Here is a 43,061-nt window from a genome sequence, read left to right as displayed (position 1 = left end):
CCCCACCCGACCTGCTCAGCTACGCTGACCCCAGCACGCTCGGACATGGGGAATTACCTGACGGAAACCCCTGAGGAATTACGTGACCGTCGACATTTTGGGTTGCTCCGACCGACTCCCGAACGGCCGACCCCTTGCCGCGGATAGCTGGATAACGCAGTTGACGCGCTGCATCTGCCCGGCCGTGCGGGGCGCCGCCACCCGTCGTCGAGAGTTTTCAGTGAACGGCGCCCCCGGTTCATCAGTGACATTGACCCATCAAGGCCGGAGCCTTTAGCCGACGTAAGGTATCTTCGCGCCACATTTAGATTGTGGCGAAATGTGTTTCGTCATCAGTGACGAAATCGAGCTTGAGCCAAGCAAGCAGAGGACGAACACTGCCTGTTGCTCGACAGTTTCTGCGGTTCACCCTTGGCCGGGATGCGCTAGGTTGCCCGCGCCGCATGGATCCAGAGAACCTCCCCGGGAAGAACAGCTAGTTCGCGGTGTTACCGCGACAGACTGGGGCACCGGGCTTCGCGGGCCTGCACCACTGGTACAGGAACGTTGTGTTTGCACCCACATCTAGACGGGTATTCCGTCGGATATGTCGGAGGGATCATCAACGCTATTACTCACAGGATATATCTCGGGCCCAGGCCCCGTGAATCGCTTCGATCCTGGACTTATCGCCAAGACGTCTCACGGGTGAAGAACGGGCTATTCGCTAGTAGCGTCCCCTAGCGGTGGGTATGCATCCGCCAGAATGCGCACCTCGTCTTGGTCGCAGTTGGACTCCGAGATTATCTGCCACAATCGTTCGACGAATCGGCGCCGAGTCATACCAAACAGCCCAAAAATCTCAGCTTCGGTCGCTCCTCCGTACGGCGCCCAGATGCGTGCGAAGCCGATGAGGTGATCCGCGTCGATGTCGCGATGATGGCGCTTGCTGCTGCCTTCGTTCCAGCGAGCGCACCGGCGATAGTAGTCACTCGAACTCACCAGGCTTAGACCTCGAATCATGACCACGGAGGTCCGCGATCGCGCGCCTCCTCGACCTGCGAAATGCGACTGAGAACGAGGCTCTCCTCGCACCTGGCCGGGGACGCTAGCAGCTGAGCGTCCCCGGCCGGGTTACTTACGGGAAATGCGTGACGGTCATGCCTCTTCGTACCGGGCCTTGAGTTCGTTCAGTACCGGAACGATGGCGGCCTTGAACGCCGACGGATGTTCCGAGGGCGGGAAGTGTCCGACGTGAGGAATCCGCACTTCCTGGTTCTTCAAGCCAACAACGGCATCCCGTAGCTCCGCCGTATGTTCGGGGTAGCAGCTCCAGTCATGGTCGCCACCAACGACATACAGGCCCTGTTTCTCTGCGTCGATCTCACCGAGGAAGGGTCTCGCGTCATGGTCGGTCGACGCATAATAGAAGTCACCACCGAGGACTCCGGGAGCACACTTCGAGTAGATCCACTCGACTTCTCGCCGGCACTCTTCCGGCGCTTCGGACGAGGAGAGACTCCGGATAAGCGGCCGCACAGCGTTGTTCGTGTTGACTTCGGGGTGCACCAACCAGTCTGACATCGTCGCCCAGTTGGGCTCATATGCGCGAGGCTGCAGGGCAATCAGACCGCTGAACTTATTGGGGTGCACGTGCGCGATGTCGAGCATCACATATCCACCCATCGAACAACCCATGAGGATCGGCTTGTCGAGGTCGAGCGCTTGGCTGAACGCGATGATGAAGTCCATGTAGAACTTCTGCGTCAAACGGTACTCCTGTTCCCACCATCCTTCCGGAGGTAGCGAGCGACCGTGGTACGGCATATCGAAGGCAATGACCCGGAAGTCACGAGTAATGTCTTCATCATTGAGCAGATGGCGGTACTCGATGGAGTCGGCGCCTGCAGTGTGAAGACAGACCAGTGGGATACCGGTTCCGTTGGACTCGAAATAGGTTCGGTAGATTGTTCCGTCTACTTCGACATGGACATATTGCCCCGTCAGGGGTTCGATGTGGGCCATCATTTCTCCTAAACCGTTTGAAGCTTCGACAGGTACACGTACAGAGGCTGAAGATTGGCGAACAGTTTGCGGTAGTCGCCTTCCAGGACGATCCGCGACTTGATGTCACCGGTGACACTCATTGGCCCCTGCAACCACATTCCGAACACATCGCGGTATTCCGCATCTGGATCTGACTTGTCGAGGTAACGGTTCCAAGAGTCAGCGGTGCCGCGCACAGCGAAATCCCACGCGTCCGCCGCGGTGGGGTTCGGACGGACAGCGATCTGCCCCCTGTCGAAGGAGACAACATAGCGATGATCCCCAGACTCGAGGAGAAAGTTGAACACCGCCTGCCGAGCTTCGAGCGAGAATTCTGGATCTGTCTGAATTGTCCGGGAGGTCTTTTCAACCCACCCCGGGTCTGAGAGCGACATACGTCGTTGCCCTTTCTTTTTGATAGACCGAGGGACTTCCACGGCCAGATCGCGACCACCACGAAACACCGGCTTTGATATACGAATCAGAACGATTCTTCGAGGGCCGCCAATCACGCCTTGGCGATGAGATGCGTTGTGAGGCAACCTGTCACCGCTGTGAGGCGTGCCACTTCAGCATACAACTCTTGTAACGACTAGTACAAGACATTTGACAGCTTATTTGGCGTTTGTTTGTACAAACCGGTACACATATCACACCACCACCACGCGGGCCAAACTTACAGTCCAGCCGGGCGCATGTTTGGTAGACCTTAAGTTCCAGCATGGGTGGACCACCGTTGGATGTCGGGTCTGTAAGCATCTGCGGGAGTGTGCGTTGCGCCGCAGATGGATGGGTTGCCCGCGTAGGCGCGCACCAGCGATCGATGTTCGCCGACCTTGCAAGTCCGCCCTAGTTGATTGGGCGCCAACGCAAATTGGCGTCAGGCAGTGTCAGGCAACGCAATTCAACAGAAGCAGCTGTCCGAGGCAGAATACGACATCATCATTCGCGGAGACGCATTCCGATGATGATCGAGTCCAAGAAGTCGTCTGCGATCTCTTCGGGGCTCTCGGCGCCGTCGAGGGTGATCCAGAGGTAGCTGTAGTTGAACATGCCGAGTACGCCCTTGACCATCAGCCGTGGCAGCGATCGGAACTGGCCGTCGCGGACCCCCTGGTCGAGGGCATTACGCCAGTGCGACTCGTAGCGTTCGCGTCCGGCGATGATCCGGTCACGGCGCTCGTCGGTGAGGGCGTGGTACTCGCGGAAGAACACAGTCCACTCCGCTCGATGAGTGGCGATGTTTCGCATGAGCGCACGGGCTAATCCACGTAAACGTTTTTCGGCATCGGCTTCAGTCAAAGCGAGTTCATCCGCGACAGTGTTCATTTGTGCAAGTTGTCGACTACTGATCTCGTAGAGGATCGTCTCCTTGCTACCTATGTAGTGGTACAACGCTCCGCGGCCCAGTCCGACAGCCGTGCCCAAGTCGGTTATGCCGGTACCGTGGTATCCCGACTTCGCGAATAGCTCCGCGGCCACTCGCAGGACGCGGTCCCGGTTGGCGTCGTACTTGTCGCTCATCGAATGCCTCTATCTCCCGCTGTCAGTGTTGCTGAGTTTAGTCGGGCCAGGCGAGTTGATTCGCGGCCCACGTTGCGGCAACAGCCCTTCGCCGCGGTGCCCTTGTGTCGATGCAGGCGTCGGCAACCACGGAGAGCCGAGATCAAGTTCCTGCGCGGATGATCAGGGCCTGCCCTTGGCCTCCGGCCCCGCACAACGCTGCAGCTCCGACTCCACCCCCCCGGCGTTGAAGCTCCAGGGCGAGATGTAGAACTATGCGGGCACCCGAGGCGCCAACGGGATGACCCAGGGCAATAGCGCCGCCGTTGACGTTTACGCGGTCCGCGCTGATACCAAGGCGCTCGGTCGAGACAAGAGCCACCGCTGCGAACGCTTCGTTGATCTCGACCAAATCGAGGTCGCGGGGATCGATGCCCTCGCGTTGGCAGACCACCAGGATCGCATTCGCCGGCTGCTCGTGCAGGCCCGAGTCGGGCCCCGCGACTACCGCCCGCGATCCGATCTCCGCCAGCCAGGGCACACCGAGGCCGACCGCGGTCGATTTGCGCGTGACGACAACGGCGCAGGCGCCGTCTGAGATCGGCGAGGAGTTGCCCGCTGTCAACGAGCCAGCGGGGTCGAATGCCGGCGCCAGGAGGGCCAGATCAGCCACCGAGGTGCCAGCTCGAATCCCCTCGTCGCGATGTATGGCGGTCACTCCGCCCCGAATATCCGTCAACGGGACGGGGATGACTTCGCGCTCGAAGAGCCCGTCCTTCCATGCGCGGGCCGCTTCACGATGTGAGCGGCTTGCCCACTCGTCCTGGCTGTCGCGGGTGATCCCGTAGTCGGGATTTCTCGACTCGGTCAGCTCCCCCATCGAAAGTCCAGAGAAGGTGTCCTGCAATCCGTCAAACGCGAGGTGATCGATCAAGGGTGCGTCACCGTACTTGTGTCCCCGACGGTTGTTCAGCAGATGCGGCGTATTGCTCATGGACTCCTGTCCACCCGCTACCACGATGTCTGCGTCGCCGGCTGCGATCATTTGGTGCGCCAGCGTGATTGCATCGACGCCAGACAAACACATGCGGTTGATGTTCAGCGCAGGAGTCGTCATCGGTATCCCGACTGCGGCGGCAGCACTGCGCGCTGGTAACTGGCCGCAGCCGGCAGCGAGGACTTGCCCCATCACGACGTGGTCGACGCGGGTTGGATGTATCCCGGCGGCCATTAAGGCGCCCCGGATCGCATGGCTACCCAGTTCTTGGGCGACGACGCTTGACAGGCTTCCCATGAAGCGGCCGAACGGGGTTCGTGCCCCCGCCACCAGAACAGTGGGGTCGTTCGTCATTGTTTCGTCCTTCTCGGAAACGGCTACCGAGCCCTACCGACGTTCGAAACAGCCATGTCGGCAGAGCTCGGTAAGTGTGTCTAGTTTCGACTCGCCGTTCCAAATGCGTCGGCGAAGGCGTAATCGTTGAGCAGCTGGCCTGCTGTGACGTGGTACTGGATGGTCGGAGTGCCCTCCTCGAGCCAGTTAAGCCGGGCGTCGCGGTATAGGCGTTCGATCGGATGGGTCCGGGTGTAACCGATACCGCCGTGAATGAGCAGCGCCCGGTCGGTGACCCTTCCGACGGCCTCCAGACCGAACAACTTGCACATGCTGGCCTCGGCGGGGATTCGTTGGCCTGCGTCCCACTTCTGTGCCGCGTCGGCGAGAATCCCACGCAGGGCATAGATGTCGGTGGCCATCTCTGCGAGGTACCGCTGGATGCCCTGACGAGCTCCGATTGGCTTACCGAACGTCACCCGATCCTTGGCGTGGGCGATCGATAGTTCGAGCGCGCGCTCGGAAGTGCCCAGTGAACTCGCCGCGATGAAGACACGGCTGATCTCGAGGGCGCGCTCGAGATGCTCGTTACCTTGCCCTTCCGCGCCGACAAGGGCCTCGGCAGGTACCCGCACGGAGTCAAAGGTCAGGCGACCATGTTCGGTTCCCTTGCATCCCATGGTTTCCGGCAGCGGCGCGATGGACAGGCCCGCAGCATCACGGGGTACTATAAAGGCAGAAACCTCGGTCTCGGTTGTCTTTGCGAAGACGATGAAATGAGAAGCAATGTCCGAGTTGGTGATCAGCCATTTCTCTCCGCTTAGGACGTAACCGCCCCCGTCTCTCACAGCCATGGAACCAAGATCTGAACCGGTCCCGTGCCCCGGCTCGGTGAGCGCGAATGCAAGCGAGTTCTTGCCGGTGGCTGCCCCGGGCAAGATGTCCATGCGTTGCTGGTCGTTGCCGATCTCGAAGAGGGCGTGGGCAAAAGAGTTGTGGACGTGCACGATTGTGCGTAATCCACCCTGCACCTTTGCGAACTCAGCGATGATCGGCAGATATTGAGTGATGGACAGTCCGCTGCCGCCGTACTCGCGAGGCACAAGCAGTCCGAACGCGCCGATTCGCTCGAGAACAGGCAGAACAATGTCGTAGGGAACCCGCTCCTCGTCTTCAATCCGCGTCTCGAGCGGATCCAGTTCGGACCAAATCGCGTCAAAGATACTGTCGCGCAGCGCCTGGTACTCCGACTCCGGTAGGCCGGTCGCGAGGGTTGCAGTCATGGTGTTCACTCCCTTTGTCGTTTGGGTTGTCAAAGCGCCCAGCCGCCGTCGGCGGTGAGGACTGAGCCAGTGCAGAAGGTGGCCTCTTCACTGAGAAAGATTGCAGCTCTGGCGATTTCGTCGACGGTGCCGAACCTTCCTAGGATCGTCGCGTCTTCGATGCGCTTTCGCGAGGACAGCGGCACCGCGTCGGTCATGTCGGTAGCGACGAAGCCCGGAGCAAGAATGTTGACCCGGATGCCGTCGCGTGCGACCTCTTTGGCCAGGGATCGCCCGAACCCCACCATCGCCGACTTCGCTGCCGCGTAGGCGGTGTCGCCGGCGTGACCGATCAGGCCAACAACCGACGAAACCAAGACGATGCTCGGCGACGGACTCGTTGCAAGGTAGGGCAGGGCCGCCCGGGTGAGATCGACAGTGCCGCGCAAATTGCTGTCGATTACCCTCCACCAGCTGTCAGCTGCCGTCTCGGCCAGGCGCCCTCCAGCCCACTGACCCGCGTTCAAAATCAGCGAGTCCATGCGGCCCCAGTGGTCAACAACACGATTCACAGCTGCTGTCGCGGTTGCTGGGTCACTCAAGTCGAATTGCACCGGGAGTACCTGCCCGGGGTGCCCGGCGGCCAGTTTCTCAGCTTCCTCGAGGCCGGTGCGGTAAGTGCATCCCACCCGGCATCCACGCTCTGCGAGAGCTGAGGTAACCGCAGCGCCGATTCCGCGGGACCCTCCGGAGACCAAAGCAACCCGGTCGTAGTTGTTCCCATCCATGACTCGCACTGTACCAATCAGTCCAAGAAGAGTCCATACGACGTCTTTAGCTCCTTAGGTAATGGTCTGTATCTGGCCTTATGTGCTTAACCGGATTGTTGTAATGGGCAGTCCAATATTATTTGCGCCGCGCTGCCCGGCGTGCTACTCCTGTGATAGGCAGCACATCAGAACTGCCGGTACTCGCATGAGGGACGCGGCAATGGGCTGCCTGCGCAACTCGCGTGCACCTGCTGTGAACGGCCTCGTACCGACTCGACGAAACTGCAAAGGTGGCTACTATGTCCCTGAACGACGTTCCTGCGTCCTCGCTGGTCAGTGCATGGAAAGACATCGAATCCATGCTCGATCACGACCCATTCGGTGACGACTTCAACACCGCTCATGAGATCTGCAGCCGGTACGCATCGGAGCCAGAACGGATCGCACTGACCGTCCGGCACGAGGACGGAACCGCCGATCGCTGGACCTACCACGAACTCGACCGCCTGGCTTCCAAAGCAGCCCGAGTGTTCGCAAATGCCGGACTAACACGCGGCGACCGAGTGGGCGGCTTACTCTCTCGCCAGGTCGAGAGCTGGATCACTGCCCTCGCGGCGTGGCGTTCCGGGATCGTCTACGTGCCGCTGTTCGGTGGATTTGCCGCGGACGCAATCGGTATGCGGCTGAGCGCCGCCAGGGTCCGAGCCGTGGTCGTCGACCATGGTTACCGTGCTGCTCTTGCAGAGGCACAATCCACATATGGACTCGATCCCGCCGTCTTCGTCGTCGGCCCTGACATCGTGGAGTCCGGGGACAAGTCCTTCTGGGCAGAGATAACGACCGCCGACTCCGACGGCCCACTCGCGGCTACCACTCGAGACGATATCGCGACCCTGATGTTTACCAGCGGGACCTCTGGGACCCCGAAAGCGTGCAAGATCACGCACGCCGCATTCGTTTCCGTCATGCCATACGCGAAGAGCGTGCTCGGAGCCACGAGGGAAAGCGTGCTGTTCTCTACATCAGACCCGGCATGGGCATTTGGGCTCTACACCACGGGTGCGGCTGTGATGGCCCTCGGCGTGCAGCGGGTGATGTACTCCGGAAAGTTCGCGCCTGGGGCGTGGCATCGCGTCATCGAGGAAGAAAAGGCCACCATCCTCACCACCGCACCCGCGGCCTTGCGGAGGTTGACGACAACCTTCGCAGACTTCGGAGTTCCACCGTCGCTGCGCACCGTCGCCGCCGCCGGGGAACCCTTAACCGCGTCAGTCGCGGCCGACTGGTCGCAGGTAGGTGCACCCAACGTCCGCAACGGGTACGGATTGACCGAAATCGGCATGCTCCTGGGTGACACTCACGGCACTGAGTCACGTGCCGAACCTGGATGCCTGTCGTCGACCATCCCTGGCTTCGATACATTTCTCGCCGACAGGAACGGAACACCGGTCGAGGCCGGCGAGCCCGGATTAGTCGCAGTGCGACGACCACGGCACCAGATGTGCAGCGGGTACGAGAACACCCCAAGTCTGTGGGCCGAAAGATGGCGCGGCGACGTATTCCTTACCGAAGACCGGGCCGTCATCGACGCCGACGGACGGTGGCAGATCCTCGGACGGGACGACGACATGATCATCGCGTCCGGACACAACATCAGCCCGGTAGAGGTCGAAAACGCACTTCTGCAGCACTCCGCCGTGGCCGAGGCTGCGGCCGTCGCTTACAACGACCCGGCGCGGGGAGGCGTGGTGCGGGCCGTTGTCGTCCGCAACGAGAACACCTACTCCGATCGCGAACTCGCCGCGGATCTGAAGCATCTCGTCGCCCGACGCGTCGGACCCTACGCAGCTCCACGTGTGATCGACTTCCGCACCGAGCTCCCCCGGACCGAGGTCGGCAAGCTACGCCGCGCCGCCGTGCGAGAGCTTCCGACTGACTGAGAGAGCCTGACCGTCAGCGGAGCGACACGGCGTCACGCCACTTCCGGTAGGGCAATCCATCGCCAAAGTCGTCGCAAACACAGCATCCCCCGTCAACATGACCAAGAAGCACTTCCGGGACAGCAGCAGATAAAGGCCTGCCCCACATAGCTTGCGGCTCCCCGCCGCACCTTCGGTACCTATCTCGTAGCTGTGCACTCCGAGTCTCGACTTGTCCGAGCCAGAGCACGCAGAACCCCCGCCCGCCGCTGCATCACCACCGACAGCACATATCCCCTGATCTGATCGGTGCCGATCGTGCGGCAACCCACGCCCAGGGCCGCAGCAATACCCGCCGGCGACATCCCATCAGTCCCCACATGGAACCAGCTGCGCAGGACCTTAGACCACCGCTGTCCCCAGCCGGCGTTTCGCCACAGGCTTGCGCCCGGTGGGTCGCTCTCCCCAGCGGCGGACAGCGACCACGCTACGCGTGAACTTGCTAATCCCGCGCTCACCGCCAAAACCCCCGCTGTAGCGTTTTGTGCCACAAAGCGTTTCGTCACCGGTGGCTATACGCACTGCGGATCACCGCCGGTACTTCCGATGGGAGGGGTCCGACTACAAGCTTTGGACCGGGTTACTACGGCCCTGACCATCCTCGGGGTGGTATGTCCGTCTGGTAAGGGTGCGCCGATCACGATCAATGAGGCCGGGATGGAACCGATACCCATCTTTCGACTTGGCCATCTCCGAGTGATCGATGCCGTCGACTCGCCATACATCGACAGGGCCGCCGGTGTTGTCATGCCGGACAAACCAGCGCAACTCGTGGCCTGCAAACGCGAGGAAGCAGCCGGGCGCCTCGGGCGGTTGCGACTAGACGATCCTGGCGTGCGATCACCGTCACCGGTGGGCGATACGTGTGTGGGGCCTGGCGGCAGCCGTAAACCCCGCACGGGCACGGAGTGACATAAGCGCTCCTGCGTACAAGCCGTCGCCAGCCAACACTGAGGCGTAGAGAGTGTGGACGACACCGAGAAGACGGTGCCGTCCACACTGCGAGTCGAAGCCAATCCTGCGCAATTATTGAGTGATGCGCTCGCTATTCAAATCATCGAGACTCGTTAAACAGGGCACGTAAACTGCGGCACATGGTCTCCATTTTTAGATGGTTAACAACTACTTGAACTCAACGAGTATCTCGCGGTAAGGCGAAGCCCCGACATTTTTTGCCTTATGGGTTACAGGAACCCTGGCACCCTTACTCACTTCGGACACCACTTCAAGAAATCCGTCTTCAATTTTCAAAACATAAACACAATTGGTCGGAACCTCCAGAGTCCCCACATCATTGTTCTCACTATCAAACACCTGTAACGATGACCCCTGAACCGCATACCACACATAGTTACGATCATGAGTGTGGATAGCCGTTTCTTCGCCGACCTCGAGCACGAAATTCCAAATGGCCACCGTGTCGTTCTCGTAAATCAGCTCTGACCCTACATTTGCCGCGTTTGTCATGGCTACTCCTTAAGCGTGGAATGTACCGCGTTGCACATGATGAACCTCACTTTTGATGGTTAAAAGTGACCGCCATCTCCTACATCACAATCTTAATCAATCGGTCGCCGCCGCAGTCAATAGTTAAAGTGTCTAGTACACTCAAGTCTCGGTGGGAGGAACGTACACCGAACCCAACATGGTGCCGGAAACGCGCAGTGCGTGGCGTGATGAATGTTCAGATCGACGAGCCAATGCCTTATCCTACTTACCGGTGACCCCCCTGAACTAGTTACCATCCAACGTCCGGCCCATTCAGACAAGGCGAGCCTGGTCCAAAGCGCACGTGCCACGCAAGTAACCGCCCTGACAGGCACAAAACGAAACCCCTTCCTGAATCTCCCCGGGTTTGATGCACTCCTTCATGTGAGGGAAGGTTGGCATCATGCCGAAGAAGTACGACGAGGCGACCCGGGCGAAGGCTGTGCGGTTGGTGGTCGAGCATCGTGATGAGTATCCGAGCGAGTACGCGGCGATCACCGCGACGGCCAAGCGGTTGAAACTGACGCCGGAAACGCTGCGCAAGTGGGTTCGCCAGCAGGAGGTCGATCAGGGCGGCAAGCCTGGGGTCACGCGGGAGGAAGCGGCTGAGGTCCGCGTCCTCAAACGTAAAGTCCTGGAGTTGGAGGAGACAGTCGAAATCCTCAAGGCGGCAACGACTTTCTTCGCGCGGGAGAGCGACCCGCGACAGCAATAGTGTGCGCGTTCATTGCCGAGCATCGTGCTCGGTTCGGGGTCGCTCAGATCTGCCGCGTGCTGACTGCACACGGCGCGAAGATCTCCCCGAGAACGTTCTACGCCTGGGCGGCGCGACCGCTGTCCACACGGGCCCTATGGGACACCACGATCACCGAAATCATGGTCGGCTACTACGAAGCCGACGCCGAGGGCAGACGGCCACCAGAATCGCTGTACGGGGCCGTGAAGATGTGGGCCTACCTGCAGCGACAAGGCATACCGGTGGCCAGGTGCACGGTGGAACGGCTGATGCGCAGCGGCTGGCAGGGAGTCACTCGCCGCAAACGGGTACGGACAACCATCGCCAACCCCTCCGATGAGCGGGCACCGGACCTCGTTGATCGGCAGTTCAAGGTCCCAGCACCGAACCAGTTGATCGTCGCGGACTTCACGTACGTGCCGATGGCCGGTGGGTCGCACATGTACACCGCGTTCGCTATCGATGCCTACGCTGGCCGAATCGTGGGCTGGGAATGCTCATCTACCAAGACCGACAAGTTCGTTCGCACCGCGGTTCGCCACGCTGCAGAGCTCCGCAGATTTGAAGGCAAACCGTTCTTGGGCAACACTATTCATCACTCCGATGCCGGTTCGCAGACCGGGTTCAACCGGTGGACGCAACACCTCGACGAGAGAGGTGTGGAATGGGACGACCACCGGGATGGGCAGCGGCATTGACGGGGCGGGCGGTGATGCGGTCTCCGGGTCGGCCGCCGGTTCGACGAGATCTTGAGCGTGCGTTCTGGGGAAAGATCGCCGAGGGCCTTACGAGCGAGGATGCAGCGGTATCGTGCGGCGTGTCGGGGCCGGTGGGCTCGCGCTGGTTCCGTCACGCTGGCGGTATGCCACCAATCGATCTGGCCCCGACTTCGGGGCGTTATCTGTCCTTCGCCGAGCGGGAAGACATCGCGGTGATGCGCGCGGAGGGGTTGAGTATTCGCACGATGGCCGGCCGGATTGGGCGATCACCGTCAACGATCTCGAGGGAGTTGAGGCGAAACGCCGCCACCCGAAACGGGAAGCTGGAGTATCGGGCATCGACCGCGCAGTGGAAAGCCGATCTTGCTGCTCGGCGACCGAAGCCGGCGAAGCTCGCTGAGCATCCAAAGCTTCAAGAGTTTGTGCAGGACAGACTTTCCGGGGTGATACGCGATGGTGACGGGAATGTTGTGGGACCGTCCGCGTCGTGGAAAGGGCGGAACAAACCACGGCGAGCGGACCGCCGGTGGGCGACCGCGTGGAGCCCAGAACAGATCGCGCACCGGTTGCCCTTGGAGTTCCCCGATGACCCGTCGATGCGGATCTCGCACGAGGCGATTTATCAATCGCTCTACGTTGAAGGCCGCGGCGGGTTAACGCGGGAATTGGTGGCGTGCCTGCGAACCGGACGCGCGTTACGTAAGCCCCGTGCTCGGGCCAAGAAGTTGAGCACCGGGTTCATCACCGACGACGTGACCATCGGCGCCCGCCCTGCAGAAGTCGACAAACGGAAAGATCCAGGCCACTGGGAAGGCGACCTCATCATCGGGCTTGGTCGGTCCGCCATCGGCACACTGGTTGAGCGCACGAGTCGCTTCACCACCTTGCTGCATCTGCCACGCAAGGACGGATACGGGGCGGCGCCACCGGTGAAGAACGGGCCAGCATTATCTGGGTACGGGTTAGAGTCGGTGCGCGATGCCCTTGCTGCAGCGCTGACGCCGTTTCCTGAGCATCTGCGCAGGTCAGTGACCTGGGACAGAGGGAAGGAACTGGCGCGGCACGCCGAGCTGACTGCCGCGACCGGCATCAGCGTCTACTTCTGCGATCCGTACAGCCCGTGGCAACGCGGCACAAACGAGAACACCAATGGTCTACTGCGCCAATACTTTCCGAATGGAACAGACCTCGCGCGATATGACCGACGAGAACTAGAAGCGGTGGCAGATGCGCTCAACAACCGACCGCGAAAGGCATTGAAGTGGAGAACGCCAGCGGAAGTGTTTGCCGATCAACTACACTCGCAATCACAGCATGGTGTTGCGAAGACAGATTGAATCCGCCCTGTACACGTCGGTGCGATGTGGGGAGACGTTGGGGCTTTCGGGCCTGACGTCCTCGATCGGCACAGTGGGCGATGCATATGACAATGCTCTTGCCGAAACGACCATCGGGCTCTACAAAACCGAAGCGGTTCGGGAGGATTCGCCATTTCGTATCGGCCCGCTGACCCGGCTCGGTGATGTGGAATACCTGACATCGAGATGGGTCCACTGGTACAACACCAGCAGGCTCATGCACCGCCTGGGCCGGATCCCACCGGTCGAGGCCGAACAGAACTACTACACTCAACACGTCCCCACGCTCGTGGAGGCGCACCAGTAACCAGGTGTGCATCAAACCGGCTCATCCCAATCGGGGGTGTAGGAGTTGGGGTCTGAAGCCGCCGGTCTCGAGCAGGCTTTGGGCGATGTAGTTGGTCAGGTTGCGGAACCCGAGTGCGGAGCCGCGCAGGTGTTCGAGCCGTCCGTTGAGCGCCTCGGTCGGCCCGTTGCCGGTGCCGGGTCGTTCGAAGTAGGCGAGCACGTCGGCGGCTCGCTTCTTCAGGGTCCGGCCCAGGGTGGTGAGCTCGGTGAGCACCTTGGGGACGCCGGCGCTGAGGTCGGTGATCAGCTTCTCCATGAGCTCGCGGCCACGTTGCCGGTCCTCGTGGCGATAGGCGGCGATCATGCGCTGGTAGACACCCCAGGTCGCCTCGACCTCGACGTGAGCGTCATCAACGAACAGCGCGCGTAGCCTGTCGCTCTGCTTGTCGGTGAGCAGGTCCGCGCCGGTGTGCAGCGTGCGCCGTGACTTGTAGAGCGGGTCGTCCCTGAACCCACGGTGCCCGTGGATCGCGAGTTGGACCCGGCGCCGGCACCTGTCGAGGGCGTCACCGGCCAGGCGCACGACGTGGAAGGGATCCATCACCGTGACCGCGTCCGGGATCTCCTCTGCAGCGGCGGTCTTGAACCCGGTGAAGCCGTCCATCGCGACCACCTCGACCGCGTCACGGAAGGCGTCGTCGCGGTCGGCGAGCCAGGTCTTGAACGCCGCCTTCGACCATGTCCAGCAGCCTTGCTGGGCCGGCGCCATCGCGGACCGGGGTGAGGTCGATGATCACGGTGATGTACTTGTCGCCACGCCTGGTGTGGCGCCAGACGTGCTCATCGACGCCAATGACCTTCACGCCCTCGAACCGCGTGGGGTCGTTGATCAGCAGCCGCTTGCCTTCGGCCAGGACCGCGTTGTTGGCGGTGTCCTACGCGACCCCGAGTCCCTCGGCGACACGGGCGACGGTGAGGTGTGCGACCACGATCCCTTCCAGCGCCCACCGCAGCCCGGTGCGCGAGAGCTCCGCGCGTTGCTCCGCCGCGGCGCTGGTGTCTTGGCGCCACACGTGTCCGCAGTCGGCACAGCGGTAGCGGCGCACTACAACTTCCAGCACGGTCGGTCGCCAGCCCAGCGGCTCGTGGGCCAACCGCCGGATCACGGTGTCACGAGCAGCGCCTTCGCTGCCGCACCGTCGGCACCACTGATCTGGTTCCACCACGCGGCACGCGAGGACCGCACGATCCGGTTCAAGTCGTTGCCCGGTCACGCTCAGACCGAGGCCGTCGAGTCGAGCGAAGGCGGTCAGGTCAGGGCGGCCGAAGCCGGCCGGCGGGGTAGCGTCGGACACGTCGAGGTCTTTCGGATGGATGGCGTAGGAACCTCCGTCGTCAGGAGACCTCGACGTCTATCTGCGGACCGACGCGCCCGGCCGACCTACACCGGCATCTGGGAAGACCCCTGAAACGTCTTCGACGACGACGGGACCGGCGAGGAGGAGGGCGCGGTGAGCTAAAAGAATGGAGCTTGCTCGGCTTCGACGCCGCCGCAAGCTCCGGTGAAACGGTCGGTACTGGTCGGTCGTCGTCGGTCACCACCGGATGGCGGCGTCCCCCACGCTCGGCGTTTGCGCAGGTCAGCGGCTCGTTCGCCCAGTGGGCGCAATCAAGCGATAGACGCAAAGCCGACGTGATTAGGTCGTCGGTTCGATTCCGACAGGCGGCTCCGGCGAACAGCCCCTGACCTGCGCAAACGCAGGGCAGGGGCGGTTCGGTTCTGGTGGTCGCGCGATGCGCTGGCCTCACGGCTCTGCCCGACACCGACGTCGCTCTCCTCTGCGACGGACCCCTCGCCTGCTGAGCGCTCGCGGCCGGCACCTGTCCGTGTGCCGATAGGCCTCGCTCCGCTCGGCAACGCAGCGTGGCGTTGTGTCGCGACCTGGACGTGCGAGGTGTCAACGGTGCGTCGGCGCAGCGATCGTTGTGTGCGCAGCGAGATGCTCCATGCCGCACGCGGCGCGCACGAACGCAACGCCCCGGAACGCCAACGACCCGTCATCGCTGCGACGCGCAACGCGTCTCCCGTCACGGCAACGGATCGCAACCACGACCCGCCCACGGCGCCTCGCGGGACGGAGGGCAAGTTGACACAGTTGCGCTGCCATGGAACCGCGCTGGCTCTCTCGATGACCACCGGTGAAACAGTGCCGCTCCAGGCTTGCGCCTGGTGTTGCCTGGCCTCCTCGTGATCGGCCCGTCGGGGATCGTCAACGTGGTGCGGGTGTCGAGGCGGTCGGGTCCGACGGCTCGGCGGGGCGCGATCGTCTCGTGCGTTGGCGGACTACGGGAGCTTGGACGCGAGGACGTCGGCCGCCAGGATCTCGGGTGCTGCGCCGAGGAGGTGCTGGTTGGCCATCAGGGCTGCGACGATGGCGCCGTTGGCGTGGGCGTCGCGAGTGGCCTCGTCGGGGAATGCATCGAAGATCCAGAAGGTGTCGGCGTGGGTCCTGACCGCGAACCAGACAATCGTTCCTACTTCTTCGTTGGCGAGTGCGACAGCGCCGGCGAGCAGATCGGCGAGCGCGTCGTGCTGTCCATCGGCCGCGACGATCTTGGCGACGAAGGCATACGGAAGTGATGCGGGTGCGGACATGAGGGGTTCTCCTAGGTGTCGAGGTTCCTTGGTGAAGCGAGTTCAGCGTATGACGAGCGAGGGCCGGTGGGGAGTGGCGTATACGACAGTATTGCTATTGTTCGCGCCATGCGTATCGGACTGATCGCGATCGACGGCTGCTTCGGTTCGGCGGTCGCGTCGGTCATCGACATCGTGCGGGTGGCCGACGGAGCCCGCGGCGATGTCGACCCGCGGATCGACCCGATCGAACTCGCCATCCTCGGACCGAAACGGCGAGTGACCACGACGGCATCGATGACCCTGTCGGTGGACCACCCGCTGTCGGAGTCCGGAGAGTTCGACGTGGTCGTCGTCCCTGCGCTTGGAACCCTCACGGCCGCCGCGACCCACGACGCCCTCCAGAGCCGAGATGCACGTTCGGTCATCGCCTCACTCGGGCGCCTCGACGACGCGACCACCCGGATCGCCGCGGCGTGCACCGGCGTGTTCGCCGTCGCCGAGACCGGACGGATGCATCATCGGCGGGCGACGACCAGCTGGTTCCTGGGGCCGGAGTTCCTGAAGCGCTATCCGACCGTCGCCCTCGATCTCGACACCATGGTCGTGGTCGACGGGAACCTCGTCACCGCCGGCGCCGCGTTCGCCCACATCGACCTCGCGCTCTCACTCGTGCGATCGATCAGCCCCGACCTGGCCCAACATGTCGCCAAGCTCCTCATCATCGACGAGCGTCCGTCGCAGGCGGCCTTCGTCGCCTACGAACATCTCCGGCACGAGGACCCGATCGTCGTCGAGTTCGAACGCTTCGTGCGCGCCCGCCTGGACGAACCGTTCAACGTCGCCTTCGTCGCGCAGTCGCTCGCCACCAGCCGGCGCACCCTCGAACGACGAGTCCGTGCGGCGCTCAACCTCACTCCGCTCGGCTTCGTCCAACGGCTTCGCATCGAACGAGCTCGGCACCTCTCAGCAACCACGGACCTCACCTCCGCCGAGATCGCGCTACGGGTCGGCTACGCGAACGCCGAGACTCTGCGCTCCCTCCTGCGCAGGGAGCGACGCCGTTCCTGACCTATCGCCATGCCTGTAGCCGGTGTCCTAGCGCTCGGTTGGAACCACCTCTCAGCACGTCGCGTCGACGCTCCTGCGTCGCCCCTGGACGACCCACTCGACACGCCCGCAGCACAGGCCATGTGACGTGCCCCGTCTTCCCGGACGGTCGGGGTTGGGTGGCTGTGATGTCGCTGCGTTCTCGTCGAGGGGGTCAGCAGACCCGATCAGGGTCGATTGGGATGACACACGAAGGCGGTCAGGTCAGGGCGGCCGAAGCCGGCCCGCGGGTAGCGTCGGACACGTCGAGGTCTTTCGGATGGATGGCGTAGGAACCTCCGTCGTCGGGAGACCTCGACGTCTATCTGCGGACCGACGCGCCCGGCCGACCTACACCCTCATTTGGGAAGAGCCATCAAACCCGGGGTGGTTCATCCTTGTTACGTAGGATTTAAAGGGCCGACAGCTGCTACTTCGTTCGCGCGCCAAGCTTCTTGGCGCTTTTCTCCAAGCGAAGAACAAGTTGCAGATCGAGGGCGTGGTCAGGGTGCTTCCACCGCGTGCCGAGGACCTTAGTAAGTTTCTCCAACCTCTGATACAAGGTGTTCGAATGAATATTCAGCTCACCGGCAGTTACTGCATGACGCTGGTTGTTGCGTAAAAAGCAGTCCAGAGTTTCAAGCAATGGCACCCCAGAGCGATCTTCTTCTGTCTTGACCGGCCCCAGGTAAATTTCGAAAAGTCGACTCACTTCACGAGTTCCAGCGTGGCTTAAAAGAATTCGATAGAGGCCAAGGCGTTCGGCGGTCGCCGTCTGGCCGTGTGCGCCGAGGGTGAGCATCACGTCAACCGTCTGGCTGGCCTCGTTGAAGTACTTAGTGAGTTCTGATACGTCCTTGGTCTGCCCGGCGATCCCGGTAGTCGCCGCGGCTGCAATCGTTGAGGTTGAGAGTGTGACCGCTAATTCTTCGGGGTCAACGCGGGGCACTACAAGTACGAATCGCTGTCCGTAGTCGCATATCGCGCTGTGGCTTTGAAGAACAAGCGCTTCAAGGCTTCGTCGCACCGCAGCCCTGTCTCCGACGGGCAAAATTACTGCGACCGAATAAGTCAGCGCTGGATTCAAGCCCGCCAATCTGACCTGCGTATTGATCTCTCGATGATCGTCGACTTGACGGGTGAGAAGATCAAGGAGAAGGCCGTCTCTCGTCTTCCGTGCCGCTTCGGACGCGACGTGTTGCCCCAGTAGAAGCAACGCCACGGATAGCGCAGCCCGTTCTAGAACCATCAACTGGTCTACTGCTGTGACTGTTGCATCTCTTGGCCGATCCAGGAACAGAACACCAAGCCAGTCACCAGAGGCAACGACCGGCACTGCCAAGATGGAGCGGGCTTCGGTAACTATTTCAGCGTAGGAGTCTGAATCGAGGTTGACCGCCAGGATCCTATTTGAAACCTCAGTGTCGTTGCGTAACTCGTCGGGAAGGTCAGACGCAGATCGAACAAAAATTGCCGGATAGCCCGCTTCCCGTGACACTTCAGATAGTAAGTCGCTGACATCGCCACCGCGGAGAACTAATGCTGTTAATGCGTTATTCCAGCGGATGGTCGATTCAAGACGGGCATTCGCAGCCTGCAACTGCTCTGCGGAAGTTTTTTGTTCGGCCAAAACTCGTGAGTTCACAAGGGCGACCGCCGCATGCGCGGCTAGTGCTGTTAGCAATTCTATCTCGTCGGTTGCAAATTGACGCTCTTGCCTTTTGGCAGCGAACAATACCCCTACTATCTTGCCTTGAGACAGCATTGGCACTCCTAAGAGCCCGCGGATGTCCTCTAGTCGAGCGGCCGCATCAGCGCGCTCGTGGTGTTGGAAACGCTCATCTCTTCGATAGTCGCTAGTCCAGAGAGGTGCCGCATTTGCCACGACAGCGGACGAAAAGCCTTCCTTGATTGGCATCGTCAACTTAGTCAGGTACGACGAGATCTGGCCGGCTGCGACGACGATGGTTACCTGCTCAGCGTGTATAAGGCTGAGATATGCCAGATCGACGCGCAGCAGATCCTTCGCATGCTCTACGATCTGCGTCAGTAACAGATCAATATCGGTCACCGATGCGAGCTGACCGGCGATTGCGTTGAGCGCTGTGAGTTCGTCCGCGCGTCGACGCCGCTGATCGAGTCGCTCGCGGATCGTCAGCGCATCTTCGAACTGACGTTCCGCCACGGCTGCGGGAACGCCCCCTGCTCTGACTAACCGGTCTTTGTGACTCACCAGATCAGGCGAGGGCGCCTCGTTTAGTAACAGGGACATCCAATCCGTTGAAGCCGCTGGCTCGTGTCCCGGCGAGCCCTCCGCGCCTGCGTGTTTGCCGCTACCTATTTCCATCCGTTGTTCCTCCGAACCCCTCCCGTTTCGCCTTAGCCTGCGATGCGATGTCCCAGAGACTTCACGTTAGCACCGAAGTGGGTGTGGGAAATCTCCGTAAACTGTCAGGATCGGTGGAGGGTTCGGCCGTTGTTAGAACGCTCCGGCGAATCGCACTATTGAGCACATGGAACCGCACCGCTTCTCTCCTGACACTGACGGCGTCGTCCCACTAACCATCCTCGATAGAAACGGTGTGGTTTGCTCGGAGTCAAATCTAATGCCGGAGGATGCAATCCTCGCGGCACTTGAATGGATGATTCTCGCACGCACATTCGACGACAAGGCGAAAAGCCTACAGCGCCAAGGGCGATTTGGGACCTTCTCGTCGGTCCGCGGACAGGAGGCCTCGATAGTCGGAGCGGCGTGTGCTCTCGACCCGATGCGGGATTGGGTCGTGCCGCAGTATCGAGAGCTGCCAGCGCTGTTGATGCAGGGCCTGCCGCTCGAGAGCTTCTCTCTGTACTTCATGGGGCACCCGGCAGGTGGTGTTATCCCGCCGGGCGTCAACGTCCTTCCAATCCAGATCTCTTTAGCTGCCCAGCTGCCGCAGGCGGTGGGTCTTGCCTGGGGTCTGCGGCACCAAGGAGCCGATGGCGTCGTCGCCGCCTTCTTTGGTGACGGGGCATCCTCGGAGGGCGACTTTCACGAATCTCTCAATCTCGCGGGAGTGCGTAAGGCCCCGGTGATTTTTTTTCTGCAGAACAACGGCTGGGCTATATCGACTCCACGGCGCGCCCAATCTGCAGCACGCACGCTGGCTGAACGTGCTCCTGGATACGGAGTTGAAGGGATCATCGTCGACGGTAATGACCTGTTCGCAGTAAACGCCGCGATGCAGGAGGCAGTCCATCGCGCCAGGGCCGGAGAAGGCCCCACTCTCATCGAGTCGGTGACCTGGCGAGCAGGTGCGCACAATACGGCGGACGACCCGACGCGTTACGTAACTGACGACGACGAGGCTCCATGGGCGGGCACGGATCCAATACATCGCGTCAAGAAATACTTGGAGGCCAAGGGTATCTGGACCAAGGACGAGGCCCAACGTATCGAGGCCGCCTGCACATCAGAGGTAGACCGGGCGATCGCGGTGGCCCGCCAGACACCCGCTGCTAGTTCCGACGCCCTATTCGACCACGTCTATTCATCACCGCCAGCACGTGTGGTAGATCAACGGGCGCGCTGGGCCGCCATGTACAAGGACAACTGACTATGACAACGAAGACGATGATTGAAAGCATCCGCGAATGCCTACATGAAGAAATGGCCCACGATGAGTCGATCGTTCTCATCGGTCAGGACGTAGGTGCGCTTGGCGGAGTGTTTCGCGCAACCGAGGGTCTTCTTGAAAAGTTCGGCCCCGATCGAGTGATCGACATGCCTTTGGCCGAAGGGGTGATTATCGGATCGGGGGTTGGTTTGGCATTGAGCGGTCTACGCCCAGTCATCGAAATCCAATTCCTTGGATTCGCCCATCAGGCGTTCCACCAGATCGGGCAGCAAGTTGCCCGATTGCGCTACCGCTCTCAAGGCCGCTTCGCCGTCCCCCTTGTTATTCGCGCTCCCTTCGGCGGCGGGGTCCGGACACCGGAGCTCCACTCCGATGCTTTCGAAGCGTTGTACACCCACACTCCCGGCCTTAAAGTCATCGCCCCGGCAACCGCCAACGACGCCAAGGGCCTTTTAACGCAAGCCATTCAGGATGACGATCCAGTCCTCTTCCTCGAACCGCTCAAGGGCTACCGCTTGCAGAAGGACGATGTCCCAGATGGCCGGTTCACCACGCCTCTGGGCAGCGCCCGGATCGCTAGGGTCGGCGACGATGTCACTATCGTTGCATGGTCTGCAGCCGTAGGCCTCGCTGAACGGGCCGCAGCGGAACTGCAGAGCCAGGGAATCAGTGTCCAGGTTATCGACTTGCGTTCACTGGTCCCTCTCGACACAGAAACATTGGCATCCGCAATCAACCGAACCGGCCGGGTAGTGGTCTTGCAAGAGGCACCGTTGACCGGTGGCTTCGGCGCCGAGGTGGTTTCGACTATCCAAAATGAATGTTTTTACAGCTTGGAAGCGCCGATCCTGCGAATTGGCGCACCCGACACCCCCTACCCGCTCGCCGGCATTGAAGACATGTATATCCCTGATGTCGCTCGCGTTGTTCACGAGATAACGCTTCTAATGGAGGTCAGCGCATGACAGCGCCCCACGAGTTCCGTATGCCGGACGTCGGCGAAGGCATAGCTGAAGCCGAGATCATCGAATGGCTGGCCTCGGTGGGTGATTCAGTGCAGGAGGATCAACCTATCGTCGTGGTAGAGACCGATAAGTCGCAGGTAGAGATCCCGTCACCCTTCACCGGCGTCGTTGCTGAACTACGCGGGTCTGTCGGCGACGTGGTGGCAGTCGGTGAGGTCATCGTGACGGTGACTGGTGAGGCAGCGCGCGGTGGCCAGCCGGACTCGCGCAAGGCCACACCCCCCGCCGATCCCGCCTCGGCGCTGGCATCCGCGTCTACCTCACCGTCGACCGCGCCCACGGTACCGTCGATGCCCGCAGCGTCCCCTCGCCCGCTCGCAAGTCCTAGCACTAGGCGGCTCGCTGTCCAGATGGGCGTTGACCTTACTCAGGTCACCGGCACCGGCCGGTTTGGCCGGATCGAAGCGTCCGACGTCACCGGGCTTGTCAGTACCTCCATACCCACCGACACCGCCTCTGCGGAAAATGTTTCAAATGCCAGCGTGCCCCTTCCTCGGCGCACCACCACCGACAAGGACACTGCCGTTCCTCTACGCGGACTCCGTCGACAGATTGCGAAGTCGATGACAGAGTCATTGACGATCCCGCACGTCACCGAGTTCCGCGAAATCGACGCCAGTGCCGTTCGTGCCGCACGGGCGGCACTCAAACCACGTTTCGAAGCCGACGGCATCCGGCTATCGGTGCTGCCGTTCTTGGTCTTGGCGACCGTTCGAGCGCTGCAGCGACATCCATCGTTCAACGCAACCTTCGACCCTGTTCGCGGTGAAATCACCCAGTACGGTGGCGTGCACGTTGGCATCGCCACCTCAACCGACGATGGTCTGATCGTCCCTGTCCTTCGCGACGCCGATCAACTCGGCATCCGTCAGATCGCGCTCGAAATCGAACGAGTCGCCGAACTCGCCCGCACTCGCAAAGCAAAACCCAGCGAACTCGGCGGCGCCGGCTTCACCATCAGTAACTTCGGGTCGTTCGGCACGTGGCTGGGCACCCCGGTCATCCGGCACCCGGAAGTTGGTATCGCGGGATTTGGCAGGATCGCCGAACGCGTCATACCTGTCGACGGCATTCCCGCGGTACGGCCCGTGTTGCCAATCGTCGTTGCGGCTGACCATCGCATCAACGACGGCGCAGACCTAGGTTCGTTCGTCACTGAGATCGCTCGGTCGCTCGAGCAACCATTTCTGCTGCTCGACTAAGCATCACCCACACTTACTGCAAGGAGAGACATCATGGTTGTCGGAGAGATGCCTGATGGCGTCGACCTACTCGTCGTGGGCGGCGGCCCAGGCGGATATGTTGCGGCCCTAACCGCCGCCCAGCTGGGTCGTCGAGTGGTTCTCGTCGACGTTGCCGGCCCGGCTGGGTTGGGCGGGGTCTGCGTCAACGTCGGATGCATACCTTCCAAGGCACTCATCGAACTCGCAAGCACAGTGCACGACCGGACCTCATGGGCCGCTCGTGGGGTGCCCAGTCCTTCCACCGACATAGACATGAATGCCTTCCAGACGTGGAAGGGCGGAGTTGTCACGAGCCTCAATAGTGGGGTGAAGTCGCTCCTTAAGGCGGCGAACGTCGAGATCCGCACCGGGTACTTTCGGTTTACCCGCCCAGATCAGGGGGTAGTTGAGCGTGGCGACGGGCCGCCGACGCACATTCAATTTAAGTCGTGCATCCTTGCCACCGGTTCAAGGCCGACCTACCTCGACGTTCTGCCGCATGACGGCCACAGGATCCTCGATTCCACCGATGTTCTGGATCTGGACCACCTTCCCCAAAGCGCCGCAATCATTGGTGGCGGCTACATCGGGGTCGAGTTAGGCACTGCCCTGGCTAAACTTGGCGTGGCAGTGTCTATCATCGAAACAGCACCCACACTGCTGCCCACTGTCGATGCATCCGTAGGAAACCTGGTCACCAAACGACTACGCGCACTAGGCGTCTCAGTGCTTACTGAAGCGACTGTTACCGGCGATGATGGGTCAATGCTCCATTTCACTACCACACACGGCCCCGACTCTTTACGCGTCGAGACCGTGATTGTCGCGGTCGGCAGAGTTCCCAATACAGAGGACATCGGCCTTGACGCTCTACGGGTCACCCCCAATAAGAGCGGACTACTCGACGTTGGCCCAGACCGCCTGATCACCCGACAAGTAGCAGCGATCGGCGACATTACCCCGGGCCCAGCCTTAGCGCACAAGGCCACGGCGGAAGCTCACGTCGCAGCCGAAGTACTCAGTGGACATTCTTCCATCTTCGATCCCACAACCTTATCGACAGTTATATTTAGCGATCCTGAAGTAGCAACCACAGGATTAAGTGCCGCTGAAGCAACCGACCGGGGATACAACGTTGATACTGCCACATTTCCCTTGTCGGCCTCTGGCCGTGCGCGCACGCTGAACGACAGCATTGGAATGACGCAATGGATCGTGGACAAGTCTGTTGGAGTCGTACTCGGAGCTCAGATCGTGGGCGCCCACGCAACTGAACTGATCGGGGAGGCCGCGTTAGCAATTGAGATGGGTTCGCACCTCGAAGATATCGCCGGAACTATCCACCCGCACCCAACCATGAGCGAGTCTCTTCCGGAGGCCGCCCTAGTCGGACTCTCCCGACCCATCCATATACCGCAACGGCAGTAGATAGCCAGGCCACGCTTCAGCCCAAACTGCGGATGTTCGGTCGCGGAAAACTGTTGACAACAAGCTAAAATATTGGCACGCAAACGTAAATGCAACGGGTTGCATACCAGTAAATGCTCCCGTGCTGATCGAGGAAGTATTAAACGATGACTGATGAGAAGAATGGTTCCGCCGACCCTAAGGTTGTGTTAATTACCGGGGGCGCAAAAGGAATTGGCCTCGCGACCGCACAAGCCTTCACAGACATGGGTTGGAATGTAGTCATTTGTGGGCGCGATCGTGTAGCACTTCAAAGCGCAGCCGAGTCCTTGCGACGACGTACGTCTAACGCGAGCGTCATTGCGATGGAGATGGACGTTACTGACTCTCAGTCGATCGACAACATATTTCAACAGGTGCGAAATAGACTCGGCCCCGTGTCCGTACTGGTCAACAACGCCGGAATCATCGCGCGCGGGCCAGCGAAGGACCTCAGTGAGGACGAGTGGAGACGAGTGCTCGAAACCGACCTGACTGGTGTTTTTCTCTGTTCGAAGGCTGCATTTTCGCACATGTCGAATTTGGGCGGAGGGTCGATTATAAATGTCGGATCCATCGCTGGATTCGTGGGCCTCGCTGGCCGTCTTGCGTACACGACCGCAAAGGCGGGACTGTCGGGATTTACGCGAACCCTCGCGCTTGAGTGGGCCAAAGACGGTATCCGCGTCAACACAGTTGCCCCTGGGTGGACTCGAACTGAGATGGTCGTGAAGGGGCTGCAAGCCGGCCTACTGGACGAGAATGTGCTAGTGGAGAGAATTCCACAGAAGAGACTTGCCGACCCTAGTGAAATCGCATCGGCCGTGCGTTTTTTTGCGTCGCCAGAGTCAAGCTACGTGACAGGTCAGACCCTTATTGTGGATGGCGGATTTACCATCAATGGACATTGATCCGAACGAGCGCAGTCGTTCACCATATGAACGTCCGGCAGTTTGGGGTTTAATTCCGGGTTCGCGGTTGTCTTCGAAAGGAACTCAACTCAGTGACCGAGATCAACAGCGCCGCTTTAACAATTATGTTGGTTCAACATGGGGTGTCCCAGTCAAAGACGCGTAACGTCGAAATCATCCGGAAGTACGCTGCTGAGGCTGCCGCTCAAGGAGCAGACTTGGTTGTTTTTCCTGAGGGAATGATGGTGGCCGCAGTAGGGAATCCAGATCTCGCCGCCGATTCGGAATCGCTCAACGGTCAGTTCACCACTGCAGTCCGCGAGGCAGCATCGGCGAATGGCATCGCGATAGTTGCTGGGATGTTTGAGTCGAGCGGCGATGGGCGGGTATACAACACCCTGATTGCATCCGAAGCTGGCGGCAGCCTTGTTGCCGTATACCGCAAGATCCACTTGTACGACGCGTTCGCCTACCGCGAATCTGACACTGTTATGCCCGGAGACGTAGAACTGGTGACCTTCACTTGCTCAGGCATGACGGTCGGTCTTATGACGTGCTACGACCTCCGGTTTCCCGAGCTCGCAAGGGCCCTAGTGCTAGAACAGTCGGCCCATGTGCTTGTGGTACCAGCAGCGTGGGCCAATGGGCCACTTAAAGAAGATCACTGGACCGTGCTAAGCCGCGCTCGTGCTCTCGAGAACACGGTCTATTTAGCCGTGTGCGACGAAGCCGGTGCGCACACGTGCGGGTTGAGCATGGTGATCGATCCCGCGGGAGTTGTCACAGCCAACGCAGGCGAAATCGAAGGTTCGATTAAAGCAACAATGACCGGTCTACGTATCGAGCAAACACGTTCGATGAACCCTTCCCTGCGCAATGTCCGAATGCGGAGGACGCCCTCTGTCGGGTAAGTCTTCTTCAGACAGCGACAGCCGTCAGATACACGTCCGGAAATCCAGGTCGGGACGTATCCGCTCTCGTCGGCCCACGCTGTCAGCATGCACACGAGACTAGCCAGCGAGCGTGACGCACACACAGGCCAACGCTTAGGCGCAGCTGGCCGAACCACTCGAGAATCAGCTGAGTCACCAGACAAGCTGTGACAGCCGTCCGATAAACGAACGTTATGTCATCTCAGTTCGACGAGGAGGTCGCCGCCTTCGACGCTGGTAACCGAGTTGATGGCAATACGTGTGACGGTGCCACCGGCCGGTGCGGTGATCGCGGCTTCCATCTTCATCGCTTCGATGGACCCGATCGCGGCGCCGGCAGCCAGGGTCTCGCCCGGTTCGACGACGATCGTGACCACGCCCCCGAACGGTGCGGCGATGTGCTTGGGATTGCCCGAGACTGCTTTCTCGGCCACCGTGTCGGTGACATCGAGCGACCGGTCACGCACCAGCACCGGACGCAACTGCCCGTTGAGGATGCACATCACCGTCCGCATTCCACGCTTGTCCGGTTCGCTGATCGCCTCCAACCCGATCAACAACTCCACGCCGGGTTCGAGTTCGACGCGATGCTCATCGCCGTACCGCAGGCCGTAGAAGAACTGGTTGGCCGACAACCTCGAGGTGTCGCCGTAGGCCTTCTGGTGCTCCTCATAGTCCTTCGTCGGGCCGGGGAACAACAGACGGTTCAACGCAGCCCGCCGAGTGTTCTCCTGCGCGGACTCCAACTGCGCGGTGTCCTCATCAGTGAGCGCGACAACAGGTTTGGGCTCAGCCCTTCCTTCCAAGGCGCGGGTGCGCAGAGGTTCGGGCCAACCGCCGGCCGGATCCCCCAACTCCCCGCGCAGGAACCCGATCACCGAATCAGGGATGTCGTACGCGGTCGGATCGGTGGCGAACTCGTCGGCCGAGATGTCCCGGCCGACCAACGTCAACGCCAAGTCCCCGACCACCTTCGACGACGGGGTGACCTTGATCAACCGGCCCAGCATCCGGTCGGCGTCGGCGTACGCGCCTTCGACGTCCTCGAACCGGTCCCCCAACCCCAAACCGATGGCTTGCTGGCGCAGGTTCGACAGCTGCCCGCCCGGGATCTCGTGGGTGTACACCCGCCCCGTCGGTGCGGGAAGTCCGGACTCGAACGGCAGATACACCTTGCGCAGCGCCTCCCAATAGGGCTCGAGATCGCACACCGCCGCCAGATCCAGACCCGTGTCGTAGTCGGTGTGCGCGGTCGCGGCGACGATCGCCGACAACGCCGGCTGCGATGTGGTCCCCGCCATCGCCGCCGAGGCGCCGTCGACAGCATCCGCGCCGGCCTGCCACGCCGCCAGATACGTCGCCAACTGGCCGCCGGGGGTGTCATGGGTGTGGACATGCACCGGCAGATCAAACCGACTCCGCAGCGCCGACACCAGGATCGACGCCGCCTGCGGCCGCAGCAAGCCGGCCATGTCCTTGATCGCCAGAATATGCGCGCCCGCCTCCACGATCTGATCAGCCAGGCGCAAGTAATAGTCCAGCGTGTAGAGATCCTCCCCGGGATTGGACAAATCCCCCGTGTACGACAGGGCGACTTCGGCGATGGTCGAGCCGGTCTCGCGGACCGCGTCAATCGCCGGCCGCATCTGATCAACATTGTTCAGGGCGTCGAAGATCCGGAAAATATCGATCCCCGTCGCTGCCGCTTCCTTCACGAACGCGGTCGTCACCGATTCGGGATACGGCGTGTAGCCGACGGTATTACGCCCACGGAGCAGCATCTGCAGGTTGATGTTCGGCATCGCCTCACGCAGCTCGGCGAGGCGTTCCCACGGATCCTCTTTCAGGAACCGCAGCGCCACGTCGTAGGTCGCGCCGCCCCAGCACTCCACCGACAACAACTGCGGCGTCAGGGCGGCCACATACGGAGCCACCGCCACCAGACCCGATGTACGAACGCGGGTCGCCAGCAGCGACTGATGAGCATCACGGAACGTGGTGTCGGTGACCCCGAGCGCTGTTGATGCGCGCAGATCCGCAGCAAACCCGGTAGGGCCGAGCGTGAGCAAACGTTGCCGCGAACCATCGGGCGGCGACGACACGTCGATATCGGGAAGCTTGTCGCGGGGATACACCGTCGCCGGGCGCTCACCATGCGGCTTGTTCACCGTGACATCAGCGAGGTAGTTGAGGATTCTGGTGCCGCGGTCGGCCGAGACCCGTGAGGTCAGCAACTGCGGGCGCTCTTCGATGAACGACGTCGTCACCCGCCCGGCGCGGAAGTCCGGATCATCCAAGACCGCCTGCAGGAACGGGATATTCGTGGCCACACCCCGGATCCGGAACTCGGCCACCGCCCGCCGCGCGCGCGCCACCGCGGTCTCGAAATTACGCCCCCGGCAGGTGAGTTTGACGAGCATCGAATCAAAATGCGCTGACACTTCCGCACCCAACGTGGCCCCGCCATCCAGGCGCACCCCGGCACCACCGGGGGTGCGGTAGGCGGTGATCCGACCCGTATCCGGGCGGAACCCGTTCGTCGGGTCCTCCGTCGTGATCCGGCACTGCAACGCCGCACCCCGAATCTGCACCCTGTCCTGCGAGAGCCCCAGATCCGGCAAGCTCTCACCGGAGGCAATGCGCATCTGCGACTGCACCAAATCCACATCGGTGATCTCTTCGGTGACGGTGTGCTCGACCTGGATCCGCGGGTTCATCTCGATGAACACATGATTGCCCTGCCGGTCGACAAGGAACTCGACCGTCCCCGCGCACGTGTAACCGATCTTGGTTGCGAACGCGACCGCATCAGCGCAGATCTTCTCCCGCAACCCCGGCGGCAGATTCGGGGCCGGAGCCAACTCGATGACCTTCTGATGCCGACGCTGCACCGAACAATCCCGCTCGAACAGATGCATCACGTTGCCGTGTTGATCGGCCAGGATCTGCACCTCGATATGCCGCGGCTCGATCACCGCCTGCTCCAAGAACACCGACGGATCACCGAACGCCGAATCCGCCTCCCGCGCCGCGGCCTCGATCGCCTCCCGCAAACCCTCGATGGTCTCCACCCGCCGCATCCCACGGCCACCACCACCAGCGATCGCCTTGACGAACACCGGGAACGTCATCGCCTGCGCCGCAGCCATCAACGCATCCACATCGGCCGACGCCTCGCTCGAGGCCAACACCGGCAGACCCGCCGCCTTCGCCGCAGCGATCGCCCGCGCCTTGTTACCCGTCAACTCCAAAATCTCCGCCGACGGACCCACAAAGACGATCCCCGCCTCCGCGCACGCCGCCGCCAGATCAGGGTTCTCCGACAAAAAGCCGTACCCCGGATAGATCGCGTCCGCGCCCGCACGCTCAGCGGCGGCGATGATCTCAGGCACCGACAGATATTTCCGCACCGGATGACCCGGCTCCCCGATCTGATATGCCTCATCAGCCTTCAACCGATGAACAGAATTACGGTCCTCATACGGAAACACCGCCACCGTCCCCGCACCCAACTCATACGCGGCACGAAACGCCCGCACCGCTATCTCACCACGATTGGCCACCAACACCTTGCGAAACATCACTATCCTTCGTTGTGGGTACAGTCCTGGCCCGCGCGGTGAGCGGGGGCCTGACGATTGATCGAGTTCGAGTTGAGGTGGACACGGACGCATCACCGAAGCTGCCCACCGCCACGGCCCATGGGCCGGATGGATAGTGCGTGCACGTATCCAACTCGGCCGACGGTACGTCGGCCGTGTCCTCGATCTGCTTAGCGCTACTCGTAGCGCCATTGCTCAGTGTTGTTGTGCAGAGAGGTCCAGAGCGATGTCGGTGATGAGGTCTTCCTGGCCGCCGACGAGTCCGCGTTCGCCAACAGCGAGAAGTATTGCTCGAGTGTCGAGTCCGAATTGTTGGGCTGCGGCTTCGGCGTGGCGCAGGAAGCTTGAGTACACCCCCGCGTAACCGAGGGTCAGGGTTTCGCGGTCGACCTGCACTGGCCGGTCTTGCAGGGGCCGGACGATGTCGTCGGCGGCGTCTTGTAGACCGAAGAGGTCACAGCCGTGTTTCCAGCCTTCGATGTCTGCGACCGCGATGAATGGTTCGATGGGGCAGTTGCCGGCGCCGGCGCCGTGTCCGGCGAGGGAGGCGTCGACGCGGAGGGCGCCTTCTTCTACTGCAGCAATCGAGTTGGCCACCGATAGCGATAGATTTTGGTGGGCGTGGATACCGATCTGGGTGTCGGCGTCGAGGACGTCGCGGTAGGCGCGGACGCGGTGGCGTACGCCGTTCATGGTGAGTCGGCCGCCGGAGTCGGTCACGTAGACACAGTGTGCACCATAGGATTCCATCAGTTTGGCTTGTTGGGCGAGTTGTTCTGGTTCGGCCAGGTGCGACATCATCAAGAATCCGGACACGTCCATGCCGAGTTCGCGGGCCTTGGTGATGTGTTGGGCCGAGACGTCTGCTTCGGTGCAGTGGGTAGCCACTCTCACCGATGTGACGCCGAGGGAGAAGGCGTGTTCGAGTTCGGTGACGGTGCCCACTCCTGGCAGGAGCAGCGATGTGAGCTTGGCGCGGTGCACTACCGCGGCAGCGGCTTCGATCCACTCCCAGTCGGTGTTGCTTCCTGGGCCGTAGGTCAGGCTGTGTCCGGCCAGGCCGTCGCCGTGGGTGACTTCGATGGCGTCGACACCTGCGGCGTCGAGGGCGCCGGCGATCCGGGCGACGTTGTCGGGGGTGATGCGGTGCCGGGTGGCGTGCATGCCATCGCGCAGGGTGACGTCTTGAATGTAGAGGGCGGCACCGTTGACCGCCGACGCTCGTGTTGCTGTGGTCATCGGGTCATCTCCACGGGGGTGTCGGTGGCGTCTTGGGCGATGTGTTCGGCGACCTGGAGGGCGGCCGAGGTCATGATGTCGAGGTTGCCGGCGTAGGCCGGTAGGTAGTGGGCGGCGCCCTCGACTTCGAGGAACACTGACACTTTCCACAGATTGGGGCCGACGTCGACGCCGCCGGTCAGGGTGGTCACCGACTCGGCGTCATCGAGGGCGGTGAACTGCACCTGCTGTTTGAGGCGATAGCCGGGGACGTACGCCGAGACCTTGGCGACCATGTCCAAAATTGATTGCTCGATGGAGTCCCGGTCGGGATCGGTCACCAGCGCCAGGACAGTGTCACGCATGATCAACGGCGGCTCAGCCGGGTTGAGCACGATGATGGCCTTGCCTCGGGCGGCGCCACCGACCTGTTCGATGGCCTCGGAGGTGGTTTCGGTGAACTCGTCGATGTTGGCGCGGGTCCCTGGGCCCGCCGACTTCGAGGCGATGGACGCGACGATTTCGGCGTAGTGCACGGTGGTGATCGCCGAGATCGCGGCCACGATAGGGATGGTGGCCTGTCCCCCGCAGGTCACCATGTTCACATCGGGGGCATCGAGGTGCGTCTGGAGGTTGACCGCGGGCACCACGTACGGTCCGATAGCGGCCGGTGTCAGGTCGATGAGGCGTTTGTCGTAGGGCGCTAATGCTTCTGCGTTGGCGACGTGGGCTTTAGCCGAGGTGGAGTCGAAGATGATGTCGATGTCATCGAAGTCGGGGTGCTCGATGAGGCCGTGTACGCCGGTGTCGACGGTGCTGATCCCGATGCGGCGGGCGCGGGCAAGGCCGTCGGAGGCTGGGTCGATGCCGACCAGCACGGCAATCTCGACGTTCTTGGCGACCCGTTTGAGTTTGATGACCAGGTCGGTGCCGATGTTGCCCGAGCCGATGATGGCAGCTTTGATTGTCATGGTTCGCTTTCGGGGGTGGTGGTTTAGGCGCTGAATACGGCGGTGACGCTGCCGAGGCCGGACATGGTGGCGGTGTAGGTGGCCCCGGGGATGACCGGCACCATCGGGCCCAGTGCTCCGGAGAGGACGACGTCGCCAGCGCGCAGGCCTGTTCCGTAGGCGAGTGCGGTGTTGGCGAGCCACACCAGGGCGTGCCATGGGCTGCCGAGGCAGTCTGCGCCTTTGCCCTTCGACACTTCGGTGTCGTTCTCGGTCATGCTCATCTCGATGGCGGCAAGGTCGGGGGCGTCAGCTCGGTCGATGCGGTCGCCGAGTACGTACAGGCCGGAGGAGGCGTTGTCTGCGACGGTGTCAGCTAAACTGATGTCCCAGTTCACGATCCGGCTGTCAACGATCTCGAATGACGCATAGACATCGGCCACGTAGCCGGGAGCGTCGTCGACCGTGATGGGTGCCGTGATGTCGCGCGAAAGGGTGAACGCGACTTCGGCTTCGATCCTAGGTTGCAGCAGCCGTCCGGAGTCGACTTCGGCGTCGCCGGTGCAGTCCATATCGTCCAGCAGCACCCCGAAATCGGGCTGGTCGACACCGAGTTGCTGTTGTACTGAAGGCGATGTCAACCCGATCTTGCGGCCCACGACCCGCTGCCCCGAGGCGACCAGCCCCTCGATGTTGAGTGACTGAATACGGTAGGCCGCATCGATGTCGTCGCGTCCGATCAGATCGCGCACCGGAGCACACGGGGTTTTCGTCACGGTCGCCGTCGCCAACCGGTCCGCTGCGTCAGTGATTACGTGGAGTTCTACCGATGTCATGGCGGTGACGCTATACACCTGATGTCCGCCTGCCTAGGATTTGTCTCATGCCACGGGACGGAAAGATGTCGCAACTGGAGAAGTCGGCGTTATTACTCGCCTCGTTTCCCGGCGGTACACCACTGACCCTGGCGCAGGCCTGCACGCGCACCGGCCTACCTCGCTCGACCACCCATCGCCTGCTGGTGGAACTGTCTGCTCTGGGGTGGATCACCAGGACCGGCAACCGGTTTGAACTGGGTATGACGTTGTTCGAGCTCGGTGAGCGGGTCTCGGTCAAACACCGCCTGCGGTCTGCGGCGATGCCGTTCATGCAGGATCTGTTCGCCGTTACTGAACAAACCGTCCATCTCGCGGTCCGCGACAACTACGACGTGGTTTACATCGAAAAACTGCACGGCCACAGCGCGCTGTCGTTGCCCTCGCACATCGGTGGCCGACTTCCACTGACATGCACTGCAGTGGGAAAGGCGTTGTTGGCGTACGAAACTGCGGCCGTGCGCACCGACGTACTGTCCCGGCCTATGCGTCGCTACACCACCAACTCGATCACCACCGAGACGCAACTCGCACGTGAACTCGATGAGGCCCGTGCGCGCGGAGTTGCGATCGAGCGCGAAGAAGCCGCCATCGGGGGCTGCTGCCTGGCGGCGGCGGTCCTAAGGGGCGGGGAACCTGTGGCGGCTTTGTCGGTGTCGGTGCCCGCCGAGCAGTTCCGGCCTGAGCTTCTCGCGCCGGCAGTCCGGACCGCTGCCTTGGCGCTGGGCCGGGTGCTGTCGCGGCCCTCGACAACAACCACCCCTGGGCACCTTGAGAAGCATCCGCCGCATCTCCTTTGAGCCGGTGGGCCGCACGACGTCGCGCACGCTGGGGGCGAGCTGCCGCCCAGATGCCAGCCCGACGTTCCTTGCGGGCACCCCGATGATGACTTGCGACGTACTTCTTCGGCCGGGCTAGCGATTTGCCCGGTTACGGATGCATCGGCAGTTCTGGGCACAATCGCTTGTTAGAGCAACGCTCTGGCGATATTGGTGATGTCGCGGTGAGTTTCTTCGGGGTTGTAGAGGAAAAAGCTCAGTCCGTCGAGTCCTGAGTCCATCATCAACTGCGCGTTGTCGCGGATCTCTTCTCGACTTCCGTACAGGCACCAGAAGTCCAGCAACTCCTTGCTCATGTACCGGCCGTGGCGAGGGTCGTAGCCTTTTGCGTAGTTTTTCCACTGGTCCAGGTGATCGGCGGCCCCGACAATGCTTGGCGCACCGACAAGTGCTGAGGCGGCGTTGATCGACATGTCGACGAGGTCGGCGCCGATCTCCTCTCGATGGAGTTTGAGGAAACCCATGTCGGTAATCGTCGAGCCCATGGGGGCTGTCGTCCCGAAACCCTTCGTCAGGGCATCTTCCCATGTTTCACCCACGGCGGTCTCATAGAACCAGGTGAGGCCAATGAGCTTGACACTACCGGCGGGCCGGCCGGCCTCTTCGACGAGACGATCCAGCTCTCGCCTGACCATCCCGATCATATTGGGGTTCGGCCCCACGCAGTACACCAGAGCATCTGCGTACATGGCCGCATTTTTCAACCCTTTAGGTCCACCGGCGGCTATGTACATGGGCATGTGCTGCGAAATCCGCAGGGTGCCGTCTGTGACAGCGAGGAGCTCGACTGCTTTCTGCTCGTTGCGCCAGTCGTGGATCTCTCGCTCTCCGTGAACCATCGCTTTAATGATGCGGACCGCGTCGGCGAGTTCTGCCGGCGATGCCGACTTGCGTCCCATGGAGTGCATTGCATTGTTGGCAGTACCCATGCCGCAGAAGACCCGCTCCGGAGCGAGAGAGCTCAAGGTGGCCAAGGAGTTGGCGGTCGACGGCGGGATTCGAGTGAGCGGGTCCATCACGTAGGGACCGAGTTTTAGCGTCGTGGTGACCGTGGCCGCCAGAGCCATGTATTGAAACGGATCGCTAGTGATCAACGGGCCTTGACCCACTCCGAGATGGGAGATGCCGCAATCTTCGGCAACTTTCGCCATGTCAATGTCTGTGATCTTGGCAGTTGAGCCAACGATGATGTCCATAGTTTTTCTTTCCGTAAAGGTGGGGTTACCGGTGTGAACGTGTCATTGAGATCGGTCAAAAATTGGGACTACAGCGTCGTTGCTACTCCCATGCCGGTGATCCATGGGGGTACTGCTTCGTAGTCGGTCCATGTCACTGGTTGGCCCCAGGCCCCCAGTGCAGCCATCCAGTTGCGTACTTCCTGCCCCCCATTGCCCGCGGCATCTTCGATAGCAGTGGTGCTGAGCTCACATATCTCGGCGATGCCGCCGGTCGTGTGCAGCAATTCCAGAAAGCGGCGATCCCACGACTCGTTGACCCGCGCATCGGTGGACCGGCCCAGGGCCAGGACCGCTGCGGTTCGCTGCGGTTCCATTTCGGCGACATGGTTTCGGCCATTAATCAGGTAGTCGCGCATCTGATTGCCACGCTCAAGTGAATCCGGCGAGGCCGCCGGCGGCCAATGTGACAACCCGCCACTGCCGACCACCAAGACATTTCCCGGTGTGTGGGAGGCGCGGATCGCGGCGCCGACTGCTCTGCCGAAGTCCCAGGCGCGGCGCGGCTGGTTGAGCGGGGGGGCTCCGCAATTGACGAGAACAGGCACGCACGGAGGACCTCCCTCGGGGTAGAGCATGTCGTACGCCTGGGCGATTCCGTGATCAACATGGAGATTGAGACTCAGAGCTGGGTCAAAGCCAGCGCCCAACACACCCTGATGGATGTCTCGGGCGAGCGCGGTCGCCACCGGCAACTGCCCGGCCAACGACCCGTAATCGCCCCACGCTTGGACAGACTCGGCACCAATGGTGAACGGGGCCAGACAGTCGTAAAACGCGCCCCGGAAGTGGTCCGGACCGAACAGAACTACCGCATCAACATCGGCGCCGCGGACACGACGCCGCAGCTCGGCGAGGGTGTCGACGAAGTGATAACCCGGATCACCCTCGGCTGTCGGCGGGGTGAGTTGAAGAAACGGCGAGTGGGACAACGCGGCGAAGCCGACTACGTCAGCCAATTTGGGAAACCTCACATCAGTAGCGTGTACGCAGTTCTGCAGTGAACTGCATCACAAGCATGCTCAGAGTTGGGGTACCGTGCAGGGGTGCGATCCGGTGAGCGGAACAAAACCCCGAAGTCAGTCACAGAGCGAACAGATCTGATCTTCAGTGCGTTCGAGGGAGACGGCCGTCCTCTGACCTTCTCCGACATCGCCCGTCGAACGGGTCTGCCCAAAACCACTGTGTACCGCACCGTGATCCAACTAGCTGACCTTGACTGGCTCCGTCGAACAGATCGGGGTTTTACCCTCAGCGACCGCATATTTCGGCTGGTCAGCGCCGTTCCAGCTAGGATCGAACTGCGCGAGGCCGCACTCCCGTTCATGCAAGACCTCTTCGAGGCCACCCACGAAACCGTGCATCTAGCCGTCCGCAACGGTGCGCACGCGCTGTACGTAGAAAAAATTGTGGGCCGACGACAGGTCACAGCGCTGACGAAAGTCGGTGGACTCATGCCTTTGCACTGCACGGCGGTCGGCAAAGTACTGCTTGCCAACGCCGACGCGGAGACACAGGCGACGGTGCTGGCTGCCAACCTCGTGAGCCACACGTCGGCGACGATTCATACAGCATCGGCGATGAGGGCTGAACTGCAAAAGATCCGGGATGCGGGGACAGCTTATGACCGCGAGGAAGCCGCTCGGGGGCTGGTCTGCGTAGCTTGTCCTATCACCTCACCAGAGGGGGCAGTCATCGGTGCAATCTCGGTAGCCGGCGGTGTACAACGTTTCAGGCCAGATCAAGTGAGTACCGCAGTTCGAACCGCTGCATTCGGCATCAACCGCTCGCTTACTATGCGGGCTCTTCGTGCTGACTCGACCGCGTCCGAGAACTAACCCCAACCCCGCCCCTGCGGCGCATCCTGCCTCGAGCCGCACTAGCGAACGCCCAAACATTCGGTTCGGTCACTCCGACGGCGCCAGCCGTCGCCGTGTATGCCCTACAACTGACCGCCGGACGCTGCCCACTGACGTTCGGCACGGACCGATGGTCCGAAGAGCGGATCACCCTGGACCTATTGTGTGAACGATCACCCACACTGACTGAGCGGCGCGAGGCAACCGACTTCCACGCCGAAGTACGCGACACGAAACCATATCGTGCCACTGACCAGGTCTTTGACGTAAGGAACGTTTTGCACTCTTTAGCTCACACTGCGATCGTGATCGTCCATATGCAGCGCGACATAGTCGAGCCCGAGGGCGCCTTCGGTGCGTTCTTTGCACAACAAGCCACCGAACGTGACATCGTGCCAGCGATTAAGCAACTCGCGGCGGACGGCCGCACGGCAGGGGCAACGATCGTCTATTTGCGCATCGCGTGGCAACCCGGTTACCCCGACCTAGTCGCCAACTCGCCGCTGTTGAATATGGTCAAGGACATGGGTTGTCTGATCGACGGCACCGCAGGCGCAGACATTGTGTCGGACCTATCGCCTCACACGGCAGACCTCGTCATCACCCACACACGGCCCGGTGGGTTCACCGCCAGCACACTCGACACAGTGCTCCGCAGCAGAGGTATCACCACCCTCGCGTTTGCAGGCGTGGCAACCAACGCCTCCGTCGAGGGCACCGCACGCCAAGCCTCGGACCTTGGATACCACACCCTCGTCGTCGAGGATGCTTGTAGCGCAGCAGACCCGTCCGCTCACACGTCCTCCGTTGAATCGCTTCGCCTTCTGACCGACATTGTCCAAGCACACGATCTGACCAACGGACTATCCGACGAGGTGCACGCATGACAACTCATCCCCCCGTGTGGGTGGCCCTCGGCGCTATACCCCACGTTGTTGAATACCGGCAGATCGGCAGCTGGACCACCCGAATCTTTCGCGCCGGGTCAGGCGACCCATTGGTACTCCTTTCAGGGACTGGTGGTCATCTCGAGGCCTACAGCCACAACATCGCCGCCCTCGCCGAGCACTACGCGGTCGTCGCTTACGACTTCCCCGGACACGGTTACACCACACACGCCGACAAAGATCTAGAACTGGCCGACTACGTCGAGCACCTTCATGATCTTCTGGACACGCTGGATCTACCGTGGGCTCATCTGAGCGGCGAATCGCTCGGCGGATGGGTCGCTCAGAAATTTGCTGCGGCGCATCCTGACCGAGTCGGCAAATTGGTGTTGAACACTCCCGGGGGGACCATGGCCAATCCCGAGGTTATGGACAGAATCCGTAGCCTGTCTCAGGCCGCGGCCGACGATCCCTCCCCAGAAAGGATCCGCTCGAGGCTCGAGTGGTTGATGGCAGAACCCTCTACGGTCACCGACGAATTGGTCGCTATCCGGCAAACAATCTATGCCCGCCCGGGTTTCGCTCAATCCATGCGCCACATCCTGTGTCTTCAGGATCCCAACATCCGCCAGCGCAATCTGATGACCCCCGAAGAGTTCGCTCGCATTCCCAACGGCGCCCTCGTGATCTGGACGTCCGACGATCCCTCCGGACCAGCGGGCGAAGGCATGCACATGGCTGAACAAATCACCAACGGCCGATTCAGACTGATCACGGGTGCCGGTCACTGGCCCCAGTGGGAACAAAGCCAAGAATTCAACGCAGCAGTCCTGGCGTTCCTTGCCGAATAAGACCAGACACGTAGGTAAGAAGTGACCTGGCAGTCGACAATTGACGGCTAGTTCGTGGATTTCAGGCATGACGGGTTCATAGCCGTAGACACAAAGACGCACGAGGCCCGGCGGTGACGGCATTTGTGCCGTCACCGCCGGGCGTAGTCTAGAAGGCGTGCCGACGGCGCGGAATTTACTTCGTCGCCTAGGGCACCGACAGCCGGTTTTCTGAGGGTGCGAGGGAGTCGTAGCCGTCGGACTTCAAGATGGTGTGCAGGTTGCGGCGCCGGACGCCCATGTTTCCGCCGTCGTAGACGGAAGCACAGGACGTCTTGCATGATGCCGGCGATGGGTGTCAGGTTCGAGTAGGCGTCCACACCGACTAGCCTCATCGCGTCGTAGACGACTTGCACTGATGTTTCGGACGCGAAAATTTTTGTGGCGTTGGCGAGTTCGCGGTCTTTGCCGCCTGTCTTGTCGAAGTGGTCAGCGGCCTTCCACGCCAAGTAGCGCACGGCCTCGATGCGGGTTTTGATGTCGGCCAGCATGTATCCGACGTTCTGGTATTCGATTACCGGCACTGGGCCCGAGCGCTTGTCGTTCATGGCGAACTCGTAGGCGTAGTCGAAGGCGGCCCGCATGCGGCCTACGCATGCGGCGCCGATCGACGAGCACGTCCAGGAAAAGGCACGGTTCACGATCTCGATGCCGTCACCTGGTGTGCCGATAATATTTGCGGCCGGCACTCGAACGTCGGTGAACTCCACGCGCGGTGAGTTACTCGCGAGGTGACCGATGGTGTCGATCATCCCGGTGATCTCGACACCGGGCGTGCCCTTTCGACCACAATGATTGCTAACGACTCCTGGGGAGGTAGATCAGGGTCAGTGCGGCAGACGACACTGATCAGGTCAGCACCCTCCCCGCCCCACCCGGACGCATTGGTGGTGTAGTGCTTGGCGCCGTTGATCACCCACTCGTCACCGTCTCGCCGGGCAAATGTCTGGACGCCGACCTTCGGGTCAGGCGAATCGAAGTTGGCGCCGCCGGTGACCTCGGTGTAGGCGATCGCGGCCAGGCGTGGTTGCCCATCACAGAACATCGGCAGCCAACGCTGCTTTTGTTCCTGAGTCCCATAGTGAATGATGGGGTGAAGTCCCAGGCCTGTGCCCAGAAGCGCTGAAGGAACATTGATGTCGACTCGGGCGAGCTCCTCCGCCGCGAGGGCGAAGTTCAGATTGTTGATGTACTCACCGCCGTACTCGTTGGGAATGAGGCCTTTGAGTAACCCAGCATCGACGAGTTCTTGGAAGATTGGTTTCAACGCGTAGAACCGGTCCTCGGGTCGGCCGTAGGGCGCGATTGCCGCTGCCACTTTGGTGAGAACAGTGTTTGCGATGCCGCGTGCCATCGCCCGCACCGCGAACTGGTCGTCGTCGAGTTGGAAGCTCAGGGTCATAGTTGTGGTACTCCGAAATCTAGAAGTGCTTACCGGTGAGCGCCGTTGCCCACACTCAGTCAACCTTCGAGAACTGCGCCACGGATTGGACGAATGTGCAGCACCGCTAGAACGAACCTGCACATCGCGGCGCCTGCGGCCGTCTCCGTAGCAGAGATCACAAGGCCGCGGCAGCCGCGTCCTGCGCCTTGGCCCGAAAGTCGGAGGGCCGACAACCCATGTGTGCCCGGAACACTCGATTGAGATGGGACAGGTCGCAAAACCCCCACTTCGAGGCCACAGACGTCAGAGATACTGCACCAGAACCATTTTCCAGATCTCGTGCACACGCCTCGACGCGAAGTCGCATCACGGTCTGGGCAAAACTCAGATCGTGACCTTCATACAGGGCGTGCAGTTTTCGCGGCGACATCGCGAATCGGCGTGCGACCACCCCCACCGATAGGTCGCCGTGTTGCAGATGTGCGGCGAGGTAGCGATTGACGCTCGCTCGAACCAATGCTTGAGCATCGTGATCGGGCGCACCGGCGAGCACGCCAGCAGAATCGATGCACGACGACAACAGTGTCATAAAGGCGGTGTTGGTGGATGCAGCGGCGGACTGCTCCAAGCTCATCGCGCCGCTCCAGATCGCAGTCATGGTTGCCGCCGTGATGGCCGCGCAGGCGCCGCCCGGCACCCGGGTTGTATGCGTTGTCGCGGTGAACGTGTCGGGTTGTTCGATGAGATGCACGAGTTCGCTTCGACGCACACGAAAGGACAGCGCCCGCCAGCTCTCCGGGTAGTCGAGCGTGAAGGGTCGAGTGGCGTCGAACAGCGCGAACTCGCCCCGGCCGATGACGCAGTCCCGACCGTCCTGGCTTCCGACGCAGGAACCCTCAAGCATCAGATTCACGAAGACAGCGTCCACCGACGTGCGGCTGACCTCGCGGGCACCATGGATATTTTGTTGCGCGAGGGATGCGATCTCCGTCAATTGCGTGGAAGCCAAGGGCACACTGCGCACCCAATCAGCGAACCCCGCGGCTACTCCCGCCGGCGGAGCAGTCAACCGCCGCCGCGGAGTCAGGGGTGTGTACGCCTCACAGATCACGCTTCGCCAGTAGTCGAACCGCTCGGCTGCTGGCAAATCGTCCAGTGCCCAGAACCGTTCCTGACCTCCAAGCGGCTCGGCGTCCGCAACACGCAGCATTGGTACACCATCGCTCCCAAATGTCGTCGGCGGATCACCCCGGCGTTACAAACATGACCTAAGACACTCACACTCGCCTCCGCAGTGCAGTGAGATGACCCGCACCGCGATCTGCAACCAACCGCCCGCAGGGAGCCTTTCAAACTCCGCGTTTCGGCCCGACAGGGGCCTGATGCTCCCTTTGGGTGTGCGGCGGCGTTTAGCCATTCGCGATAGTGATGGGCGGATTCGTCGTTGGGCGCTAACCGAGTTCGAGTTCGCCGACGCGTGATGGTCAGCCGCCCAGATGCCGCGCGGCAGCGGTCAGGGTGAGATTCTTCGCGCGTCGCGTCGGCCGCACGGCGCACTCGCCGGTCAGGGGCATGAAGGGTTTGCCGGGCGACGGCGCGTTTGAGGGCGCGAAAGACGGCGTCGATGGTCCACCCTTCTGTCCTATGGCACGGCGACCCAGACCTACCGCGTGATCGGGTCGCTGTTCGCGGCGATCATCGGTTCGGTGTCGTTCTGGGGCTCGCTGATCGCGTTCCTAAAGCTGCAGGAGTTGCTGAACAAGAACGTCGAGAAGGCATTCGTGAAGAACGCCAAGATCTTCCAGGTCGCCAACATCGTCCTGCTGATCATCGCGCTCGCGGCGTGCGTGTTCATCGGTGTCAACGCCACCCCGGGCGAGGGGTCGTCGCAGTGGTGGATCGTGCTGGTGCTCGTCGCCGCCGCGATCATGGGTCTGTTCGTGGTGCTGCCGATCGGCGCCGCCGACATGCCGGTGGTCATCTCGCTGCTGAACGCGTTGACCGGTTTGTCAGCTGCGGCTGCGGGTTTGGCGCTGGGCAACACCGCGATGATCGTGGCGGGCATGATCGTCGGCGCCTCGGGTTCGATCTTGACGAACCTGATGGCCACGGCGATGAACCGGTCCATCCCGGCCATCGTGTTCGGGTCGTTCGGTGGCGGCGGTGGGGCTGCTGCGGCCGGTCCGGCCGGCGAGCAGGGCACCGTCAAGGCCACCTCTGCAGCGGATGCGGCGATCCAAATGGCGTACGCCTCCCAGGTCATCGTCGTCCCCGGATACGGCTTGGCGGTGGCGCAGGCTCAGCATGCGGTCAAAGACATGGCGAGCATTCTGGAGGAGAAGGGCGTCGAGGTGAAGTACGCCATTCACCCCGTTGCCGGCCGGATGCCCGGACACATGAATGTGCTGCTGGCCGAGGCCGATGTCGAGTACGACGCGATGAAGGAGATGGACGACATCAACGGGGAGTTCTCCCGCACCGATGTCACCCTGGTCATCGGCGCCAACGACGTCACCAACCCCGCCGCCCGCAACGATCCCAGCAGCCCGATCCATGGGATGCCGATCTTGAACGTCGACCAATCCCGCTCGGTCATCGTCCTCAAACGCGGTATGGCCTCGGGCTACGCCGGCATCGACAACCCACTGTTCACCGCACCGGGCACCTCGATGCTCTTCGGCGACGCCAAGAAATCCGTCGGCCTGGTCATCGAAGAACTCAATGCCCTCTAAACAGGCAAGACTCTGGGGTGACTTGACTTATTCCGACAACCGCTCATTTCGGGCAAATGCTTTCACTCGCACGCGATTGAAGCTTCAGCATTAACTAACAGGAGAATATTGTGAAAGTTGGGGACTATCTCGTTAACGGTGTTTCGGCCGTTTTCCATTAGTAGGTTTCTGATCCGGGCCAACGATCCGCGAACGTGATCGCGAAGGCATTGAGAGCGGGTTTCCACCGTGTGATCCATCGTGCCTGACCTTTG

The 43,061-nt window shown here is 61.6% G+C and carries 32 protein-coding genes and 3 pseudogenes; 16 read left to right on the top strand and 19 right to left on the bottom strand.

Annotation, left to right across the window (positions count from 1 at the left end; translation table 11 throughout):
- Positions 1-1,137 precede the first annotated feature (1,137 nt).
- The 6 genes from DFR67_RS28985 to DFR67_RS28960 form a co-directional block, all read right to left on the bottom strand.
- A complete protein-coding gene (locus DFR67_RS28985) occupies positions 1,138-2,004 on the bottom strand; it encodes an alpha/beta fold hydrolase (protein ID WP_245938230.1) in 867 nt (288 codons plus the stop codon).
- An 8-nt stretch (positions 2,005-2,012) separates the two neighbouring features.
- Complete coding sequence (locus DFR67_RS28980; RefSeq protein WP_110472921.1) at positions 2,013-2,420, bottom strand: hypothetical protein; 408 nt, start codon at positions 2,418-2,420, stop codon at positions 2,013-2,015.
- A gap of 547 nt (positions 2,421-2,967) precedes the next feature.
- Entirely contained in the window at positions 2,968-3,549 is a 582-nt protein-coding gene (locus DFR67_RS28975) for a TetR/AcrR family transcriptional regulator (protein ID WP_110472920.1), read from the bottom strand.
- A gap of 142 nt (positions 3,550-3,691) precedes the next feature.
- Positions 3,692-4,879: an acetyl-CoA C-acyltransferase gene (locus tag DFR67_RS28970; RefSeq protein WP_110472919.1), complete on the bottom strand. Its 1,188-nt coding sequence runs from the start codon at positions 4,877-4,879 to the stop codon at positions 3,692-3,694.
- 80 nt (positions 4,880-4,959) lie between these two features.
- On the bottom strand, positions 4,960-6,141 hold the full coding sequence (locus tag DFR67_RS28965; protein ID WP_110472926.1) for an acyl-CoA dehydrogenase family protein: 1,182 nt from the start codon (positions 6,139-6,141) through the stop codon (positions 4,960-4,962).
- A 29-nt stretch (positions 6,142-6,170) separates the two neighbouring features.
- Positions 6,171-6,908 (bottom strand): SDR family NAD(P)-dependent oxidoreductase, encoded by a 738-nt coding sequence (locus tag DFR67_RS28960; protein WP_110472918.1) that lies wholly within the window; start codon positions 6,906-6,908, stop codon positions 6,171-6,173.
- Between the two features lie 281 nt (positions 6,909-7,189).
- Between DFR67_RS28960 and DFR67_RS28955 the strand changes: the two genes are divergently transcribed.
- Positions 7,190-8,830, top strand: a complete 1,641-nt coding sequence (locus DFR67_RS28955; protein ID WP_110472917.1) for an AMP-binding protein — start codon at positions 7,190-7,192, stop codon at positions 8,828-8,830.
- A gap of 1,161 nt (positions 8,831-9,991) precedes the next feature.
- Here the strand turns inward: DFR67_RS28955 and DFR67_RS28945 are convergent.
- A complete protein-coding gene (locus tag DFR67_RS28945) occupies positions 9,992-10,336 on the bottom strand; it encodes a hypothetical protein (protein WP_110472915.1) in 345 nt (114 codons plus the stop codon).
- A gap of 424 nt (positions 10,337-10,760) precedes the next feature.
- Between DFR67_RS28945 and DFR67_RS31315 the strand changes: the two are divergent.
- The 3 genes and pseudogenes from DFR67_RS31315 to DFR67_RS31310 all read left to right on the top strand — a co-directional run.
- Positions 10,761-11,755: pseudogene (locus tag DFR67_RS31315) on the top strand (IS3 family transposase); the annotation flags it as partial.
- Between the two features lie 2 nt (positions 11,756-11,757).
- Entirely contained in the window at positions 11,758-13,149 is a 1,392-nt protein-coding gene (locus DFR67_RS28930; protein ID WP_211325197.1) for an IS30 family transposase, read from the top strand.
- A gap of 7 nt (positions 13,150-13,156) precedes the next feature.
- Positions 13,157-13,477, top strand: a pseudogene (locus DFR67_RS31310) (integrase core domain-containing protein); the annotation flags it as partial.
- Between the two features lie 21 nt (positions 13,478-13,498).
- Here the strand turns inward: DFR67_RS31310 and DFR67_RS28920 are convergent.
- Together DFR67_RS28920 and DFR67_RS28915 are read right to left on the bottom strand one after the other, a co-directional pair.
- Positions 13,499-14,813, bottom strand: a pseudogene (locus DFR67_RS28920) (ISL3 family transposase).
- A 989-nt stretch (positions 14,814-15,802) separates the two neighbouring features.
- Positions 15,803-16,114 carry a putative quinol monooxygenase gene (locus DFR67_RS28915; protein ID WP_110472911.1) on the bottom strand — a complete coding sequence of 104 codons (312 nt, stop codon included), beginning with the start codon at positions 16,112-16,114 and terminating at the stop codon, positions 15,803-15,805.
- A gap of 108 nt (positions 16,115-16,222) precedes the next feature.
- Here DFR67_RS28915 and DFR67_RS28910 point away from each other — a divergent pair, with 108 nt between their 5' ends.
- The gene (locus DFR67_RS28910) at positions 16,223-17,164 is read left to right on the top strand and encodes a GlxA family transcriptional regulator (protein ID WP_110472910.1); all 942 of its coding nucleotides are present in this window, start codon (positions 16,223-16,225) and stop codon (positions 17,162-17,164) included.
- A 448-nt stretch (positions 17,165-17,612) separates the two neighbouring features.
- Here the strand turns inward: DFR67_RS28910 and DFR67_RS28900 are convergent, their stop codons facing one another.
- Positions 17,613-19,367, bottom strand: coding sequence for a helix-turn-helix domain-containing protein (locus DFR67_RS28900; RefSeq protein ID WP_158540067.1), 1,755 nt, complete (start codon positions 19,365-19,367; stop codon positions 17,613-17,615).
- A gap of 328 nt (positions 19,368-19,695) precedes the next feature.
- On the opposite strand from DFR67_RS28900, the gene DFR67_RS28895 reads away from it, so the two are divergent.
- From DFR67_RS28895 to DFR67_RS28870, 6 genes are all read left to right on the top strand, one after another.
- The gene (locus DFR67_RS28895; RefSeq protein WP_211325196.1) at positions 19,696-20,778 is read left to right on the top strand and encodes a thiamine pyrophosphate-dependent dehydrogenase E1 component subunit alpha; all 1,083 of its coding nucleotides are present in this window, start codon (positions 19,696-19,698) and stop codon (positions 20,776-20,778) included.
- Positions 20,779-20,780: 2 nt separating this feature from the next.
- Entirely contained in the window at positions 20,781-21,764 is a 984-nt protein-coding gene (locus tag DFR67_RS28890) for an alpha-ketoacid dehydrogenase subunit beta (protein WP_110472907.1), read from the top strand.
- A complete protein-coding gene (locus DFR67_RS28885; protein ID WP_110472906.1) occupies positions 21,761-23,026 on the top strand; it encodes a dihydrolipoamide acetyltransferase family protein in 1,266 nt (421 codons plus the stop codon). The genes DFR67_RS28890 and DFR67_RS28885 overlap by 4 nt, the downstream gene beginning before the upstream one ends.
- 33 nt (positions 23,027-23,059) lie before the next feature.
- Positions 23,060-24,475 carry a dihydrolipoyl dehydrogenase gene (gene lpdA / locus DFR67_RS28880; protein ID WP_110472905.1) on the top strand — a complete coding sequence of 472 codons (1,416 nt, stop codon included), beginning with the start codon at positions 23,060-23,062 and terminating at the stop codon, positions 24,473-24,475.
- A gap of 146 nt (positions 24,476-24,621) precedes the next feature.
- Entirely contained in the window at positions 24,622-25,404 is a 783-nt protein-coding gene (locus DFR67_RS28875; protein WP_110472904.1) for an SDR family NAD(P)-dependent oxidoreductase, read from the top strand.
- A 92-nt stretch (positions 25,405-25,496) separates the two neighbouring features.
- Positions 25,497-26,315 (top strand): carbon-nitrogen hydrolase family protein, encoded by an 819-nt coding sequence (locus DFR67_RS28870; RefSeq protein WP_211325195.1) that lies wholly within the window; start codon positions 25,497-25,499, stop codon positions 26,313-26,315.
- A 218-nt stretch (positions 26,316-26,533) separates the two neighbouring features.
- On the opposite strand, the gene DFR67_RS28865 is transcribed toward DFR67_RS28870, so the two are convergent.
- The 4 genes from DFR67_RS28865 to DFR67_RS28850 all read right to left on the bottom strand — a co-directional run bounded on the left by DFR67_RS28865 (position 26,534) and on the right by DFR67_RS28850 (position 32,942).
- The gene (locus DFR67_RS28865) at positions 26,534-29,917 is read right to left on the bottom strand and encodes a pyruvate carboxylase (RefSeq protein ID WP_110472903.1); all 3,384 of its coding nucleotides are present in this window, start codon (positions 29,915-29,917) and stop codon (positions 26,534-26,536) included.
- Between the two features lie 216 nt (positions 29,918-30,133).
- Positions 30,134-31,177: a 4-hydroxy-2-oxovalerate aldolase gene (gene dmpG / locus DFR67_RS28860; RefSeq protein ID WP_110472902.1), complete on the bottom strand. Its 1,044-nt coding sequence runs from the start codon at positions 31,175-31,177 to the stop codon at positions 30,134-30,136.
- Positions 31,174-32,127, bottom strand: a complete 954-nt coding sequence (locus DFR67_RS28855; protein WP_110472901.1) for an acetaldehyde dehydrogenase (acetylating) — start codon at positions 32,125-32,127, stop codon at positions 31,174-31,176. The genes dmpG and DFR67_RS28855 overlap by 4 nt, the downstream gene beginning before the upstream one ends.
- A gap of 23 nt (positions 32,128-32,150) precedes the next feature.
- The gene (locus DFR67_RS28850; protein ID WP_110472900.1) at positions 32,151-32,942 is read right to left on the bottom strand and encodes a 2-keto-4-pentenoate hydratase; all 792 of its coding nucleotides are present in this window, start codon (positions 32,940-32,942) and stop codon (positions 32,151-32,153) included.
- A gap of 47 nt (positions 32,943-32,989) precedes the next feature.
- Here DFR67_RS28850 and DFR67_RS28845 point away from each other — a divergent pair, with 47 nt between their 5' ends.
- A complete protein-coding gene (locus tag DFR67_RS28845) occupies positions 32,990-33,781 on the top strand; it encodes an IclR family transcriptional regulator (RefSeq protein WP_110472899.1) in 792 nt (263 codons plus the stop codon).
- Between the two features lie 167 nt (positions 33,782-33,948).
- On the opposite strand, the gene DFR67_RS28840 is transcribed toward DFR67_RS28845, so the two are convergent.
- Positions 33,949-35,016: an LLM class flavin-dependent oxidoreductase gene (locus DFR67_RS28840; protein ID WP_110472898.1), complete on the bottom strand. Its 1,068-nt coding sequence runs from the start codon at positions 35,014-35,016 to the stop codon at positions 33,949-33,951.
- A 68-nt stretch (positions 35,017-35,084) separates the two neighbouring features.
- Positions 35,085-36,014: a DODA-type extradiol aromatic ring-opening family dioxygenase gene (locus DFR67_RS28835; protein ID WP_158540066.1), complete on the bottom strand. Its 930-nt coding sequence runs from the start codon at positions 36,012-36,014 to the stop codon at positions 35,085-35,087.
- Positions 36,015-36,101: 87 nt separating this feature from the next.
- Between DFR67_RS28835 and DFR67_RS28830 the strand changes: the two genes are divergently transcribed.
- From DFR67_RS28830 to DFR67_RS28820, 3 genes are all read left to right on the top strand, one after another.
- Positions 36,102-36,893: an IclR family transcriptional regulator gene (locus tag DFR67_RS28830; RefSeq protein ID WP_158540065.1), complete on the top strand. Its 792-nt coding sequence runs from the start codon at positions 36,102-36,104 to the stop codon at positions 36,891-36,893.
- A gap of 326 nt (positions 36,894-37,219) precedes the next feature.
- Entirely contained in the window at positions 37,220-37,801 is a 582-nt protein-coding gene (locus DFR67_RS28825) for a cysteine hydrolase family protein (protein ID WP_245938229.1), read from the top strand.
- Entirely contained in the window at positions 37,798-38,652 is an 855-nt protein-coding gene (locus tag DFR67_RS28820) for an alpha/beta fold hydrolase (protein ID WP_110472895.1), read from the top strand. Before DFR67_RS28825 ends, DFR67_RS28820 begins: the two co-directional genes overlap by 4 nt.
- Positions 38,653-38,783: 131 nt before the next feature.
- On the opposite strand, the gene DFR67_RS31305 is transcribed toward DFR67_RS28820, so the two are convergent.
- From DFR67_RS31305 to DFR67_RS28810, 3 genes are all read right to left on the bottom strand, one after another.
- A complete protein-coding gene (locus DFR67_RS31305; RefSeq protein WP_245938228.1) occupies positions 38,784-39,401 on the bottom strand; it encodes an acyl-CoA dehydrogenase family protein in 618 nt (205 codons plus the stop codon).
- A 38-nt stretch (positions 39,402-39,439) separates the two neighbouring features.
- Positions 39,440-40,093 carry an acyl-CoA dehydrogenase family protein gene (locus DFR67_RS31300; RefSeq protein ID WP_245938227.1) on the bottom strand — a complete coding sequence of 218 codons (654 nt, stop codon included), beginning with the start codon at positions 40,091-40,093 and terminating at the stop codon, positions 39,440-39,442.
- A gap of 157 nt (positions 40,094-40,250) precedes the next feature.
- Positions 40,251-41,285 carry a helix-turn-helix domain-containing protein gene (locus DFR67_RS28810; protein ID WP_110472894.1) on the bottom strand — a complete coding sequence of 345 codons (1,035 nt, stop codon included), beginning with the start codon at positions 41,283-41,285 and terminating at the stop codon, positions 40,251-40,253.
- A 427-nt stretch (positions 41,286-41,712) separates the two neighbouring features.
- Between DFR67_RS28810 and DFR67_RS28805 the strand changes: the two genes are divergently transcribed.
- Positions 41,713-42,807 carry an NAD(P)(+) transhydrogenase (Re/Si-specific) subunit beta gene (locus DFR67_RS28805; RefSeq protein WP_425451359.1) on the top strand — a complete coding sequence of 365 codons (1,095 nt, stop codon included), beginning with the start codon at positions 41,713-41,715 and terminating at the stop codon, positions 42,805-42,807.
- Positions 42,808-43,061 lie beyond the last annotated feature (254 nt).

Origin of the sequence: Williamsia limnetica (assembly GCF_003217475.1) — a bacterium.
Classification (GTDB): domain Bacteria; phylum Actinomycetota; class Actinomycetes; order Mycobacteriales; family Mycobacteriaceae; genus Williamsia; species Williamsia limnetica.
The sequence above is the reverse complement of the archived record's forward strand: the minus strand, read 5'-3'. Positions and strand labels throughout refer to the sequence as shown.

Excerpts from the sequence above, each read along its gene's own strand:
- DFR67_RS28985 (WP_245938230.1), bottom strand. The coding sequence starts at position 2,004 with ATGGCCCACATCGAACCCCTGACGGGGCAATATGTCCATGTCGAAGTA.
- DFR67_RS28980 (WP_110472921.1), bottom strand. The coding sequence starts at position 2,420 with ATGTCGCTCTCAGACCCGGGGTGGGTTGAAAAGACCTCCCGGACAATT.
- DFR67_RS28975 (WP_110472920.1), bottom strand. The coding sequence starts at position 3,549 with ATGAGCGACAAGTACGACGCCAACCGGGACCGCGTCCTGCGAGTGGCC.
- DFR67_RS28970 (WP_110472919.1), bottom strand. The coding sequence starts at position 4,879 with ATGACGAACGACCCCACTGTTCTGGTGGCGGGGGCACGAACCCCGTTC.
- DFR67_RS28965 (WP_110472926.1), bottom strand. The coding sequence starts at position 6,141 with ATGACTGCAACCCTCGCGACCGGCCTACCGGAGTCGGAGTACCAGGCG.
- DFR67_RS28960 (WP_110472918.1), bottom strand. The coding sequence starts at position 6,908 with ATGGATGGGAACAACTACGACCGGGTTGCTTTGGTCTCCGGAGGGTCC.
- DFR67_RS28955 (WP_110472917.1), top strand. The coding sequence starts at position 7,190 with ATGTCCCTGAACGACGTTCCTGCGTCCTCGCTGGTCAGTGCATGGAAA.
- DFR67_RS28945 (WP_110472915.1), bottom strand. The coding sequence starts at position 10,336 with ATGACAAACGCGGCAAATGTAGGGTCAGAGCTGATTTACGAGAACGAC.
- DFR67_RS28930 (WP_211325197.1), top strand. The coding sequence starts at position 11,758 with ATGGGACGACCACCGGGATGGGCAGCGGCATTGACGGGGCGGGCGGTG.
- DFR67_RS28915 (WP_110472911.1), bottom strand. The coding sequence starts at position 16,114 with ATGTCCGCACCCGCATCACTTCCGTATGCCTTCGTCGCCAAGATCGTC.
- DFR67_RS28910 (WP_110472910.1), top strand. The coding sequence starts at position 16,223 with ATGCGTATCGGACTGATCGCGATCGACGGCTGCTTCGGTTCGGCGGTC.
- DFR67_RS28895 (WP_211325196.1), top strand. The coding sequence starts at position 19,696 with ATGGAACCGCACCGCTTCTCTCCTGACACTGACGGCGTCGTCCCACTA.
- DFR67_RS28890 (WP_110472907.1), top strand. The coding sequence starts at position 20,781 with ATGACAACGAAGACGATGATTGAAAGCATCCGCGAATGCCTACATGAA.
- DFR67_RS28885 (WP_110472906.1), top strand. The coding sequence starts at position 21,761 with ATGACAGCGCCCCACGAGTTCCGTATGCCGGACGTCGGCGAAGGCATA.
- lpdA (WP_110472905.1), top strand. The coding sequence starts at position 23,060 with ATGGTTGTCGGAGAGATGCCTGATGGCGTCGACCTACTCGTCGTGGGC.
- DFR67_RS28875 (WP_110472904.1), top strand. The coding sequence starts at position 24,622 with ATGACTGATGAGAAGAATGGTTCCGCCGACCCTAAGGTTGTGTTAATT.
- DFR67_RS28865 (WP_110472903.1), bottom strand. The coding sequence starts at position 29,917 with ATGTTTCGCAAGGTGTTGGTGGCCAATCGTGGTGAGATAGCGGTGCGG.
- dmpG (WP_110472902.1), bottom strand. The coding sequence starts at position 31,177 with ATGACCACAGCAACACGAGCGTCGGCGGTCAACGGTGCCGCCCTCTAC.
- DFR67_RS28855 (WP_110472901.1), bottom strand. The coding sequence starts at position 32,127 with ATGACAATCAAAGCTGCCATCATCGGCTCGGGCAACATCGGCACCGAC.
- DFR67_RS28850 (WP_110472900.1), bottom strand. The coding sequence starts at position 32,942 with ATGACATCGGTAGAACTCCACGTAATCACTGACGCAGCGGACCGGTTG.
- DFR67_RS28845 (WP_110472899.1), top strand. The coding sequence starts at position 32,990 with ATGCCACGGGACGGAAAGATGTCGCAACTGGAGAAGTCGGCGTTATTA.
- DFR67_RS28840 (WP_110472898.1), bottom strand. The coding sequence starts at position 35,016 with ATGGACATCATCGTTGGCTCAACTGCCAAGATCACAGACATTGACATG.
- DFR67_RS28820 (WP_110472895.1), top strand. The coding sequence starts at position 37,798 with ATGACAACTCATCCCCCCGTGTGGGTGGCCCTCGGCGCTATACCCCAC.
- DFR67_RS31300 (WP_245938227.1), bottom strand. The coding sequence starts at position 40,093 with ATGACCCTGAGCTTCCAACTCGACGACGACCAGTTCGCGGTGCGGGCG.
- DFR67_RS28810 (WP_110472894.1), bottom strand. The coding sequence starts at position 41,285 with ATGCTGCGTGTTGCGGACGCCGAGCCGCTTGGAGGTCAGGAACGGTTC.